General features: G+C 63.2%; 52 protein-coding genes and 2 pseudogenes (2 of these 54 running past the window's edge). 27 read left to right on the top strand and 27 right to left on the bottom strand.

The annotated features are described in order from the left end of the window. The 4 genes from NPS58_RS09090 to NPS58_RS09075 all read left to right on the top strand — a co-directional run. Positions 1–1,007, top strand: the 3' portion of a protein-coding gene (locus tag NPS58_RS09090) for an efflux RND transporter periplasmic adaptor subunit (RefSeq protein ID WP_274115127.1). Its footprint begins 145 nt before the window's first position; 1,007 of the gene's 1,152 nt are visible here — the last part of the coding sequence; the start codon falls outside the window, past its left edge; it ends in the stop codon at positions 1,005–1,007. A gap of 3 nt (positions 1,008–1,010) precedes the next feature. Further along, positions 1,011–4,163 (top strand): efflux RND transporter permease subunit, encoded by a 3,153-nt coding sequence (locus NPS58_RS09085; protein ID WP_274115126.1) that lies wholly within the window; start codon positions 1,011–1,013, stop codon positions 4,161–4,163. Continuing rightward, positions 4,160–5,614, top strand: coding sequence for an AdeC/AdeK/OprM family multidrug efflux complex outer membrane factor (locus NPS58_RS09080; protein WP_274115125.1), 1,455 nt, complete (start codon positions 4,160–4,162; stop codon positions 5,612–5,614). Before NPS58_RS09085 ends, NPS58_RS09080 begins: the two co-directional genes overlap by 4 nt. A gap of 278 nt (positions 5,615–5,892) precedes the next feature. Continuing rightward, entirely contained in the window at positions 5,893–7,146 is a 1,254-nt protein-coding gene (locus NPS58_RS09075) for an OprD family porin (RefSeq protein ID WP_274115124.1), read from the top strand. Between the two features lie 60 nt (positions 7,147–7,206). Here NPS58_RS09075 and NPS58_RS09070 read toward each other — a convergent pair whose 3' ends face one another. After that, on the bottom strand, positions 7,207–8,112 hold the full coding sequence (locus NPS58_RS09070; protein ID WP_274115123.1) for a TauD/TfdA dioxygenase family protein: 906 nt from the start codon (positions 8,110–8,112) through the stop codon (positions 7,207–7,209). A 182-nt stretch (positions 8,113–8,294) separates the two neighbouring features. On the opposite strand from NPS58_RS09070, the gene NPS58_RS09065 reads away from it, so the two are divergent. Next, positions 8,295–9,221, top strand: a complete 927-nt coding sequence (locus NPS58_RS09065) for a LysR family transcriptional regulator (protein ID WP_274115122.1) — start codon at positions 8,295–8,297, stop codon at positions 9,219–9,221. On the opposite strand, the gene NPS58_RS09060 is transcribed toward NPS58_RS09065, so the two are convergent. Beyond that, positions 9,178–10,224 (bottom strand): ABC transporter substrate-binding protein, encoded by a 1,047-nt coding sequence (locus NPS58_RS09060; protein ID WP_274115121.1) that lies wholly within the window; start codon positions 10,222–10,224, stop codon positions 9,178–9,180. The two genes, NPS58_RS09065 and NPS58_RS09060, sit on opposite strands and share 44 nt — an antisense overlap. Positions 10,225–10,502: 278 nt before the next feature. Here NPS58_RS09060 and NPS58_RS09055 point away from each other — a divergent pair, with 278 nt between their 5' ends. Genes NPS58_RS09055 through NPS58_RS09040 form a run of 4 tightly spaced genes read left to right on the top strand, consistent with a single transcriptional unit; the run spans position 10,503 to position 15,087 of the window. After that, positions 10,503–12,098 (top strand): ABC transporter permease, encoded by a 1,596-nt coding sequence (locus tag NPS58_RS09055; protein ID WP_274115120.1) that lies wholly within the window; start codon positions 10,503–10,505, stop codon positions 12,096–12,098. Beyond that, entirely contained in the window at positions 12,095–12,919 is an 825-nt protein-coding gene (locus NPS58_RS09050) for an ABC transporter ATP-binding protein (RefSeq protein WP_274115119.1), read from the top strand. Before NPS58_RS09055 ends, NPS58_RS09050 begins: the two co-directional genes overlap by 4 nt. A 9-nt stretch (positions 12,920–12,928) precedes the next feature. After that, positions 12,929–14,530: an arylsulfatase gene (locus tag NPS58_RS09045; RefSeq protein WP_274115118.1), complete on the top strand. Its 1,602-nt coding sequence runs from the start codon at positions 12,929–12,931 to the stop codon at positions 14,528–14,530. 56 nt (positions 14,531–14,586) lie between these two features. Further along, entirely contained in the window at positions 14,587–15,087 is a 501-nt protein-coding gene (locus NPS58_RS09040; protein ID WP_274115117.1) for a DUF962 domain-containing protein, read from the top strand. A gap of 63 nt (positions 15,088–15,150) precedes the next feature. Here NPS58_RS09040 and pcaC read toward each other — a convergent pair whose 3' ends face one another. The 9 genes from pcaC to pcaR form a co-directional block, all read right to left on the bottom strand. Beyond that, a complete protein-coding gene (pcaC, locus tag NPS58_RS09035) occupies positions 15,151–15,543 on the bottom strand; it encodes a 4-carboxymuconolactone decarboxylase (RefSeq protein ID WP_274115116.1) in 393 nt (130 codons plus the stop codon). 10 nt (positions 15,544–15,553) lie between these two features. Then, on the bottom strand, positions 15,554–16,345 hold the full coding sequence (gene pcaD / locus NPS58_RS09030) for a 3-oxoadipate enol-lactonase (RefSeq protein ID WP_274115115.1): 792 nt from the start codon (positions 16,343–16,345) through the stop codon (positions 15,554–15,556). Between the two features lie 11 nt (positions 16,346–16,356). Beyond that, positions 16,357–17,721, bottom strand: a complete 1,365-nt coding sequence (locus NPS58_RS09025; protein WP_274115114.1) for a 3-carboxy-cis,cis-muconate cycloisomerase — start codon at positions 17,719–17,721, stop codon at positions 16,357–16,359. A gap of 19 nt (positions 17,722–17,740) precedes the next feature. Next, entirely contained in the window at positions 17,741–19,030 is a 1,290-nt protein-coding gene (locus NPS58_RS09020; RefSeq protein WP_274115113.1) for an MFS family transporter, read from the bottom strand. Between the two features lie 119 nt (positions 19,031–19,149). Next, a complete protein-coding gene (pcaF, locus tag NPS58_RS09015; RefSeq protein WP_274115388.1) occupies positions 19,150–20,355 on the bottom strand; it encodes a 3-oxoadipyl-CoA thiolase in 1,206 nt (401 codons plus the stop codon). Beyond that, positions 20,352–21,131, bottom strand: coding sequence for a CoA-transferase subunit beta (locus NPS58_RS09010; RefSeq protein ID WP_274115112.1), 780 nt, complete (start codon positions 21,129–21,131; stop codon positions 20,352–20,354). The genes pcaF and NPS58_RS09010 overlap by 4 nt, the downstream gene beginning before the upstream one ends. Continuing rightward, positions 21,128–21,988, bottom strand: a complete 861-nt coding sequence (locus NPS58_RS09005) for a CoA transferase subunit A (RefSeq protein WP_274115111.1) — start codon at positions 21,986–21,988, stop codon at positions 21,128–21,130. The genes NPS58_RS09010 and NPS58_RS09005 overlap by 4 nt, the downstream gene beginning before the upstream one ends. Before the next feature lie 229 nt (positions 21,989–22,217). Beyond that, on the bottom strand, positions 22,218–23,564 hold the full coding sequence (locus tag NPS58_RS09000) for an MFS transporter (protein WP_274115110.1): 1,347 nt from the start codon (positions 23,562–23,564) through the stop codon (positions 22,218–22,220). A gap of 281 nt (positions 23,565–23,845) precedes the next feature. Next, a complete protein-coding gene (gene pcaR / locus NPS58_RS08995; RefSeq protein WP_274115109.1) occupies positions 23,846–24,721 on the bottom strand; it encodes a pca regulon transcriptional regulator PcaR in 876 nt (291 codons plus the stop codon). Between the two features lie 592 nt (positions 24,722–25,313). Between pcaR and NPS58_RS08990 the strand changes: the two genes are divergently transcribed. Both NPS58_RS08990 and NPS58_RS08985 read left to right on the top strand, forming a co-directional pair. After that, positions 25,314–25,514: a hypothetical protein gene (locus tag NPS58_RS08990; RefSeq protein ID WP_028943358.1), complete on the top strand. Its 201-nt coding sequence runs from the start codon at positions 25,314–25,316 to the stop codon at positions 25,512–25,514. 337 nt (positions 25,515–25,851) lie between these two features. Next, a pseudogene (locus NPS58_RS08985) lies at positions 25,852–27,324 on the top strand (inorganic phosphate transporter). Between the two features lie 53 nt (positions 27,325–27,377). On the opposite strand, the gene NPS58_RS08980 reads toward NPS58_RS08985, so the two are convergent. Continuing rightward, positions 27,378–28,856: a helicase HerA-like domain-containing protein gene (locus tag NPS58_RS08980; RefSeq protein WP_274115108.1), complete on the bottom strand. Its 1,479-nt coding sequence runs from the start codon at positions 28,854–28,856 to the stop codon at positions 27,378–27,380. Positions 28,857–29,026: 170 nt separating this feature from the next. Here NPS58_RS08980 and NPS58_RS29575 point away from each other — a divergent pair. The 5 genes and pseudogenes from NPS58_RS29575 to NPS58_RS08960 form a co-directional block, all read left to right on the top strand. Further along, positions 29,027–30,049 (top strand): annotated as a pseudogene (locus tag NPS58_RS29575) (HAMP domain-containing protein); the annotation flags it as partial. 93 nt (positions 30,050–30,142) lie between these two features. Further along, the gene (locus NPS58_RS29570) at positions 30,143–30,907 is read left to right on the top strand and encodes a methyl-accepting chemotaxis protein (protein ID WP_425313056.1); all 765 of its coding nucleotides are present in this window, start codon (positions 30,143–30,145) and stop codon (positions 30,905–30,907) included. 143 nt (positions 30,908–31,050) lie between these two features. Continuing rightward, positions 31,051–32,172: a glycosyltransferase family 4 protein gene (locus NPS58_RS08970; RefSeq protein ID WP_274115106.1), complete on the top strand. Its 1,122-nt coding sequence runs from the start codon at positions 31,051–31,053 to the stop codon at positions 32,170–32,172. After that, the gene (locus tag NPS58_RS08965) at positions 32,165–32,938 is read left to right on the top strand and encodes a polysaccharide deacetylase family protein (RefSeq protein ID WP_274115105.1); all 774 of its coding nucleotides are present in this window, start codon (positions 32,165–32,167) and stop codon (positions 32,936–32,938) included. The genes NPS58_RS08970 and NPS58_RS08965 overlap by 8 nt, the downstream gene beginning before the upstream one ends. Continuing rightward, on the top strand, positions 32,935–33,939 hold the full coding sequence (locus NPS58_RS08960) for a lysylphosphatidylglycerol synthase transmembrane domain-containing protein (RefSeq protein ID WP_274115104.1): 1,005 nt from the start codon (positions 32,935–32,937) through the stop codon (positions 33,937–33,939). Before NPS58_RS08965 ends, NPS58_RS08960 begins: the two co-directional genes overlap by 4 nt. Here the strand turns inward: NPS58_RS08960 and NPS58_RS08955 are convergent. Next, on the bottom strand, positions 33,914–34,087 hold the full coding sequence (locus NPS58_RS08955) for a hypothetical protein (RefSeq protein ID WP_274115103.1): 174 nt from the start codon (positions 34,085–34,087) through the stop codon (positions 33,914–33,916). The genes NPS58_RS08960 and NPS58_RS08955 overlap by 26 nt on opposite strands. A 23-nt stretch (positions 34,088–34,110) precedes the next feature. Continuing rightward, entirely contained in the window at positions 34,111–34,962 is an 852-nt protein-coding gene (gene purU / locus NPS58_RS08950) for a formyltetrahydrofolate deformylase (RefSeq protein WP_028943351.1), read from the bottom strand. A gap of 315 nt (positions 34,963–35,277) precedes the next feature. Here purU and mvaT point away from each other — a divergent pair, with 315 nt between their 5' ends. Continuing rightward, entirely contained in the window at positions 35,278–35,655 is a 378-nt protein-coding gene (mvaT, locus tag NPS58_RS08945; protein WP_274115102.1) for a histone-like nucleoid-structuring protein MvaT, read from the top strand. 96 nt (positions 35,656–35,751) lie between these two features. Here mvaT and sbcB read toward each other — a convergent pair whose 3' ends face one another. The 3 genes from sbcB to NPS58_RS08930 form a co-directional block, all read right to left on the bottom strand. Then, positions 35,752–37,182: an exodeoxyribonuclease I gene (gene sbcB, locus NPS58_RS08940; protein ID WP_274115101.1), complete on the bottom strand. Its 1,431-nt coding sequence runs from the start codon at positions 37,180–37,182 to the stop codon at positions 35,752–35,754. Between the two features lie 61 nt (positions 37,183–37,243). Then, entirely contained in the window at positions 37,244–37,603 is a 360-nt protein-coding gene (locus NPS58_RS08935) for a PilZ domain-containing protein (protein ID WP_274115100.1), read from the bottom strand. 127 nt (positions 37,604–37,730) lie between these two features. Then, a complete protein-coding gene (locus NPS58_RS08930) occupies positions 37,731–38,117 on the bottom strand; it encodes a tetratricopeptide repeat protein (protein WP_274115099.1) in 387 nt (128 codons plus the stop codon). Between the two features lie 170 nt (positions 38,118–38,287). Here NPS58_RS08930 and pyk point away from each other — a divergent pair, with 170 nt between their 5' ends. After that, positions 38,288–39,739: a pyruvate kinase gene (pyk, locus tag NPS58_RS08925; protein WP_274115098.1), complete on the top strand. Its 1,452-nt coding sequence runs from the start codon at positions 38,288–38,290 to the stop codon at positions 39,737–39,739. Between the two features lie 58 nt (positions 39,740–39,797). Here pyk and NPS58_RS08920 read toward each other — a convergent pair whose 3' ends face one another. Then, positions 39,798–40,736, bottom strand: a complete 939-nt coding sequence (locus NPS58_RS08920) for an iron-sulfur-binding ferredoxin reductase (RefSeq protein ID WP_274115097.1) — start codon at positions 40,734–40,736, stop codon at positions 39,798–39,800. 268 nt (positions 40,737–41,004) lie between these two features. Between NPS58_RS08920 and NPS58_RS08915 the strand changes: the two genes are divergently transcribed. Then, positions 41,005–42,528 carry a fumarate hydratase gene (locus NPS58_RS08915; RefSeq protein WP_274115096.1) on the top strand — a complete coding sequence of 508 codons (1,524 nt, stop codon included), beginning with the start codon at positions 41,005–41,007 and terminating at the stop codon, positions 42,526–42,528. Positions 42,529–42,672: 144 nt separating this feature from the next. Here NPS58_RS08915 and NPS58_RS08910 read toward each other — a convergent pair whose 3' ends face one another. The 5 genes from NPS58_RS08910 to NPS58_RS08890 form a co-directional block, all read right to left on the bottom strand. Further along, the gene (locus NPS58_RS08910; RefSeq protein ID WP_274115095.1) at positions 42,673–43,830 is read right to left on the bottom strand and encodes a phospholipase D-like domain-containing protein; all 1,158 of its coding nucleotides are present in this window, start codon (positions 43,828–43,830) and stop codon (positions 42,673–42,675) included. A gap of 1 nt (position 43,831) precedes the next feature. After that, a complete protein-coding gene (locus tag NPS58_RS08905) occupies positions 43,832–44,413 on the bottom strand; it encodes a YceI family protein (RefSeq protein ID WP_274115094.1) in 582 nt (193 codons plus the stop codon). 45 nt (positions 44,414–44,458) lie between these two features. Then, positions 44,459–44,755 carry an amidase gene (locus NPS58_RS08900; protein WP_274115093.1) on the bottom strand — a complete coding sequence of 99 codons (297 nt, stop codon included), beginning with the start codon at positions 44,753–44,755 and terminating at the stop codon, positions 44,459–44,461. Continuing rightward, positions 44,752–45,831 (bottom strand): serine hydrolase domain-containing protein, encoded by a 1,080-nt coding sequence (locus NPS58_RS08895; RefSeq protein ID WP_425313055.1) that lies wholly within the window; start codon positions 45,829–45,831, stop codon positions 44,752–44,754. Before NPS58_RS08895 ends, NPS58_RS08900 begins: the two co-directional genes overlap by 4 nt. 64 nt (positions 45,832–45,895) lie before the next feature. Then, positions 45,896–46,783, bottom strand: a complete 888-nt coding sequence (locus tag NPS58_RS08890; RefSeq protein ID WP_274115091.1) for an acyl-CoA dehydrogenase — start codon at positions 46,781–46,783, stop codon at positions 45,896–45,898. 133 nt (positions 46,784–46,916) lie between these two features. On the opposite strand from NPS58_RS08890, the gene olsB reads away from it, so the two are divergent. Together olsB and NPS58_RS08880 are read left to right on the top strand one after the other, a co-directional pair. After that, entirely contained in the window at positions 46,917–47,672 is a 756-nt protein-coding gene (gene olsB, locus NPS58_RS08885; protein ID WP_274115090.1) for an L-ornithine N(alpha)-acyltransferase, read from the top strand. Continuing rightward, positions 47,672–48,460: a lysophospholipid acyltransferase family protein gene (locus NPS58_RS08880; protein WP_274115089.1), complete on the top strand. Its 789-nt coding sequence runs from the start codon at positions 47,672–47,674 to the stop codon at positions 48,458–48,460. The genes olsB and NPS58_RS08880 overlap by 1 nt, the downstream gene beginning before the upstream one ends. Here the strand turns inward: NPS58_RS08880 and NPS58_RS08875 are convergent. Then, positions 48,457–49,044, bottom strand: coding sequence for an ACP phosphodiesterase (locus NPS58_RS08875; protein WP_274115088.1), 588 nt, complete (start codon positions 49,042–49,044; stop codon positions 48,457–48,459). The two genes, NPS58_RS08880 and NPS58_RS08875, sit on opposite strands and share 4 nt — an antisense overlap. Before the next feature lie 154 nt (positions 49,045–49,198). Here NPS58_RS08875 and NPS58_RS08870 point away from each other — a divergent pair, with 154 nt between their 5' ends. From NPS58_RS08870 to NPS58_RS08860, 3 genes are read left to right on the top strand one after another with little or no spacing between them, the layout of a single operon-like run. Continuing rightward, positions 49,199–49,501, top strand: a complete 303-nt coding sequence (locus tag NPS58_RS08870) for an ArsR/SmtB family transcription factor (protein WP_038607345.1) — start codon at positions 49,199–49,201, stop codon at positions 49,499–49,501. A gap of 13 nt (positions 49,502–49,514) precedes the next feature. Further along, positions 49,515–50,684 carry an MFS transporter gene (locus NPS58_RS08865; protein WP_274115087.1) on the top strand — a complete coding sequence of 390 codons (1,170 nt, stop codon included), beginning with the start codon at positions 49,515–49,517 and terminating at the stop codon, positions 50,682–50,684. Positions 50,685–50,701: 17 nt separating this feature from the next. Next, complete coding sequence (locus tag NPS58_RS08860; protein ID WP_274115086.1) at positions 50,702–51,751, top strand: alkene reductase; 1,050 nt, start codon at positions 50,702–50,704, stop codon at positions 51,749–51,751. An 87-nt stretch (positions 51,752–51,838) separates the two neighbouring features. Here the strand turns inward: NPS58_RS08860 and NPS58_RS08855 are convergent, their stop codons facing one another. From NPS58_RS08855 to NPS58_RS08845, 3 genes are all read right to left on the bottom strand, one after another. Beyond that, entirely contained in the window at positions 51,839–52,681 is an 843-nt protein-coding gene (locus tag NPS58_RS08855) for an ATPase (protein ID WP_274115085.1), read from the bottom strand. An 88-nt stretch (positions 52,682–52,769) separates the two neighbouring features. Continuing rightward, positions 52,770–53,765, bottom strand: a complete 996-nt coding sequence (locus tag NPS58_RS08850) for an NAD-dependent epimerase/dehydratase family protein (protein ID WP_274115084.1) — start codon at positions 53,763–53,765, stop codon at positions 52,770–52,772. A 49-nt stretch (positions 53,766–53,814) separates the two neighbouring features. Then, positions 53,815–54,705 carry a LysR family transcriptional regulator ArgP gene (locus NPS58_RS08845; RefSeq protein ID WP_274115083.1) on the bottom strand — a complete coding sequence of 297 codons (891 nt, stop codon included), beginning with the start codon at positions 54,703–54,705 and terminating at the stop codon, positions 53,815–53,817. Between the two features lie 122 nt (positions 54,706–54,827). Between NPS58_RS08845 and NPS58_RS08840 the strand changes: the two genes are divergently transcribed. The 3 genes from NPS58_RS08840 to NPS58_RS08830 form a co-directional block, all read left to right on the top strand. Continuing rightward, positions 54,828–55,427, top strand: a complete 600-nt coding sequence (locus NPS58_RS08840; RefSeq protein WP_274115082.1) for a LysE/ArgO family amino acid transporter — start codon at positions 54,828–54,830, stop codon at positions 55,425–55,427. 188 nt (positions 55,428–55,615) lie between these two features. Continuing rightward, entirely contained in the window at positions 55,616–56,212 is a 597-nt protein-coding gene (locus NPS58_RS08835; protein WP_274115081.1) for a superoxide dismutase, read from the top strand. Between the two features lie 263 nt (positions 56,213–56,475). After that, positions 56,476–56,714 carry the 5' portion of a putative bifunctional diguanylate cyclase/phosphodiesterase gene (locus tag NPS58_RS08830; RefSeq protein WP_274115080.1) on the top strand. It continues 1,813 nt past the right edge of the window, so the window shows 239 of its 2,052 coding nt (coding positions 1–239); the start codon lies at positions 56,476–56,478; the stop codon falls past the right edge of the window.

The raw sequence follows: 56,714 nt of genomic DNA, 5'->3' as shown, positions 1-56,714 counted from the left end.
TCACCTCCGATCTTCCGGGGCGTACCACTGCCTACCGGATCGCCGAAGTGCGTCCGCAGGTCAATGGCATCATCCTCAAGCGCCTGTTCAAGGAAGGCACCGAGGTCAAGGAAGGCCAACAGCTGTACCAGATCGATCCTTCGGTATACGAAGCGACCCTGGCCAGCGCCCAGGCCAACCTGCAATCGACCCGCTCGCTGTCCGAGCGCTACAAGCAGCTGGTAGCTGAACAAGCGGTCAGCCGCCAGGAATACGACGACGCCCAAGCCAAACGTTTGCAAGCTGAGGCGGCACTGCGCAGCGCCCAGATCGACCTGCGCTACACCAAGGTCCTCGCTCCCCTGAGCGGCCGCATCGGTCGTTCCGCTGTTACCGAGGGCGCACTGGTCAACAATGGCCAGGCCGATGCCATGGCGGTGATCCAGCAACTCGACCCGATCTATGTCGACGTCACCCAGTCTTCGGCCGAGCTGCTCAAGCTGCGCCGAGAACTGGAAAGCGGCCAACTGCAGAAAGTCGGCGAAAACGCCGCCAAGGTGACCCTGACCCTGGAAGACGGGAGCACCTACCGCCAGGAAGGTCGCCTGGAGTTCTCGGAAGTCTCGGTCGACCCGACCACCGGCTCCGTGACCCTGCGCGCCGTGTTCCCGAACCCTGAGCACAACCTGCTGCCCGGCATGTTCGTCCACGCGCGCCTCAAAGCCGGCGTCAACGCCCAGGCGATCCTCGCCCCGCAACAAGGCGTGACCCGTGACCTCAAGGGCCAGCCGACCGCGCTGATCGTCAACCAGGAAAACAAGGTTGAACTGCGCCAGCTCAAGGCCAGCCGTACCGTCGGTAGCGACTGGCTGATCCAGGAAGGCCTGAACGCCGGTGATCGCCTGATCACCGAAGGCTTGCAGTTCGTCAAGCCGGGCGTCGAGGTCAAGGTCAGCGAAGCCACCAACGTCAAGCCTGCTCAGCCAACCCAGGCCAATGCAAAGACTGCAGGGGCCAAAGGGGAGTAAACCATGTCGAGATTTTTTATCGATCGCCCGATCTTTGCCTGGGTGATCGCCTTGGTGATCATGCTGGTCGGCGCCTTGTCGATCCTGAAGTTGCCGATCAACCAGTACCCAAGCATTGCTCCGCCGGCCATCGCCATCGCCGTGACCTACCCGGGTGCCTCCGCGCAAACCGTGCAGGACACCGTGGTCCAGGTGATCGAGCAGCAGCTCAACGGTATCGACAACCTGCGTTATGTATCGTCGGAAAGTAACTCCGACGGCAGCATGACCATCACCGCGACCTTCGAGCAGGGGACCAACCCCGACACCGCCCAGGTCCAGGTACAGAACAAGCTGAACCTGGCCACCCCGCTGTTGCCGCAAGAAGTACAGCAGCAGGGTATCCGTGTGACCAAGGCAGTGAAGAACTTCCTGCTGGTGATCGGCCTGGTGTCCGAAGACGGCAGCATGTCCAAGGACGACCTGGCCAACTACATCGTGTCCAACATGCAGGACCCGATCTCGCGTACCGCCGGTGTCGGTGACTTCCAGGTCTTCGGTGCCCAGTATGCGATGCGGATCTGGCTGGACCCGGCCAAGCTGAACAAATTCCAGTTGACCCCGGTCGATGTGCGCACCGCCGTAGCGGCGCAGAACGTCCAGGTATCGTCCGGCCAGCTCGGCGGCCTGCCTGCCCTGCCCGGCCAGCAACTGAACGCCACCATCATCGGCAAGACCCGCCTGCAGACGGCCGAGCAGTTCGAAAAGATCCTGCTCAAGGTCAACCGCGATGGCTCGCAAGTACGCTTGAAGGATGTCGCGACCGTAGGTCTTGGCGGTGAAAACTACGCCGTCAGCGCACAGTTCAACGGCAAGCCGGCCTCGGGTCTGGCGGTCAAGCTGGCAACCGGGGCCAACGCCCTGGATACCGCCAAGGCCCTGCGCAAGACCATCAGCGATCTCGAGCCCTTCTTCCCCGAAGGCATGAAGGCAGTGTTCCCGTATGACACCACGCCGGTAGTGACCGAGTCGATCAGCGGGGTAATCCACACCCTGATCGAAGCGATCGTTCTGGTGTTCCTGGTGATGTACCTGTTCCTGCAGAACTTCCGCGCCACCATCATCACCACCATGACCGTGCCTGTGGTACTGCTCGGCACCTTCGGCATCCTGGCCGCGGCGGGCTTCAGTATCAACACCCTGACCATGTTCGGCATGGTGCTGGCCATCGGCTTGCTGGTGGATGACGCCATCGTCGTGGTGGAGAACGTCGAACGGGTAATGGCCGAAGAGGGGTTGTCACCCAAGGAGGCGACCAAGAAGTCCATGGGCCAGATCCAGGGCGCCCTGGTCGGTATCGCCCTGGTGCTCTCGGCGGTACTGCTGCCCATGGCGTTCTTCGGTGGTTCCACCGGTGTGATCTACAAGCAGTTCTCGATCACCATCGTGTCGGCCATGGCCTTGTCGGTCGTGGTAGCCCTGATCTTCACCCCGGCCTTGTGCGCCACTATGCTCAAGCCGATTCCCAAGGGTGAGCACGGCACGCCCAAGCGCGGCTTCTTCGGCTGGTTCAACCGCAATTTCGACCGCAGCGTCAAAAGCTACGAGCGCGGCGTGGGCAACATCCTGCGTCACAAGGCACCGTACCTGCTGGCCTACCTGCTGATCATGGTCGGCATGATCTGGCTGTTCATGCGCATCCCCACCGCATTCCTTCCCGAGGAAGACCAGGGCGTACTGTTCGCCCAGGTGCAGACCCCGGCCGGATCCAGCGCCGAGCGGACCCAGGTGGTGATCGACGAAATGCGTGCCTACCTGCTCGACAAGGAAGCCGATACCGTTGCCTCGGTGTTCACCGTCAACGGCTTCAACTTCGCCGGTCGCGGCCAGAGCTCGGGCATGGCCTTCATCATGCTCAAGCCGTGGGGCGAGCGCTCTGCCGAGAACAACGTGTTCAACCTGGCAGCCCGTGCCCAGCAGCACTTCTTCAGCTTCCGCGACGCGATGGTGTTTGCCTTTGCCCCGCCTGCGGTACTGGAGCTGGGTAACGCCACCGGTTTCGACGTGTTCCTGCAAGACCGTGCCGGTGTCGGCCACGACAAGCTGATGGAAGCGCGCAACCAGTTCCTGGGCCTGGCGGCAGAGAGCAAGATCCTGTCGGCCGTGCGTCCGAACGGCTTGAACGATGAACCGCAGTACCAGCTGACCGTCGACGACGAGCGCGCCAGCGCCCTGGGCGTGACCATCGCCGACATCAACAACACCCTGTCGATTGCCCTGGGTGCCAGCTACGTCAACGACTTCATCGACCGCGGTCGGGTCAAGAAGGTGTACATCCAGGGTGAGCCCGGCTCACGCATGAGCCCGGAAGACCTGCAGAAGTGGTACGTGCGCAACGCTGTCGGCGAGATGGTGCCGTTCTCCTCCTTTGCCACTGGCGAATGGATCTACGGTGCGCCGAAACTGTCGCGTTACAACGGTGTAGAGGCCATGGAAATCCTCGGTGCGCCAGCCCCTGGCTACAGTACCGGTGAGGCCATGCTCGAAGTCGAGCGCATTGCCGCACAACTGCCGGCGGGTATCGGCTACTCCTGGACCGGCCTGTCGTACGAGGAACGCCTCTCGGGCTCCCAGGCGCCAGCGCTGTATGCCCTGTCGCTGCTGATGGTGTTCCTGTGCCTGGCGGCGTTGTACGAAAGCTGGTCGATTCCGATCTCGGTCATGCTCGTGGTACCGCTGGGTATCATCGGTGCCCTGCTGGCTACCAGCTTGCGCGGATTGTCCAACGACGTGTACTTCCAGGTGGGTCTGTTGACCACCATTGGTCTGGCGGCGAAGAACGCGATTCTGATCGTGGAATTTGCCAAGGAACTGCATGAGCAGGGCCGCAGCCTGATCGATGCGGCCATCGAAGCCTGCCGGATGCGTCTGCGGCCGATCATCATGACCTCGCTGGCGTTCATTCTGGGCGTGGTACCGTTGGCTATCTCCACCGGTGCAGGTTCGGGCAGCCAGCATGCGATCGGTACCGGGGTAATCGGCGGCATGCTGACCGCCACCGTACTGGCCATTTTCTGGGTACCGCTGTTCTTCGTTACTGTGTCGTCGATGTTCGGCAGCAAGAAGCCTGAAGAAGACGCCGCACCTGAAACTCCACGCTATGAGGCTGGGCAATGAGTAAGTCCCTGTTGTCCCTGGCGGTAACCGCTTTCATTCTTGGCGGCTGCTCGCTGATCCCTGACTACCAGACCCCGGAATCGCCGGTGGCCGCGCAGTGGCCGCAAGGCCCTGCCTATTCGCCGACCGAGTCGGCGGATGTGGCTGCCGCCGAACAGGGCTGGCGTCAGTTCTTCAATGACCCGGCGCTGCAGCAACTGATCCAGACCTCGCTGGTCAACAACCGCGACCTGCGGGTCGCGGCGCTGAACATCGATGCCTACCGGGCGCAGTACCGCATCCAGCGGGCCGACCTGTTCCCGGCGGTCAGCGCCAATGGCAGCGGCAGCCGCCAGCGGATACCCGCCAACCTGTCGCAGACCGGCGATTCCGAAATCACCAGCCAGTACTCGGCCACCCTCGGGGTGAGCGCCTACGAGCTGGACCTGTTCGGCCGGGTGCGCAGCCTTACCGAGCAGCAACTGGAAATCTACCTGTCCAGCGAAGAGGCCCGGCGTTCCACCCAGATCAGCCTGGTGGCCAGCGTTGCCAATGCCTACTTCACCTGGCAGGCCGACCAGGCGCTGCTCAAGCTGACCGAAGACACCCTCAAGACCTACGAGGAAAGCTACGCGCTGACCTTGCGCAGCAACGAGGTGGGTGTCGCCTCGGCCCTGGACCTGAGCCAGGCGCGCACCTCGGTTGAAGGTGCCCGGGTCAAGCTGGCCCAGTACCAGCGCCTGGTCGCCCAGGACCTGAACAGCCTGACCGTGCTGGTCGGCACCGGCCTGCCGGCCAACCTGCCGGCAGCGCGCAGCCTGGACAGCGATGTGCTTGCCGAAGTCCCGGCCGGCTTGCCGTCCGAGGTGCTGCAACGCCGTCCGGACATCCAGGAAGCCGAGCACCTGCTCAAGGCCGCCAACGCCAACATCGGCGCGGCCCGTGCAGCGTTCTTCCCGAGCATCAGCCTGACCGCAAATGCCGGGACCCTGAGCCCGGACATGGGTGGATTGTTCAAGGGCGGTTCGGGTACCTGGCTGTTCCAGCCGCAGATCAACCTGCCGATCTTCAACGCCGGTGCCCTGCGTGCCAGCCTCGACTACTCGAAGATCCAGAAGGACATCAACGTCGCGAAATACGAAAAAACCATCCAGACCGCCTTCCAGGAAGTCTCCGATGGCCTCGCTGCGCGCAAGACCTTCAACGATCAGCTGCAGGCCCAACGCGACCTGGTCGCCGCCAACCAGGACTACTACCGCCTGGCCGAGCGTCGCTACCGCATTGGTGTCGACAGCAACCTGACCTTCCTCGACGCCCAGCGTCAGCTGTTCAACACCCAACAGGCGTTGATCAGCGATCGCCTGTCTCAGCTGGTCAGCGAGGTCAACCTGTACAAGGCCCTCGGTGGCGGCTGGTACGAGCAGACCGGCCAGGCGCAGCAGCAGGCTGCGGTTGATACGCCAAAAGGCTGATGCTGGCCTGTAGTTCCAAAGCCCACCCTTGCGGTGGGCTTTTTCATGCGTCCCGCAGGAGCGGGCTTGCCACGCGACCAACGCAAAACTAACCAACCAGTTAGTGTTCGATTATCGCCCGATTCCGCCTGTAACGAATTGATTCACCCCCGCCCGCCACCGCACCATCCCTTCGCAGCTTCTCCCAGGTTTCTACCCAAGATCGTTGCCCGGCCTGTGACTTTTCAGCGTCACAGCGGATGGCTTCGGCTTACATAAAAACAAGAGACACAGACAATATGACCGCACTCCCACCCGCACGACACCTGCTTCCCGGCCTGCTGGCCATGACTTGCGCCCTGCCCGCTGTTGCGGCTGAAGGCGGCTTTGTCGAAGACGCCAAGGCCAGCCTCAACCTGCGCAACTTCTACATCAATCGCAACTTCGTCGACCCGGCCAACCCCCAGGGCAAGGCGGAGGAATGGACCCAGAGCTTCATCCTCGATGCCCGCTCCGGCTTCACCCAGGGTGTGGTTGGCTTCGGCGTGGATGTACTGGGCCTGTACTCGGTCAAGCTCGATGGCGGCCGCGGCACGGCAAACACCAACCTGTTGCCGGTGCATGACGACGGACGCCCGGCCGACGACTTTGGCCGCCTGGGCGTAGCGCTCAAGGCCAAGGTGTCGAACACCGAACTGAAGGTGGGTGAATGGATGCCGGTGCTACCGATTCTGCGCTCCGACGACGGCCGCTCGCTGCCGCAGACCTTCCGCGGCGGGCAGGTAACCTCCCAGGAAATTGCCGGCCTGACCCTGTATGCCGGCCAGTTCCGCGGCAACAGCCCGCGTAACGACGCGAGCATGGAAGACATATCGATGAACGGCCGAGCGGCCTTCACCTCCGACCGTTTCAACTTTGCCGGCGGCGAGTACAGTTTCAACGACAAGCGCACCCTGATCGGCCTGTGGAATGCCGAACTCAAGGACATCTACAACCAGCAGTACGTCAACCTGGTCCACAGCCAGCCCCTGGGTGACTGGACCCTGGGCGCCAACCTGGGCTATTTCATCGGCAAGGAAGACGGCGCGGCCCGTGCCGGCGACCTGGACAACCGCACCGCCTCGGCGCTGCTGTCGGCCCGCTACGGTGCCAGCACCTTCTATGTCGGCCTGCAGAAAGTCAGCGGCGACGATGCCTGGATGCGGGTCAACGGCACCAGCGGCGGTACCCTGGCCAACGACAGCTACAACTCAAGCTTCGACAATGCCCAGGAACGCTCCTGGCAGGTGCGTCATGACTTCAACTTCGCAGGTGTCGGCGTGCCAGGCCTGACGCTGATGAACCGCTATATCAGCGGCGACAACGTGCACACCGGGACCATCACCGATGGCAAGGAATGGGCGCGGGAATCGGAGCTGGCGTACGTGATCCAGTCCGGTACCTTGAAAAACCTGTCGTTCAAATGGCGCAACTCGACCATGCGCCGCGACTACAGCAGCAATGCCTTCGATGAGAACCGCCTGATCGTCAGCTATCCGATCAGCATTCTCTGACGCCATCGCGGGGCAAGCCCGCTCCTACAGAGTAGGAGCGGGCTTGCCCCGCGACTGCGATCAAACCCCGCGCGTCGTCCGGCTACGCTGCCCGGTCACCCCCACCGGCACATCCCCCTGCAAGGTCACCCGGCGTACCACTCGCCCCTGGGTACCATAGTCGTCCACCGCATAGTGCTGGGTGGCGCGGTTGTCCCAGATTGCCACGTCACCGGCCTGCCAACGCCAGCGCACGGTATTCTCCAGGCGAGTAACGTGGCTCTGCAGCAGATTGAACAGGTGCGTGGAATCAAACTGCGAGTAGCCCTTCAGACGTTTGACGAAGTGGCCCAGCAGCAGGTTTTTCTCACCACTGACCGGGTGGACGCGCACCACGGGATGCTCGGTCTCGTACACGGTAGAGGTGAAGATCCGGCGATAGCTCTCCTGCTGCTCCTGGGTGACATTCGGCTTGGCCGCCGCGTAGTCATACTCATTGCTGTGTACCGCCCAGAGCTGGTCGGCCAGCGCCTGCAGCTCGGCCGGCAGGTCCAGGTACGCCGTCGCGGTGTTGGCCCATACGGTGTCGCCACCCGACTCGGGGGCCACCACCGAACGCAGGATCGAGGCCTTGGGATAGGCATCCACGAAGGTCACATCGGTGTGCCAGGAGTTGGCCCGGCGCCCTTCGCCGCCATCCAGTTCCAGCAGGTAGCGAGTGCCTTCGCGCACCGGCACCGTGGGGTGGGCAATCGGTTCGCCGAGCAGGTGGGCAAAGGCTTCCTGCCCTTGGTCATCAAGGTGATGCTGGGCACGAAAGAAGATCACCTTGTACTTCACCAGCGCGGCCTGGATGGCCTCGATCACCGCTGGTTCAAGGTCGGCGCTCAACTGCACCCCACGGATCTCGGCACCGATGCGTCCGGCGACCGGGTGGATGTCCAGCGCATGGCTGACGGGTGCTACGGCGCGTGCGGCATTGCTCATGGTATGACCCTCATCTGGCTGCTTTGCGAAAAGTGCCGATGAAACACTTGCGCTATCTATATGCAAATAAGCTCTAACAGATTTTCAAGTGCTTCATTGACGGAATAAGAGCTTGCATTTAAAACCTGAGCCATCGTGGCGGCAAATACCTTCGCCGTATTTTTGGAATGCCGGGAAAGCATATGGATCTTCGCCAACTGCGTTACTTCATCGCCCTCACCGAACACCGCAGTTTTGTCCGCGCGGCCGATGCCATGGGCATCACCCAGCCGGCCTTCAGCCGCAGCATCCAGGGCCTGGAACAAGAGTTCGGGTGTGTGCTGGTGGACCGCGGCAACAAGGATCTGCGCCCCACCCCAGAAGGCCAGGTGGTGCTCCAGCATGCCTTGCGCCTGGTGCAGGGCGCCGCGCAGCTCAACAGCGAGGTGTTGCAGATGACCAAGCTCGATGCCGGCGAGCTGCACTTCGGCTGCGGCCCGGCGCCTGCCGTGCATCTGGTGCCGCGGGCGCTGGCGCAGTTTCTCGACGCCCACCCCAAGGTGCGCACCAGTCTTGAAGTGGACAACTGGGAGAAGCTCAGCCGGGCCTTGAACCGGGAGGAAATCGAGTTTTTCGTGGCTGACATCCGCCAGTTCGAGGCCGACCCGAACTTTCACACCTTGCCGCTGAGCCCCCGGCGCGGGCTGTTTTTCTGCCGCCCGGGGCACCCCTTGCTGGCCAAGGACAGCCTGTCGACCAACGACATGTTCGACTACCCGCTGGCCACCACGCTGATCCCGCCCGGCGTGCGCAAGCTGCTTGCCAACCTCAGTGGCAAGACCGACTTCACCCCCCAGCTGCAAACCGAGCACCTGCCGACTTTGGTGCGTCGGGTGCTGGGCAGTGACGCTATCGGTATCGGTACCGAGGAAGCCTTTGCCGACGACATCCAGCAGGGACGACTGATTCGCCTGCACTGGCGCAACCTGCCGGCCAATCTCGACAGCCTCAACGCCCGCTGCGGCATTGTCAGCCGCAGCGGTTATCGCCTGTCGCCAGCGGCGAAGGCCATGATCGATACCCTTATCAGCCTCGATCAGCAGCCAGCGCTGCAGGTGCTGGCCGGATAGCCTGGGGCGCCAGCCACTCGGCCACCTTGAACGGCTTGCGGATCAGCCGTTGCTCGGCGGCCAGGTCGACCGAGGCCTGCAACTGATCGAGAAACGGCTGGTCCAGGCTCGAGCGAAAGGTCTGCTGGAGCGTCTCGTCCTGCAGGTCGCGCTCGAGAATCACCGGCGGATAACTGGCCAACCCGGATACCAGCGCGATATAGGCCTTCTTGTTGGCTTCGTCGCTCAACCACTGCACCGCCTGTTGCTGGGCATCGAGCAGGCGTTGGACCAGTTCGGGATGCGCATCGACAAACGCGCCCGCCCCCACCAGCACCGCCTGGATGCTGCCGGCACCGCCGAGGTCGCGGGTATTGAGCGGCAGGTCGGCGAGGCCACGTGCCTGCAAGGCGGTCAGCCCGGACAGCCCCCAGGTCGCATCGATCTGCCGGGCGGCCAGGGCGGCGACGGCTGCGTTGAAATCCAGGTTGATCACTTTCAGGTCCTTCTCGCTCAACCCCTGGCTGGCCAGGGCGGCATCGAACGACAGCTGGCTGGCCGTGCCCCTGAAGATCGCCACGCGCTTGCCCTTGAGGTCCTGCAAGGTCTTGATGTCGCTGCCCGGTACCACACCCAGGTAATGCTTGATGCCCCGCCCGGTGGCCGACAGCAAGCGGGTGTCGACGCCATTGGCCTTGCCGATGATGGCGGCCAGGTCGCCCAGGTAGGCGAAGTCGACCTGGCCATTGGCAAAGGCCTCGTTGATCACCGGGCCCGCCCCCTTGAAGTAGTTCCACTGGATGGTGATGCCATCGGCCGCAAAGGCTTTTTCCAGCAACTGCTGGTTGCGCAGCACATCGCTGATCCCGCCCCCCGAATTTTGCGTACCCGCACTCAGGTCCGGCACGGCGATCCGGATTTCCCGCACGGCGCTGGCCTGCGCCAGCGGCGGTAGCCAACCGACCACGGCAGCCAGGGCGGGGGCGGCAAACAGACTGAAAACACGGTTGATCGAGAGGTTCATGGCACGCGACTCCTTGTAGTGGTGCGGCCACGCTAACCACATCTACGCCATACAAATAAATACTAATAAATTACATTTTAATAACCTAAAAACATAAGCAAGGGGCCACGGGGCGTGTGTCGACCTATGCCTGCGCCACACAAAAAATATGCTTCGAATGCATTGGATACGCCGCTGGGCAGCTGCTTTAAATGAACACTCTTATAAGAATTTCGAATCTGAACCAATAAACATATACCCATAAAGAATATATAAATACCAATCCACGGAGATCCGCCATGGCCCGAGCATCACTATCCAGCCCCTCGCTGAGCGCACCTGCGCAGCGTCCGAGCGTGGCCGGTACTTTGCCCTGGGCACGCCTGCAAGCCTGGTACCTGCCATTGGGTCTGGCACTGTTGTGGTGGCTGGCCAGCCGCAACCACTGGATGAGCGAGCAGATACTGCCCGCCCCCAGCCTGGTCTGGCAAAGCGCACTGGAACTGGCCCGAGGCGAGCTGTGGTCACACCTGGCAATCAGCCTGCAACGCCTGCTGATCGGGCTGTTGGCCGGGGTAGCCAGCGGAGCGCTCCTGGGTGCCTGGCTGGGCTTCAGCCGCCGCGCCGAGCGCCTGGTATTGCCTACCTTCAACGCGCTGGCGCAGATTCCAACCCTGGCCTGGGTACCGCTGTTCATGGTGCTGTTCGGCATTGGCGAGCTGCTCAAGCTGGTGGTGTTGGTCAAGGCGATCATCGTTCCGGTCACCCTGCATACCCTGGTGGGCGTACGCGATGCCCAGCCACGCCTGCGTGAAGCGGCCGCCGTGCTCAGGCTGCCCAAGCGATTGCTGATCACCCGGTTGATCCTGCCGGCGGCCTTGCCCGCCTTTCTCGCCGGCGTGCGCCTGGCACTGGCGACCGGCTGGTCGTCGCTGCTGGCGGTGGAACTGCTCGCCTCCAGCGAAGGCATCGGCTACCTGATGGTCTGGGCGCGGCAACTGTTCATGCTCGACATCGTTTTCGTCTGCATCGCCGTCATCGGTCTGCTTGGCTTTGCCATGGACCGTGGCCTGGGCTGGCTGGATCGGCGCCTGGTGCATTGGCCCCATCCGCCCGGGGCGCAACTTCGGGTGCGGCAGTTGCGTGGTATCGAACATCTGCACGCCCTGTTGCTGCCGCTGGGCTTGTTGCTGCTCTGGCAACTGGCCAACCAGTTGCAGTGGGTCGATGCACAGATTCTGGTCGCGCCCTGGCACGTACTGACCACGGCCTGCAACGGCGTGCTCGATGGCTCGCTGTCCTCGGCCCTGGCGGTGAGTGTCGGCCGTGCCCTGGGCGGCTTGCTGCTCGGCGGCGGCCTGGGGTTCGTACTGGGCCTGTGGCTGGGATTGTCGCGCCCCGCCGAGCGCGTGCTCGGCCCCACGCTTGCCGGGCTTCGACAGATCGCAATCTTTGCCTGGGTGCCGTTGCTCACCGCCTGGTTCGGGCTGGGCGAACTGGCCAAGTGGGTATTCGTCGGCCTGGCGGCGTTCTTCCCCCTGTTCATCGCCACCCAGCGCAGCGTCGCCAACCGCTCCCCGCAATTGGACGAGGCCGCCCGGGTGCTGCACCTGAGCCTGCGCCAGCGTCTTTTGCAACTGGTGCTGCCGGGGACGGCACCGGGGATTTTCGCCGGCCTGCGCGTGGGGCTGATCTACGCCTGGCTCGGCACCATCGGCGCCGAGTACTTCATGCCCTCCGGAGGTGGCATCGGCAGCCTGATGATCGGTGCCCAACAGCTGCTGCGCATGGACCTGATCATGGCCGGGATGCTCCTGGTCGGCCTCACTGGCGCGCTGTTGGGCGCCCTCGGACAACACATCGAATCGCGTGCCACACGCTGGAGACGAGCATGAACGCCATTGCCCATCCGTTGGTCAGTTTCAATCAGGTCGGCAAACACTTTGCGGTGGCCGGCGGCCAGCTGGAAGCCATCCGCGACTTCAACCTGCAGATCGCCGACGGCGAGTTCGTCGCCATTGTCGGCGCCAGCGGCTGCGGCAAATCTACCTTGCTGCGCCTGCTGATCGGCCTCGACAGCGACTACCAGGGGCAGATCCTGATCGACGGCCAGCCACTGACCGGCATCGGGCGCGAGCGCGGCATCGTGTTCCAGGAGCATCGACTGTTTCCCTGGCTGACGGTGCGGGAAAACATCGCCCTTGGCCTGGTCAACGAGCCGCTGAGTGCCGAGCAGCGCGAAGGGCGTATCGCCGACTACATCGCCCTGGTCGGCCTTGAAGATTTCAGCCAGGCCTACCCCCATCAGCTCTCCGGCGGCATGGCCCAGCGGGTGGCGATTGCCCGCGGCCTGGTGGCCAGCCCGCGCATCCTGCTGCTCGACGAACCCTTCGGGGCCCTCGACGCCCTGACCCGCCAACAGATGCAGGAAGAGCTGCTGGCGATCCGCGCGCGGGCGCGCATCACCACCCTGCTGGTAACCCACGATGTCGAGGAAGCCCTGTTCCTGGCGGACCGCGTGGTGGTGCTCGAGCCCCGCCCCGGGCGCATCAAGCAGATCCAGACCATCGACCTGCCCCACCCGCGCCAGCGCTCCAGCCTGGACTTTCATCGCCTGCGCGAAGCGCTGCTGCACGAACTCACCGCCGATGACCGCTACCTGCCGGCCGCGCCGGTGCAGATCCACAACCTGCCGCTGTCCTACCTTGCCTATTGAGAACCGACCATGAGCCAACGCCCCAACTTTCTGGTCATCGTTGCCGATGACCTGGGATTCTCCGACCTCGGCGCCTTCGGTGGCGAAATCGCCACGCCGAACCTGGATGCCCTGGCCAACGCCGGCCTGCGCCTGACCGACTTTCACACCGCACCGACCTGCTCGCCGACCCGCTCGATGCTGCTCACCGGCACCGACCACCATATCGCCGGCATCGGCACCATGGCCGAGGCCCTCACCCCGGAGCTGATCGGCAAGCCCGGCTACGAAGGTTATCTGAATGACCGCGTGGTGGCCCTGCCCGAGCTGTTGCGCGAGGCCGGCTACCAGACCCTGATGAGTGGCAAGTGGCACCTGGGCCTGAAGGCCGAACTTGCCCCCCATGCCCGAGGCTTCGAGCGCTCCTTCGCCCTGTTGCCCGGCGCGGCCAACCACTACGGGTTCGAGCCCACCTACGACGAACAGACCCCGCGCCTGCTCAAGTCAACGCCTGCGCTGTACATCGAGGACCAGACCTTCGTCGAACAACTGCCCGAAGGCTTCTATTCCTCCGACGCCTTTGGCGACAAGCTGCTGGAGTACCTCAAGGCGCGCGACCAGAGCCGTCCGTTCTTCGCCTACCTGCCCTTCTCGGCACCGCACTGGCCGCTGCAGGCACCGGCAGAGGTGGTCGCCCGCTACAAGGGTCGCTACGACGCCGGCCCTGAAGTGCTGCGCCAGGAACGCCTGGAAAAGCTGCGCCAACTGGGCCTGATCGCCGCCGACACCCGCGCCCACCCTGTCGACAACCATTGGCACAGCCTCAGCGAGGAGCAGCGCCAGCGCTCGGCGCGCTCGATGGAGGTCTACGCGGCAATGGTCGAGCGCATGGACTGGAACATCGGCCGCGTGCTTGACTACCTGCGCAACCAGGGCCAGTTGGACAACACCCTGGTGTTGTTCATGTCCGACAACGGCGCCGAAGGTGCATTGCTCGAGGCCTTCCCCAAGTTCGGGCCACACCTGGCCAGTTACCTGGACCAGCACTACGACAACAGCCTGGAGAACATCGGCCGCGCCAACTCCTATGTCTGGTACGGCCCGCACTGGGCGCAGGCGGCCACTGCGCCTTCGCGGTTGTACAAGGCCTTCACCAGCGAAGGCGGCATCCGCGTGCCGGCGCTGGTGCATTACCCGGCCCTGGCACGCCAGGGACAGATCAGCCACCAGTTCAGCACGGTGATGGACATCACCCCGACCCTGCTGGACCTGGCCGGTGTGCGTCACCCTGGCAAGCGCTGGCGCGGCCGCGACGTGGCTGCATTGCGCGGCAAATCCTGGCTGGGCTACCTGTCGGGTGAAACCGAGCAGGTGCATGACGAGAACACCGTGACCGGGTGGGAGTTGTTTGGCCGTCGGGCCATTCGCCAAGGTCACTGGAAGGCCGTGTACATCCCAGGTCCCGTGGGGCCGGCTACCTGGCAACTTTATGACCTGGCCAGCGACCCGGGCGAGATCGACGACCTGGCCCAGGCGCAGCCGGCCAAGCTGCAAGCGTTGTTGGCCGAATGGCAGAAGTACGTCGAAGAAACCGGGGTCATCCTCAGCGAATCACCGTTCCAGCCGGACTAGTGCGCAGCTATCCTGAGGGGAACGAGGCCTGCCCGCTCCCTTCAGGAGGAACAATAATGAAAACCCTGGTCGAACACCTCAGTCAGTACGCTGCCTACCACCGTGACCCACGCAACATCGTCACCCACTTCGTGGGTATCCCGATGATCGTAGTGGCAGTCACCGTTCTGCTGTCACGCCCAGGCGTCGCCGTGGCCGGCATGTGGCTGTCGCCTGCCGTGCTGGTGGCTCTGGCGACGGCCTGGTTCTATCTGCGGCTGGATCAACGCTTCGGCCTGATCATGGCGTTGCTGCTGGGCTTGTGCCTGTGGGCCGGGCAAGCCTTGGCCGTGCAGAGCACCCTGGTATGGCTGGGCGCAGGGCTCGGGTTGTTCGTGGTGGGCTGGGCGATCCAGTTCGTGGGGCATTACTACGAGGGGCGCAAACCGGCCTTCGTCGATGATGTCAGCGGGCTGATCATCGGGCCGTTGTTCGTGGTGGCGGAGCTGGCGTTCTTGCTGGGGCTGTGCCCGGAACTGAAGCGGGCCATGGAGCGAAATGCCGGGCCTGTGGCTTGACGGATACCCTCGCGGGGCAAGCCCGCTCCTACCGGTAGGAGCGGGCTTGCCCCGCGAAAACCATCACTCCCTCGACTCGACCCCCAGCTCATCCCACACCGACTCTGCCAGGTGGAAGGTGGCATTGGCCGCCGGAATGCCGCAGTAGATCGCGCTCTGCATCAGCACTTCCTTGATTTCCTCACGGGTCACGCCGTTGTTGGCGGCAGCGCGCAGGTGCAACTTGAGTTCCTCATTGCGGTTCATGCCGATCAGCATGGCAATGGTGATCAGGCTGCGGGTATGCCGGGGCAGGCCCGGGCGGGTCCAGATATCACCCCAGGCATGCCGCGTGATCATTTCCTGGAACTCGCCGTTGAACTCGGTGAGGTTGGTCAGGCTGCGATCGACATGGGCATCGCCAAGTACCGCGCGACGCACCTTCATGCCCTCTTCGTAGCGTTGTTTCTCGTCCACGGAATGCTCCTCAGCGGGCCAGCAAAAAGTCGATCACACGGCGGCTGAACGGCTCGCCGACTTCGACGTTGGACAAATGCGCGGCATGGAATTCAGCGTATTCGGCGCCCTGCACATTCTCCTGGATGAACAGCCCGCCCGATGGCGGCGTAACCGCGTCATGACTGCCCGAGACCACCAGCAGCGGCACCTTGATTTCGCCCAGCCGATCGCGAAAATCGGCATCGCGCACCGCACCGCAGTTGGCCGCGTAACCTTCTGGCGAGGTGGCCGCGAGCATGTCGGTAATGCGTTTGGCCTGCTGCGGGTTGCTCGATGAATAGCCCGGGGTGAACCAGCGCTCGATCGAGGCATCGCGCAGGCCGACCATCGCCGCCTGACGATCGCGCAGGACCATTTCGATACGCGGGTTCCAGGTGTCCGGCGAGCCGATCTTGGCGGCGGTGTTGCAGACGACCAGGCGGTTCAGGCGCTCGCCGGCATTGATGCCCAGCCACTGGCCGATCAGGCCGCCCATGGACAAGCCGCAGAAATGCGCGCGTTCGATCTTCAGCGCGTCGAGCAGTGCCAGTACGTCCTGGCCCAGTTGCTCGATGCTGTACGGCCCTTCGGTCACCAGCGAGCCGCCATGGCCACGGGTGTCGTAACGCAGCACGCGAAAGTGCGCGGCGAAGGCCGGCACCTGGGTGTCCCACATGTGCAGGTCGGTGCCCAGGGAGTTGGACAGCACCAGCACCGGCGCGCCTTCAGGCCCATCGAGTTGGTAGTTGAGTGCGCCATCGGCGAGTTGTACCTGTGCCACTGCAGCCTCCTTCAGGCATTGAAACGGTGATGTTCGGCCAGCGCCCGCTCGACCCAGGCGCGGGCCTGGCCGAGGTAATGGGCGGGGTCGAGCAGACGATCGAGTTCGTCGGATGAAAGTTCGGTGCTCACCTGGGGGTCATCGCCGAGCACGGCGCGCAGGTGACGGTGTTCGGCCACTGCACGCTTGCAGCAGGTTTCCAGCAAATGATGGGCGCTGTCGCGGCCCAGGCGTTGAGCCAGGACGATGCTCACCGCTTCGGCCAGCACCAGGCCCTGGGTCAGGTCGAGGTTCTGGCGCATGCGTTCGGCGTCTACCTGCAGGCCATCGGCGATGATTTGCGCCTGGCGCAACGCACCGGAGACCAGGCAGCAGATCTCCGGCAGGGTCTCCCATTCGGCGTGCCACAGGCCCAGGCTGCGTTCGTGCTCCTGGGGCATGGCGGCGAACATCGTGGAGACCAGCCCCGGCACCCGCGTAGCCGCGCCGATCAGTACGGCGGCGCCCACCGGGTTGCGCTTGTGCGGCATGGTCGACGACCCGCCCTTGCCCGGCGCCGACGGCTCGAACACTTCTGCCGCCTCGGTCTGCATCAACAGGCTGATGTCGCGACCCAGCTTGCCGAGGCTGCCGGCGATCAGGCCGAGCACCGAGGCGAACTCCACCAGGCGATCGCGCTGGGTGTGCCAGGGTTGCTCGGGCAGTTGCAGGTCCAGTTGCGTGGCCAGGGCTTGCGCCACCGGCAGGGCCTTGTCACCCAATGCTGCCAGGGTGCCGGAGGCGCCGCCGAACTGCAGGGTCAACAAGCGCGGCTTGAGCTCCTGCAACCGTTGGCGGTGGCGGGTCAAGGCGCCCAGCCAGCCGGCGATCTTCATGCCCAGGGTGACCGGCGTTGCATGCTGCAACCAGGTGCGTCCCGCCAACGGCGTATCGGCATGGACCAGGGCCTGGCGGGCCAGGGCATCGGCCAGGCGTTGCAGGTCGACTTCGAGCAGGCCCAGGGCCTCCCGCAATTGCAGGACCAGGCCGGTGTCCATGGCGTCCTGGCTGGTAGCGCCCAGGTGCACATAGCGCTCGGCCTCGGGAACGCCACTGGCGATCACCTTGCCCAGCGCCTTGACCAGCGGAATGGCCGAATTGCCGGCAATACCGATGGCCTCGGCCAGCGCGGCATAGTCGTAGCGCTCGGCCTGGCAGGCAGTCTCGATGGGCGCCACCGCAACCTGCGGGATTACCCCCACGGCCGCTTCGGCGCGGGCCAGGGCAGCCTCGAAATCGAGCATGCCCTGCACCCGGCCACGGTCACTGAATACCTCACGCATGGCGGCGGCGGTGAAGTAGGCATCGAACAGCTGATTGCCCGGTCGCGGGTTCATCTACAAGTCCTTCAACAGGTCAATGATCGTGGTGCAGGTACGCTGCCTGCCTAGGCAAGCGCAGGCTGAACAGGAAGGCAATCGCCATCATGGCGGTAACGTACCAGTAAAAGGTGTTCTCCATCCCCAGGGATTTGAGCCCCAGCGCCACGTACTCGGCCGAACCGCCGAACACGGCGTTGGCGACCGCATAGGCCAGGCCCACACCCAGGGCACGCACCTGCGGCGGGAACATCTCGGCTTTGACCAGGCCGCTGATCGAGGTATAGAAACTGACGATGCACAGCGCCAGGGTGATCAGCACGAAGGCCAGGAACGGGCTGGTGACGGTCTTCAGGGTCAGCAGGATCGGTACGGTGCACAAGGTGCCCAGGGCACCGAACCAGAGCATCGAGTTACGCCGGCCGATGCGGTCGGAGAGCATGCCGAACAGCGGCTGCATGCACATGTACAAGAACAGCGCGCCAGTCATGATGAAACTCGCGGTCTTGGCACTCATGCCAGCGGTGTTGACCAGGTACTTCTGCATGTAGGTGGTGAAGGTGTAGAAAATCAGCGAACCGCCTGCGGTATAGCCGAGCACGGTGATGAAGGCTGCCGTGTGGTTGCGAAACAGCCCGGTGATGCTGCCGGCCTCTTTGTCGTTGCGGGTTTCGGCGCTGCTGGTTTCTTCCAGCGAGCGACGCAGGAGCAACGAAATCACCGCAGCCACGGCACCGACCACGAACGGTATCCGCCAGCCCCAGGCGCGCAGTTCATCTTCGCTGAGCAGTTGCTGGAGGATCACCACCACCAGCACCGCCAGCAACTGGCCGCCGATCAGGGTCACGTACTGGAACGAGGCAAAGAAGCCACGCTGGCCACGCAGGGCCACTTCACTCATGTAGGTTGCCGTGGTGCCATACTCACCGCCCACCGACAGGCCCTGGAACAAGCGCGCCAGCAACAGCAGCGCCGGCGCCCAGGCGCCAATCGAGGCATAGGTCGGCAGGCAGGCGATGACCAGGGAGCCTGCGCACATCATCAGCACCGAGATCATCATCGAATTCTTGCGGCCATGACGGTCGGCCACGCGGCCGAACAACCAGCCACCAATCGGGCGCATCAGAAAGCCTGCAGCAAACACTCCGGCGGTGTTGAGCAGCTGCACCGTCGGATCATCGGAGGGAAAGAACGCCGGGGCGAAGTAGATTGCGCAGAAGGCGTAGACATAGAAGTCGAACCATTCCACAAGGTTGCCCGAGGAGGCGCCGACGATGGCGAAGATGCGCTTACTGCGTTCCTCACCGGTGTAATAGGCTGAAGTCATGACAATTCACTCTTGGAGGGTTACTGCAGTCTAGACACAACCAGTAACACTCTTGTTCCACAAGCAATCACCCCGGACCCACGACCCTGCGTGGGGGCCGCCTGTCCGGGGTCATTGGTTTACACCCGCTCGATGGCCAGGGCCAGGCCCTGCCCCACACCCACGCACATGGTTGCCAGGCCCATGCGACCGCCGGATTTCTCCAGCTGGTGCAAGGCGGTGAGGATCAGGCGTGCACCGCTCATGCCCAGCGGGTGGCCCAAGGCGATGGCGCCGCCGTTGGGGTTGACCTGTGGTGCATCGTCGGCCAGGCCCAGCTCGCGCAACACCGCCAGGCCCTGGCTGGCGAACGCTTCGTTGAGTTCGATCACATCGAAGTCACTGACCGCAACGCCCAGGCGCTCGGTCAGCTTGCGTACCGCAGGCACCGGGCCGATGCCCATCACACGCGGGGCAACGCCGGCGCTGGCCATCCCCAGCACCCGCGCCCGCGGGGTCAGGCCGTGCTTTTTCACTGCCTCGGCCGAAGCCAGGATCAAGGCCGCGGCACCGTCGTTGACGCCCGAGGCGTTGCCCGCGGTGACTGTCTTGTCCGGGCCGTTGACCGGCTTGAGACGGGTCAGGGCTTCGAGGGTGGTGTCTGCACGCGGGTGCTCGTCCTGCTCGACGATGGTCTCGCCTTTTTTATGGGCGATACGCACCGGCACGATTTCCTCGGCAAAGAAACCTGCGGCCTGGGCGGCGGCGGTGCGCTGCTGGCTGCGCAAGGCAAACGCGTCCTGATCGGCACGGGACACCTGGTAGTCGTCGGCGACATTGTCGGCGGTCTGCGGCATGGCATCGACGCCGTACTGGGCTTTCATCAACGGGTTGATGAAGCGCCAGCCGATGGTGGTGTCTTCCAGCTTCATGTTGCGCGAATAGGCATTGTCGGCCTTGCCCATCACAAACGGCGCGCGCGACATCGACTCGACACCGCCGGCAATCGCCAGCTCCATCTCGCCACTGGCAATGGCACGAAACGCCGTGCCCACCGCATCCATGCCCGAGGCACACAGGCGGTTGAGCGTCACGCCTGGCACGCTGTCTGGCAGGCCGGCCAGCAACAGCGCCATGCGGGCGACGTTGCGGTTGTCTTCACCGGCCTGGTTGGCGCAGCCGAGGAATACTTCGTCCAACTTATCCCATTGCACCTTCGGGTTACGCTCGATCAGGGCCTTGATCGGCACTGCCGCCAGGTCGTCGGCGCGCACACCGGCCAGGGCGCCGCCAAAGCGGCCGATGGGGGTACGGATGGCATCGCAGATAAATACGTCACGCATCAGGCTTCTCCAGGCGCTTGGCCGTGGGCGGCGGCAGTGCGTGCTTCCAGGTCACGCAGGGCGGTGAGCTCGACTTCGCTCGGCTCGACGGTGGTGGCCACATCGTCAGCGAAACGGATGGCCCATCCGGTGGCGGCGACGATTTGCTCGCGAGTCACGCCTGGGTGAATCGAGGTCACCACGAACTCGTGGGTGCCGGCTTCCGGCTCCATGATGCACAGGTCGGTGATGATGCCTACCGGCCCTTCGCCCGGCAGGCCCAGGCGTTTGCGCGAATCACCGCCCTCGCCATGGCCGACCGAGGTGATGAAGTCGAGCTTGTCGACAAAGGCGCGATTGGACTGCTTGAGGATGATCAGCACCTGCTTGGCGGAGCCAGCGATTTCCGGTGCGCCACCTGCGCCCGGCAGGCGTACTTTTGGCTGGTGGTAGTCGCCCACCACGGTGGTGTTGATGTTGCCGAAGCGGTCGACCTGGGCAGCGCCGAGGAAGCCCACGTCGATCCGGCCACCCTGCAGCCAGTAGCGGAAGATCTCGCCGGTTGGCACCACGGTGTCGGCGGTTTCGGCCAGCTCGCCGTCACCGATCGACAGCGGCAGTACGCTCGGCTTGGCGCCGATCGGGCCGGATTCGTAGATCAGCACCACGTCGGGCGACGAGGTCAGGCGGGCCAGGTTGGCGGCCTTGGAAGGCAGGCCGATGCCCACGAAGCACACGGCACCATTGCGCAGACGACGGGCTGCGGCGACGGTCATCATTTCATTGGTGGAGTAGCTCATTGTGCAGCCTCCGAAGCGCTGGCCAGTTTTGCCTTGAATTCGTTGAAGTCGGCGGTGCCACGAATGTACTCGTCGATCCAGGCGGTGAAGGATTCACGGCTGCGGGCAATCGGGTCCCAGGCCTGGTAGAAACGGTTGTCACGCTCGTAGTAGCCGTGGGCATAGGACGGGTGGGCACCGCCTGGTACCAGGCAGACCGCCGACAATGCCCAGGTGGGCAGTACGCAGGCGTTCATCGGCGCGTTCAGGTCGTCGACGATTTCTTCGACGGTGACGATGCAACGCTTGGCCGCCAGGGCCGCTTCCTTCTGTACACCCAGAATGCCCCAGAGCAGCACGTTGCCCTTGCGGTCGGCCTTCTGTGCGTGGATCACGGTGACGTCCGGGCGAACCGACGGGACGGCGGCCAGCACTTCACCGGTGAACGGGCAGGTAACGCTCTTGATCAGCGGGTTGACCTTGGGCAGGTCGGAACCTGCATAGGCGCGCAGTACTGCGAACGGCAGGCCCGAAGCGCCGGCGACGTAGGCGTTGGCCAGGTCGGCGTGGCTGTGTTCCTCGATCTCCATGGCCTGCGGCCACTGCTTTTCCACGGCATCGCGCAGACGGTGCAGGGAGCCGACGCCCGGGTTGCCGCCCCAGGAGAAAATCAGCTTGCGAGCGCAACCGGAGCCGATCAGCTGATCGTAGATCAGGTCAGGCGTCATGCGTACCAGGGTCAGCTCTTTCTTGCCCTGACGAATGATTTCATGCCCGGCGGCGGTTGGAATCAAGTGAGTGAAGCCTTCGAGGGCGACGCTGTCACCGTCGTGGACGAACTGCTTCACGGCGTCGTGGAGCGAGAGGATTTCAGCCATTGCAGACTCCTGGATATGCTGAGTCGAGGTCGGTGTGCAAGGCGCCTCGAGAGGCGCCGGTATGGGTCCAGATTACGGCGGGGCTTTGGGCGGTACAATCCGATAATCGACTAACTGTTCGATTATCGAACCAATTGTTGCCTTGCTAAGAAAGTCTTGCAGGAACGGGGTTGCCCCGCGATGAGGCCGGTTGAGCCAGCACAAAATCGCGGGGCAGGCCCGCTCCCACCTACGTGGCGTCGGCGTGGCTGACCATGCCTTTGATGATGACTGCCACGGTGGCAATGCCGGCCGGGATCACCAGCGCGGTGAGTACCTGCTCGAAGTTCCAGCCCAGGCCCAGCAGCGTCGCCCCCATCCAGGCGCCGAGAATGGCGCCGAAGCGACCAATACCCAGCATCCACGAAACACCCGTGGCGCGGCCTTGTGTCGGATAGAAGCGTGCAGCGAGCGACGGCATGGCCGACTGCGCACCGTTGACGCACATACCGGCAATCAGTACCAGGGTCGCCAGCAAGGTGATGTTGCCCAGGCTCTGCCCTACCGCGTAGGCAAATACCCCGGCCAGCAAGTAGAAGGTGCCGATCACTTTGTGCGGGTTGTAGCGGTCCATCGCCCAGCCCACGGCCACGGCACTGAGCACGCCGCCGAACTGGAAGAGCGCACCAATGAACGCGGCCTGCTCCATGCTCGCGCCACTGTCGCGCATCAGGGTCGGTAACCAGCTGGTCAGCAGGTACACAATCACCAGGCCCATGAAGTACGTCAGCCACAGCAGCAAGGTGCCAACGCTGTAGGTTCCCGAGAAAATCACCGCGAACACATTGCGCGCCTTGACGGTTTTCTGTTCCGGCACGCTGAAGCTCGAGGCCTGGCCGACGATGCCCGGCTCGATAGGCGCCAGGGTCTTGCGCACTTTGTCGGTGCCGCGATTGCGGACCACCAGGTAGCGCGCCGATTCCGGCAGCCAGAACAGCAGCACCACCGCCAGAATCAGCGGCAGCACGCCACCGATCAGCAGCAGGCTGTGCCAGCCGAAGGTCGGGATCAGCTTGGCCGAGATGAAACCACCACCGGCCATCCCCAGGTTGAAACCGCAGAACATGCTGGTGACCAGCAGCGACTTGTGCCGCTCGGGGGTGTACTCGGACAGCAACGTGGTGGCATTGGGCATGCCCGCGCCCAGACCCAGGCCAGTCAGGAACCGCAGCACCAGCAACTGGTCGACGTTGGTGCTGTAGGCCGAGGCCAGGCTGAAGGCGCCGAACAGCACCACCGCTCCCACCAGCACCACTTTGCGCCCGAAGCGGTCGGCCAGCGGGCCAGAACCCAGGGCGCCGAACACCATGCCGATCAGCGCGGCGCTCATCACCGGGCCCAGGCTTGCGCGATCAATCCCCCAGTCCTGGGACAGCGCCGGGGCGATGAAGCCCATCGCTGCGGTGTCCAGGCCATCGAGGAAGACAATCAGGAAACACAGGATCACTACCCGCCATTGATAGCGCGAAAGCGGTTGTTGATTGATGAAGGACTGCACATCGAGGCAGTTTCCAACAGCAGCGTGGGGACTGTTCATTATTTTTATCCAGTAGGAGCGCGCGAGTGTGCGGGTGCGCGCGTGAACGGCACAGACGGTGAGGATCGGTTGAAGGAGTGCGAGTCAGCCGCGCAGTTCGCGATGAAACGACTGCGGGCGGTGCTTGAAAGGGATAGGGGTCATGGGGGGCATTCGCCTCTCGCTCATTATTATGGGCGGTCAGGGCAGGCTGACCGATGCGAGCGACATTAATAAGACGCTGGAACCGGCGCAATTCGATAAACGCATCTGTGTGCGTTTATCGAACAGGAAGTGCTGTTTCAGGCAAACAACTGGGCGCTCAGGTCACGGCTGGCCGACAGCATGATGGGCAAGAAGCGTTGTTCAAGCTCGGTACGGCTGACCCGGCCCGCGTGGGTGCTGACGTTCAGCGCGGCCAACACCTGGCCGGAGGCATCGTAGACCGGTACGGCAATCGAGCGCAGGCCTTGCTCCAGCTCCTGGTCGACGACACACCAGCCCTGCTGGCGGACCTGCTGCAGGCATTCGAGCAATGCCACCGGGTCGCGAATGGTACGGCTGGTCTTGGCCTGCAGGTCGGCGTGCTCCAGGTATTCATGCAAAGTGGCGTCGTCCAGGGCCGCCAACAGGATCCGCCCCATGGATGTGCAATAGGCCGGCAGCCGGCCACCGACCGAAAGGTCGACGGAAATCAGCCGCTGCACCGTGGCCGAACGGGCGATGTAGAGAATATCGTCACCTTCGAGGGTGGCCATGTTGCAGGCCTCGTGCAGCTGGTCGCTCATGCGGTCCAGGTACGGCTGGGCCGACACCGCCAGCGGCGTGGACGACAAATAGGCATGTCCCAGGGTCAGCACTTTGGGCAACAGCGAGTAAGTGCGCCCGTCGGTGGTCGCGTAACCCAGCTTTATCAAGGTGTGCAGGCACCGGCGCACGGCGGCGCGGGGAATTTCGGTTCGGTGGCTGATCTGGGCGATGGTCAGGTGGCGCTTGCGCTCCTGGAAGGCCTGGACCACGGCCAGCCCCCGGGCCAGCGACGTCATGAAGTCGGGATCACCGGTGAAGGCCTGGATACGCCTGGCCGGCGAAGCGACGATGGGCGGCGCCAGCGACGCAAACGAACTGCGCACCTGATCGTTCAATCCGGGCCCTTTGGGCGGTATTTCTTCAGTCATGGTTCACCTCGGCAACACGGTCACTGGGGCGATTATCGAACCAACGACCGATAATCGCAATTGACCGCCACCCTCAATTGCTTATACCTTTCTACCGCCACCATGTGGCTTCTTGGAGAGACTGGTCAGGTACCCACCGTAGAAGTCCCAGGCACGGCCTTGCCCACGAAGCGAGGCCGTTTTTTCTCCTCCTGGATTCAGCGTGACCGCAACCCTTGGAGCAGCGGCCGATTGACCGGCTCCGTTCCAGCCTCTACAAGTGTTTAACAACATGCCGCCCTTGTTGGCACAAGCAAACAGCCATTATCGGCTGACATCGTTATTCAAGCTGCAGGCTATAATAGAACTCCGTACTACCGCACCGCAGGCACTCGTCGGATCCAATCCACACCTGCTTGAACAAATGCGGTACCGGGTCGATGCAATTACCGCAAGGTTGAATACGTTGTTGTTCATAATTGTGTGCATACTCAGAACTACTGTTGCTGCGACAGTCATGCCCCTCTGGCAGCGTAGCCGCATTGCAAGTTGTGCTGTTGCACCGCTTTAATGCGTTAACGCCAGAGTTTATTCATAACCAACAGGTAGCACTGTGACGAAAGACGAACTGCGCGCGGAACTTGAGCGCCAGGAACAACGTTACAAGGAAGTTTACGGCGGAGAGGTCACCACCTATGCCGCCCAGCCCGACCCTGAGCGCAAGCCTTGGCGCAAACGCGCCAGCATTCTCGACCAGGCCTTTGCCCAGGAATTGCAAAAAATCGAGAAAGAGTTGAAGACCGACGAGGGCTAGCATTCGCCGGTCGTTGCCGCCTGCCTGATGCAGGCGGCAGACGCTGCGGCGCGGTCGGATTCGTAGGGGTGATCGTTACACCGCCTACAGCAGCTGGTAATGGAATCTCACAAATTTAATACGGTCGTTTGAATTTTTCATGACCGTTAGGAAAAGTCCTAAACCTTTAAATTTTCAGGATTTTTCCTGATTTTCAGGGGTATTTTCCTCATCGTTCCCGGCACTTTCGCCATTGCGGCAACGCCGTGAAAGCGAAGACCAGTCAGCAGCAAGTGCATCGATTAGCAGGGTTTTCTGGCATAATCGCGCCCCCTTATGACCGGGTCAGAAAACCTTCATGATCGATTTATTCAGCGGACTTGATGCCTGGGTACTGGTGAGCTTGCTGCTCGCTTTGACCTTCGTACTCGCCTTCGAGTTCATTAATGGCTTTCATGACACCGCCAATGCGGTAGCTACAGTCATTTATACCAAAGCCATGCCGCCGCACCTGGCGGTGTTCTTCTCCGGGGTGTTCAACTTCCTCGGCGTTCTGCTCGGCGGTGTCGGGGTGGCCTATGCCATTGTCCACCTGTTGCCGGTAGAGCTGCTGATCAATGTGAACACCGGTCATGGCCTGGCCATGGTCTTCTCCTTGCTGGCCGCCGCCATCACCTGGAACCTGGGCACCTGGTACTTCGGTATCCCGGCCTCCAGCTCCCATACCCTGATCGGTTCGATCCTCGGTGTAGGCCTTGCCAACGCGCTGATCAGCGACATTCCCCTGGGTGACGGTGTCAACTGGCAGAAGGCTATCGACATCGGCATGTCCCTGGTGCTCTCGCCCATGGCCGGCTTTGCCGTCGCGGCACTGGTGCTGCTGGGCCTGAAATGGTGGCGCCCGCTGTCGAAGATGCACAAGACGCCGGAGCAGCGCCGCAAGCTGGACGATAAAAAGCACCCACCGTTCTGGAACCGCCTGGTTCTGGTGATATCGGCAATGGGCGTAAGCTTCGTGCACGGCTCCAACGACGGCCAGAAAGGCATCGGCCTGATCATGCTGGTGTTGATCGGTATCGTGCCGGCCCAGTTCGTTCTGGACCTCAACAGCACCACCTACCAGATCGAGCGTACCCGCGACGCCACCTTGCACCTGAGCCAGTTCTACCAGCGCAATGAAGCGACCCTGGGTGAGTTCCTGGCCCTGGGCAAAGCGCAGGATGGCGCCATGCCCGCGTAGTTCAGCTGCAACCCGCAGCAGACCGAGCCGACCATCAACGCCTTGCTGCAATCGCTCAAGGGCGTGACCGAGTACCGCTCGCTGACCCCGGAAAAACGCGTTGAAGTGCGCCGCTACCTGCTTTGCCTGGACGACACGGCGAAGAAAGTCGGCAAGCTGCCAGGCCTGCAGGCCCGTGAAAAGGCTGACCTGGACAAACTGCGCAAAGACCTGACCGCCACCACCGAATACGCACCGTTCTGGGTAATCCTGGCGGTAGCCCTGGCCCTGGGCCTGGGTACCATGGTGGGCTGGAAGCGTGTGGTGCTGACCATCGGCGAGAAGATCGGCAAGCAGGGCATGACCTATGCCCAGGGCATGTCGGCCCAGATCACCGCGGCGTGCGCCATCGGCATGGCGAACATCTTCAGCCTGCCGGTATCGACCACCCACGTATTGTCGTCGGGTGTCGCCGGTACCATGGTTGCGAACAAAAGCGGCCTGCAAGGCGGCACCGTGCGCACCATCCTGCTGGCCTGGGTCCTGACCCTGCCGGCAACCGTGGGTCTCTCGGCAGCCTTGTTCTGGCTGGCGACCAAGTTCATCGTCTGAACGATCCCGCATTGAGAAAGGCGCCTTCAAGGCGCCTTTTTCATGCCTGCATTTCAGCGTTTCTTGCTGCCACCCAGCAGTGATCCCATCAAACCGCGTACCAACTGGCGCCCGAACTGATTGGCGGCCTGACGCACGGCCGACTTGATGGCCTGCCCGGCCGCACTCTGCAGGAACTCACCCGCCTTGTCGGCCAGGCTTTCCTCGGCCGCTGCCGGCGCCTGTCCGGGTGCCACGGCGTCGCCCTTTCGTGCCATGAGCATTTCGTAGGCCGACTCACGATCCACCGGTTTGTCATAGCGCCCGGCCAGCGGAGAACTCGCGATCAATGCAGCGCGCTCGGCTTCGTTCAAAGGTCCGATCCGCGATTGCGGCGGTGCGATCAGCACCCGCTGGACCATGCCCGGCGTGCCTTTTTCCTGCAGGGTGCCCACCAGCGCTTCACCGATGCCAAGCTCGGTCAGTACGCCCAAGGTGTCGAAGGCAGGATTGGGACGAAAACCGTCGGCCACGGCTTTCAACGACTTCTGCTCCTTGGCGGTGAACGCCCGCAGGCCATGCTGCACTCGCAGGCCCAACTGCGCCAGGACATCATCGGGCAGGTCGCTCGGTGACTGGGTGACAAAGTAGACGCCGACGCCCTTGGAGCGAATCAGCCGCACCACCTGCTCCAGGCGGTCCTGCAACGCCTTGGGCGTGCCGTTGAAAAGCAGGTGCGCTTCATCGAAGAACAAGGCCAGCAGCGGCTTGTCGGCATCACCGCGTTCGGGCAACTGCTCGAACAATTCGGCGAGCAGCCACAGCAGGAAGGTCGCATACACCTTCGGTGCCTCATGGACCAGGCGACTGGCATCGAGCAGGTGGATACGCCCACGGCCATCGGCATCCGGGCGCAGGATATCCTCCAGTTGCAGCGCCGGCTCGCCGAACAGCGCCTCGGCGCCCTGCTGCTCCAGGGTAGCCAGGCGGCGCAACAGCGCCTGGCTGGAGCCGGTGGTCATCAGGGCAGTGTCTTCGCCCAACAATTGCGGGTTGTCCTTGAGGTGGGCAAGCAGCGCCTTGAGGTCCTTGATATCGAGCAGCAGCAACCCCTCACGATCGGCCACCTTGAAGGCGGCATACAGCGCCGCTTGCTGGCTGTCGGTCAATTCCAGCAGGTTGCCCAGCAATAAAGGGCCCATTTCGCTGAGGGTAGTGCGCAAGGGATGACCGGATTGCCCGTGGATGTCCCACAAGCTGACCGGGTACGCCTGCGGCCGATGCTCAAGCCAGGGCATGCCGGCAATGCGCTCGGCCACCTTGCCCTGCGGGTTACCCACTGCGCCCAGGCCACACAGGTCGCCCTTGACGTCGGCGGCGAATACCGCGACCCCGGCGTCACTGAAGGCCTCGGCCATGTGCTGCAGGGTCACGGTCTTGCCCGTACCGGTAGCCCCGGCGATCAGACCGTGGCGGTTGGCCAGGCGCATCGCCTGCGACACCGGTTGACCGGCAAGATCCGCGCCGAGCATGAACTGCGAAGAGTCAGGCATGTTTTTTCACCCTCTATTTAAGCTTTGGCTCGAATCGGCCGATATCAAGTTAGCGATAGACCACCAGAAAGACAGGATAAGCCCGACAAGGAAAGGGGACCTGCACTGCTTTCAAACTGTTCTTTGTGCGAACGAACCCGGATAACAAAACCTTAGCGGACCGACACGTTATGAACAAAAGCCTCCGATTCAGCCACAAGATCCTTCTGGCCGCTTCTCTGATCGTCATGATCGCGTTCACACTCTTTACTTTGTACAACGATTTCTTGCAGCGTAATGCCATTCGCGAAGATCTGGAAAGTTATCTTGCCGAGATGGGCGATACCACTTCGACCAATATCAAGAATCTTTTTGATGGACGCATCCTGTTGGTTCAGAACGTGGCACAAAACATTGCCACCTACCCTGATGCCGAACACATTGGCACGTTGCTCGGCCAGCAAGCGCTGGTTTCAAGTTTCCTGACGATCTACCTGGGTGACGTCAACGGCGGCTTCACCATTCGCCCGCAAACCAAAATGCCCGATGGCTACGACCCGCGCGTTCGTCCCTGGTACAAGGACGGCATGGCCGCCAACGGGCCGATCCTGACCGAACCCTATATTGATGTCAGCACCGGCAAGATGGTGATTTCAGTGGTCGCCACCGCCGCACGCAACGTCGGCGTGGTAGGCGGCGACCTGGCCCTGGACGGCCTGACCGAAATCATCAACTCGCTGAACTTCGGCGGCATGGGCTACGCCTTCCTGGTCAACGACCAGGGCAAGATCCTCGTGCACCCGGACAAAAACCTGGTGATGAAGTCGCTGTCGGACCTGTTCCCGCAGAACACCCCGCGCCTGACCAAGGACTTGAGCGAGGTCCAGCTTAACGGCGAGACCCGCCTGCTGACCTTCGCCCCGGTCAAAGGCCTGCCGTCGGCCAACTGGTACATCGGCCTGTCCGTAGACAAGAGCAAGGCCTACGCCATGCTCAGCGAGTTCCGCACCTCGGCGGTGATCGCCACCCTGGTCGCCGTAGTGATCATCATCGCCCTGCTCGGCCTGCTGATCCGCGTGTTGCTGCAACCCCTGCACACCATGACCCGCGCCATGGAAGACATCGCCGAAGGCGAAGGCGACCTGACCAAGCGCCTGACCATCCACAACCATGACGAGTTCGGCACCCTGGGCACGGCGTTCAACCGTTTTGTGGAGCGCATCCACGGCTCGATCCGTGAAGTGTCCTCGGCCACCGAGCAGGTCAACGAAGTCGCCCTGCGGGTGGTCAGCGCCTCCAACTCCTCGATGGTCAACTCCGACGAGCAGTCCAACCGCACCAACAGTGTGGCCGCCGCCATCAACCAGCTCGGTGCCGCTGCCCAGGAAATTGCCCATAACGCAGCCCAGGCCTCGCAACAGGCAAGCTCAGCCCGTCACCTGGCCGAGGAAGGCCAGCAGGTGGTCGATCGCAGCATCGCCGCGATGAACCGTCTGTCGGATTTGATCTGCACTTCCAGTTCGCACATCGAGACGCTCAACAGCAAGACCGTCAACATCGGCCAGATCCTGGAAGTGATCACCAGCATCTCCCAACAGACCAACCTGCTGGCCCTCAACGCCGCAATCGAGGCGGCCCGGGCCGGCGAAGCCGGGCGTGGCTTTGCCGTGGTCGCCGATGAAGTACGCAACCTGGCCCATCGCACCCAGGAGTCGGCGCAACAGGTGCAGAACATGATCGAGGAGCTGCAGGTCGGGGCCCGCGAGTCGGTCGACACCATGGGCCAGAGCCAGCGCCACAGCCAGGACAGCGTCGAGATCGCCAACCAGGCCGGCGAGCGCCTGGGCAGCGTTACCGTGCGCATCGGCGAGATCGACGGCATGAATCAGTCGGTGGCCACCGCCACCGAAGAGCAGACCGCCGTGGTCGACTCGATCAACATGGACATCAATGAGATCAACATGCTCAACCAGGAAGGGGTCGAAAACCTGCAATCGACCCTGCGCGCCTGCGCCGACCTGGAACAACAGGCCAGCCGCCTGAAACAGCTGGTCGGCAGTTTCCGCATCTGAGCGGCTCTGGGCAGCGGCGCCCGCCGCTGCCCCTCCCCTTAAGCCCGATCGAACAAACTATCCTTAGGAGAGGTCAACCTTAGGGCGCGTCCTCAGGTGCATGCCAATGCCTGAAGACACACTCTGAATGCGATCTCGGAGGGATGCTGATCGTGCACATCGCTGACATCACCATGTTCTACGCCCCCGCCAGCGGCGGCGTGCGTACCTATCTTGATGCCAAACATCGCCGCCTGGGGCACACCCCCGATGTCCGCCACAGCCTGTTGATTCCCGGTGCCAGTGCCAGTCATGCCAACGGCATCTACCAGGTACCGGCCCCGGCCCTGCCCTTTGGCAACGGCTATCGCTTTCCGTTGCGCCTGGCGCCCTGGCGCAACGTGTTGCACGACCTACAACCCGACCTGATCGAGGTCGGCGACCCTTACCTGACCGCCTGGGCTGCCCTGGATGCACGCCGCCAGCTCGATGTGCCGGTGATCGGCTTTTATCACTCCGATCTGCCGCTGCTGGTGAGCAACCGCATGGGCAACTGGTTCACGCCCAATGTCGAGGCCTATGTCAGCAAGCTGTATGGCAATTTCGACCGGGTCCTGGCCCCCAGCCAGGTAATGGCCCACAAACTACGCGGGTTGGGTATCGACAATGTGCACGTCCAGCGCCTGGGCGTGGACCTCGCGGCTTTTCACCCGCGCCATCGCGATAACACCGTGCGCCAGCAATTGAAGATTGCCGACAACACTCACCTGCTGGTGTTTGCCGGCCGCGGCTCGCGGGAGAAAAACCTGCCGGTGCTGCTCGACTGCATGAAACGCCTGGGCAAGCACTATCACCTGCTGTTGGTCGGCTCGCACATGCCCACGATGGTTCCGGCCAATGTCACGGTCATCGACCACTTCTGCCCGGCCAATGAAGTCGCCCGGCTGCTGGCCAGCGCCGACGCACTGGTCCATGCCGGTGACCAGGAAACGTTCGGCCTGGTCATTCTCGAGGCCATGGCCAGTGCGATTCCGGTGATTGCAGTGGCGGCGGGTGCCTTCGAGGAAATCGTCGACGAGCGCTTCGGGCGCCTGTGCCAACCCAATGACGGCCAGGCCATGGCCAGGGCGGTGCGCGAAGTGTTCGAACAGGGCGCCGCGCAGCTCGGCCAACAAGGTCGAATGCATGCCGAGCAGCACTACGCCTGGGACACGGTGGTCAACGGCCTGCTGGCCCACTACCGCGCAGTGCTCGGCTACAGCCTGCCGGTACGCGCCCATGCCTGAGCCCACCAATAGCCAGACGGCCACGCGCAGCCTGCTACTGGTGCTGCATGACGTGGCCCCTCATACCTGGCCGGACTACCAGCCCTTCGTCGAGGCGGTCGATGCCCTGGGCAACATCCCCCTGACCTGGCTGGTGGTTCCGGACTTCCACAAGCGCGATCCCCTGGCGCAGGCCACGGATTTTCGCCGGATGCTGGACCGGCGCCTGCAGCGCGGCGACGAACTGGTCCTGCATGGCTACTTCCACCTCGATGACAGCCCGCCCCCACGCTCGCCGGGCAACTACTTCATGCGCCGCATCTACACCCATGAAGGTGAGTTCTACAGCCTCGACCGGGCTACTGCCCTGGAGCGCCTGCAAGCCGGCATGGCGCTGTTCGAGAGTTTCGACTGGCCAGTGGCTGGCTTCGTCGCCCCGGCCTGGTTGATGGGCGAAGGTACGCGCCAGGCCTTGGGCAGCGTGCCCTTGCAGTACACCAGCGACCCACGCTACCTCTATCGCTTGCCAGGCTTCTCAGCCCTCGCTGCTCCCGGCCTTGTGTGGAGCGCCCGCAGCGCGTGGCGCCGGGGATTGTCACGAATTGCCTGCGACCTCCAGGCCGCCCGCCTTGAACAAGCGCCAGTGATTCGCCTGGGCCTGCACCCGGTCGACATGCGCCACCGTGCTTCCCGTCAATACTGGATGCGTACCCTGCAGCGTTTGTTGCAGCAGGGCCGCACGCCCCTGACCAAGTCCGCCTGGCTGGCCGGCAGGCCTTCTTCGTGAAGCGCCTGGCGTGGCTGCTCTTCGCCCTGGTGCTTGCCCTGATGGTGCCGGCCTTGCTTGGCGGCAGCGATCTGCTGGTCCGCCTGCGTGGCTTTGACCCCGGGCTCATGCTTGGCTTGCTGGGCATGATCCTGCTGTGCTGGATCATCAATGCCATTCGCCTGCGCTTGCTGCTGGGCAGCCAGGGCGCCAACCTGGGCCGCGTCAGGAGCCTGGGGGTGATCATGGCCACGGAGTTCGCTATCTGTACCACCCCCGGAGGCAGCGGCGGGCCGCTGGCCTTGATCGCCCTGCTGGCCAGGGATCGCATCGGCCCGGCTCGCAGTGGTGCAGTGTTCGCCGCCGACCAGATCAACGACCTTCTGTTTTTTCTCTGCGCCATGCTGGGCATCGCCGGCTACGCCGTGTTCCACAGCCTGGGCCGCAGCCTGGAAGGCATGCTCGCGGGTAGCGCCCTGCTGATGTTCGGGGTACTGGTGGCTGGGCTGGCACTGGTGGGCTGTCGAAGAGCACTGCTACGGCTCATTGGCCGGCTGCTGCACCGCTTGAAGGTGTCGGCCTCCCGGCGCCGACGCTGGACGCGCAAAGTGTTGCACTTCTTTCGTGCGCTGGCCGAAACCTGGCGATTGCCCAAGCGCACCCTGGCCCTGGTGTTCGCCCTGACCTGCCTGCACTGGGGATTGCGCTACAGCGTGCTGTACCTGGCCCTGCGCGGGCTGGGCGTGGACTTGCAATGGGTGTTGAGTTTCCTGGTGCAGATGCTCTCGCTCAGCGCCGGGCAATTCAGCCTGCTGCCAGGCGGTGCCGGCGCGGCCGAGCTGACCTCGGCCACCCTGCTGACGCCGTTGGTGGGTAAATCCACGGCGGCGGCGGCCATTCTGATCTGGCGCGCGGTGACCTATTATTTCTACCTGATCGCCGGTGGCCCGGTATTTCTCTGCCTGCTGGGTCGCCCACTGCTGGAGCGCTTGCGCTTCAATCAGGCACGGGTTCGTCGCTAGCGGGTTTTACCTGTTCCCAGAGCTCGGCGGCACCGGGAAAGTCGGTGCCGTCTTCGCTGTCGAGGGCGTCCGGGTCGTAGCGGGCCAGGCAGCCCTCGCCGAGGGTCGGCGGAGCCTTGGAGGTTGCCTTGTCGAGGGGATCGGCCATGCTGCAACCTCCATGCGGCGGGCTTAGTTGAAGACCACCGTCTTGTTGCCGTGGACCAGCACACGGTCTTCCAGGTGGTAGCGCAGGCCACGGGCCAGGACCATCTTCTCGACGTCACGACCGAAACGCACCATGTCCTCGATACTGTCGCTGTGGCTCACACGCACCACGTCCTGTTCGATGATCGGGCCGGCATCCAGCTCTTCGGTCACGTAGTGGCAGGTGGCGCCAATCAGCTTCACGCCACGCAACGACGCCTGGTGGTAAGGCTTGGCACCGACGAACGAGGGCAGGAAGCTGTGATGGATGTTGATGACCTGCTGCGCGTATTCCTGGCACAGCTGCGGTGGCAGGATCTGCATGTAGCGGGCCAGTACCACGACATCGGCGCCATGCTCCTTGACCAGGCGCGAGACTTCGGCGAACGCCGGTTGTTTGTCCTGCGGGTCGACCGGTACATGGAAGAACGGGATGCCATGCCACTCGACCATGCTGCGCAGGTCGTTGTGGTTGGAAATCACGCAGGGAATATCGCAGTCCAGTTCCTTGGCATGCCAGCGGTGCAGCAGGTCGGCCAGGCAGTGGGACTCACGGCTGGCCATCAACACCACACGCTTTTTCTGATCGGTGTCGGTGATGCGCCAGACCATGGAGAACTCTTCGGCAATCGGCGCGAATGCCTCGCGAAATGCCTCGATACCAAACGGCAGGGTCTGGGCACGAATTTCGTGGCGCATGAAGAACCAACCGCTCTGCTCATCGGAGTGATGGCTCGCTTCGTTGATCCAGCCGTTATAGGACGCCAGAAAATTACTGACTTTGGCGACGATGCCAACGCGGTCGGGGCAAGCAATCACCAGCCGGTAGGTGCGCATGAATGAGACTCCAGAAACTTCGCAAAGGCGCACATTCTAGCGAGTGCCCGGAAAAACTGCAGTAGGCAATGCACGCGCCCTGTCGCCCACCTCGACGTGGCCGCGAACAGGCGCGAGCCCGCGTTACCTGCCGCGTAGCGCCTAAGTTAGGAATTATCCGAACGGCTTAGTTTGTAAATTTTTCTTAATGCACTCTATCGAGTCGATTTAACACAATGCCGACTGATTACCCAGTTTAATGTTTACTTGGCAGTACGCTCTGACTATTATTGCCCCCACTGTCTACCTGATACCTCAATTTCCAAGGAACGCCACATGTCCCTGATCAACGAATATCGCGCCACCGAAGAAGCCATCAAAGAACTGCAGGCCCGTTTGCAGAATCTGTCGCAAGACGACAAGCTGAAAACCGAACTGGAATTCGAAGGCAAACTGCGTGCACTGATGGGCGAATATTCGAAATCGCTGCGTGACATCATTGCCCTCCTCGACCCGGAAGCCAAACTGAATAAAGCCCCACGTGGCGCAGTTAAAACCACCGGTACCAAGCGCGCGCGCAAGGTCAAGCAATACAAGAACCCGCACAACGGTGAAGTCATCGAAACCAAAGGCGGCAACCACAAGACCCTGAAAGAATGGAAAGCCAAGTGGGGCGGCGACGTGGTTGAAAGCTGGGCTACCCTGCTGGGCTAATTGCCTGACTACGTGACCAAATGTTACGCCAATAAAAAACGCCAGCATGCTGGCGTTTTTTTATTTCAATCGACGGTCAATTCCGCTCAATATCCTTTAAATACCGAACTGCAACTTCAGCGCCTGGGCATGCGTGCGCCAGTGGCCGAGCAACACGCGCTGCGTGGCATCGGCCTGGTCCCAGCAGCCTTGCAAGGCCTGCTCGAAGTCCCCCAGCGTGTTGGGCGCGCCCATTTGCGGGTCGGTCAGGCGCTGCTGGCAGAACAGGTGCCAACGTTGCCGCTCCTGTTCATTCAAGGTGTCGATGAAATTACGCGCGCGGTAACGAAACAGTAATTCAGGCAATCGCTCGTCATCGAACATCCAGTGCCCCTGCCCCAATTGATGCGGGTCCACGGTACGCACTTGCTCACACAAGCGCCGATCGCGATCGCCAATGAATCCGTCATACAACTGCTGCTCGGGATCTTCGCACGGGGCAAACTCCTCCTCGGCGTAGATAGTCTGCAACTTCTCCTGCCAATCTGCCTGCGCTGCCACCAGACGGGATGCCCGCACTTCAAACAAGGACATATCCAGTCCCAATCGCTGTTGATCCTGGGGTCGCACTACATTCAACGGCGCCACCACCGGACAGCGATTGATATGCACCAACTTCAAGGGGACGGGCAATTGCCCTTCAGACAATTCATCACGGCGCGTGTATAAACGCTGGCGTAATGCATCGCCCGCCTCCTGCAACAAGGGCTGAGGGTCCATTTGCAGATCACAAACGATCAAGGCATTACGGTTGCGCGGATGCCAGGCCAACGGCAAGACCACACTCAGGTAATTGCGCGCCGCAGAGAAACGTCCGGAAATATGTACCAGGGGTTGAAGCAAGCGAATTTGATCCAGGACTTTCTGCTTACTGCGTAATTGAAACAACCATTCATAGAGTTTCGGTTGTTTCTCGCGGATCAATTTCGCCAGTGCAATGGTTGCCCTTACATCGCTGAGTGCCTCGTGGGCCTGACCATGATCGATACCATTGGCGGCGGTCAAAAGCTCCAGGCGCAAGCTGGTGCGGCCGTCCTGCTCGGGCCACACAATGCCATCCGGGCGCAGCGCATAGGTGGTACGGACCACATCGATCAAGTCCCAGCGACTGTTGCCGCCTTGCCATTCGCGGGCATAGGGGTCGAAGAAATTGCGGTACAGGCTGTAGCGGGTGACTTCGTCATCGAAGCGCAAACTGTTGTAGCCCGCCCCGCAGGTGCCCGGACGCGCCAGTTCGGCATGTACCCGGGTCATGAATTCAGCCTCGCTCAAGCCCTCGCTTGCCAGCTGCGCGGGCGTGATGCCGGTCACCAGACACGCCGCCGGATGCGGCAGGATGTCGTCACTGGGTTGGCAATAGAGGCTGATCGGCGCCTCGATTTCGTTGAGATCAAGGTCGGTGCGCACACCGGCCACCTGCAAGGGCCGATCACAACGCGGGTTGATACCTGTGGTTTCGTAGTCGTGCCAGAAGATGCTGGAGCTCACGGGACGTTCCTGAACAGAAGATCGTCCAGAGTCTAGGGCCACTGGCCCGTCACGGCCAGTCTCAGGCCGAAGCGCTCAACGGCAGGAAACTGAAGTATTGATGAAGGGCCCTGACCAACTGCGCGTATTCGCGCGGGGCCTGCAGCAGCATGAACCCGGAATCGTAGTGACCGGGCGTCTGGTCTTCATGGCTCCACAGGCAACTGGCGGTGAGATTGATCAGGTGCAGTTCGCCATCGCGGCCAGGCACTTTGAGTTGCAACTCGAAATCCGGGCCGATCAGCATCGGCAACTGGCTGATCAGCATCAGGCCGTCTTCGGACACGTTACCCAGGTAGCCGATGGGCTGGTCGGTAAAGCGGTTGAAGACCTTGAGGTAGTAAGGGAGCTGGTGACGCTCGATGTGGCGCTCGTGAAACATGGTCGGAATCGCTGTCGAAGACCCTTATAGCAGGGCCGCGCTAGTGCGGCTGTGAAGCGGATACGTCACCTTCAAGCTTAGTCCAAATCCCACTCTGGCGTCACAGCCGCGAGACCGCACGTTAGTATTAACGCCAAGGTGTGGTGCTGGTCGGGCGGGCAATGGCCGTCTCGCCGCCGCGGTAGTGGCCCAGCTGTTCCAGGGTCTGCAAACGGGCCCGGGCCCGGTAGGCGTATTCGTTCTGCGGGTAGCGCTGGATGAGGTACAGGTAGGTCTGCGCCGCATCGACATACAGCTTCTGACGCTCCAGGCACTGGCCACGCAGCATCGACACTTCGGGGTGGATGAACGGCCGGGCGCGGCTGGTGCGATCGACCTGGGACAGCTCCAGCATCACTTTCTCGCAATCGCCGCGATCATAGGCGCGGTAGGCATTGTTCAGGTGATGGTCCATCGACCAACGGGTGCAGCCGACGACACTGGTGGCCAGGGCTAGAACGATCAAGGCTCGCATGGGGGATCTCCTTCAATGGACAGTGTATCGGCCTGCTCCACGAATTCTGTAGGCGCGGTGACTACCGTTCAAACGCCACCCTGCCCCGCGGGCAGGTAGTGCAAAGGAACAATGACTACAGCGAAATTCCAGAGTAGCCTTTCGCTGCGCTTCACTATAGGAGTCTGTGCATGACCATCCGCCGTACCAAAATCGTCGCCACCCTTGGCCCCGCCAGCAACTCGCCGGAAGTTATCGAACAACTGATCCTTGCCGGCCTGGATGTCGCCCGCCTGAACTTCTCTCACGGCACCCCCGATGAGCATAAAGCCCGCGCCCGCCTGATCCGTGAGATCGCTGCGCGCCTGGGTCGCCACGTGGCACTGCTGGGCGACCTGCAAGGTCCGAAGATTCGTATTGCCAAATTCGCCAACAAGCGCATCGAACTCAAAGTCGGTGATCGCTTCACCTTCTCTACCGCTCACCCGCTGACCGCAGGTACCCAGGAAATCGTCGGGATCGACTATCCGGACCTGGTCAAGGATTGCGGCGTCGGCGACGAGCTGCTGCTCGACGACGGCCGCGTGGTGATGCGTGTCGAAACCGCCACCGCCGACTCCCTGCACTGTTCGGTACTGATCGGCGGCCCGCTGTCCGACCACAAGGGCATCAACCGCAAAGGTGGCGGCCTGACCGCACCGGCCCTGACCGAAAAAGACAAGGCCGATATCAAGCTGGCTGCAGAAATGGACCTGGACTACCTGGCCGTTTCCTTCCCGCGTGACGCCAGCGACATGGAATACGCCCGTCGCCTGCGCGACGAAGCCGGCGGCAGCGCCTGGCTGGTGGCCAAGATCGAGCGCGCCGAAGCGGTAGCCGACGATGAAACTCTCGACGGCCTGATCTCCGCCAGTGACGCGGTGATGGTTGCCCGCGGTGACCTGGGCGTGGAAATCGGCGACGCCGAACTGATCGCGATCCAGAAGAAAATCATCCAGCATGCCCGTCGCAACAACAAGGCCGTGATCGTCGCCACCCAGATGATGGAGTCGATGATCCAGAACCCGATGCCGACCCGTGCCGAAGTGTCCGACGTCGCCAACGCCGTGCTCGACAACACCGACGCGGTGATGCTCTCGGCCGAAAGCGCCGCCGGCGCCTACCCGATCGAAGCCGTACAGGCCATGGCCCGCATCTGCCAGGGCGCTGAAAAGCACCCGACCAACCAGAAGTCCAGCCATCGCCTGCACACCCGTTTCGAGCGCTGCGACGAAAGCATCGCCCTGGCCGCCATGTACACCGCCAACCACTTCCCGGGCGTCAAGGCAATCATTGCCCTGACCGAGAGTGGCTACACCCCGCTGATCATGTCGCGCCTGCGTTCGCACGTGCCGATCTTCGCCCTGTCCCCGCACCGCGCTACCCAGGCTCGCGCCTCGATGTTCCGCGGCGTCTACCCGATTGCCTTCGATCCGGCTGCCCTGCCGGCGGAAAAAGTCAGCCAGGCAGCGGTGGACGAGCTGCTCAAGCGCGGCCTGGTCGAGCCAGGTGACTGGGTGATCCTGACCAAAGGCGACAGCTACCACACCATCGGTGGCACCAACGGCATGAAGATCCTGCATGTCGGTGATTCGCTGGTCTGATCAGGCCTTCGCCATAAAAAAACCGCAGCCTGTGCTGCGGTTTTTTTATGCCTGCCGTTCAGGCATGGCCGGTGAAGGTATCGGCCAACAGCTGGTTGCGCGGCAAACCGGCTAGGAACAATCGGCGGGCAAACAGCTCGACGCTGGCTGGCGATCCACAGGCCAGGGCAATCGTCTGCCGGGACTGCAGGCGCAGCGCGGCCAGCGCCTGGGGTAGCACCTGCGGGGTCAGCAGTTCGACCTGCAGTTGCGGATGACGTTCGGCCAGCACGGCCAGTTCTGCGGCCAGGTAATGCCCCTGGTCATCGTGAGCCAGGTGCAACAGCCGTATCGGCCCATGGTGGTCCTGGCGCAAGGCCTCGCGCACGATGCCCCACAATGGCGCCAGCCCCGTGCCCGCAGCCAGCAACCACAGTGGGCGCTCCTGCCAATCGGCATCGTAGTGCAGCGCGCCACCGCGCAATTCGCCCAGCCGTACTTCGTCACCCACCTGCAACTGGCGCGCGGCATCACAGAATGCGCCGGGTTGGCGACAATCGATATGGAACTCCAGGTACGGCTCGTCGCCGGGCAGGCTGGCCAACGAGTAAGGCCGGGCCACCCCCTGCGCGCTCCACAACACCAGGTGTTGCCCGGCCTGGTAGCGCAAGGGGCGCTCAGGCTGCAGGCGCAGGCGCAGGACCTCGGCGCTCAGCCACTCCACACTGGCTACCCGGGCAGGTGCGCCATCGCGCTGTGGATCGAACACCGCCACCCGCAAGTCGCCCTCGACCTGGCACTGGCAGGCCAGGCGCCAGCCCTGCTCGCGCTTGTCTGCGCCCAAGGCACCCGGCAAGGCGTCGCCAGGCACGCCTTCGAGGCAACGCACCAGGCAGGCATGGCAACTGCCAGCCCGACAACTGTAGGGCACCGAGCACCCACCGCCGTTCAGCGCATCGAGCAGGTTACTGCCCGTCGGCACCGTCCAGCAGCGCTCGCCCACACAGAGTTCAGGCATTGATCGTCTCCCGCTCGCTATCACCATGGCCAACCGCCACTTTAGGGGCAAAGCCCGGCGCTGGCACGCAAAAAGGGTGCCCATCGGTAGCCGACCTTCGTCCAGACCACTCGCAGGTGTGCCGGGCACGGATGCGCGCTATACTGCCGCGCCTTTTTGCGCCGCCGGCCTGTCCGTCGTCGCGCCGTGAAAGGTCGTTTCGACACCTCGGCCTGTCCGCGTCGGAATACCTTATTGAATGTTCCCGTCTTTAAGAGGAGCGCGCTGCATGACCGTGATCAAGCAAGACGACCTGATTCAGAGCGTTGCCGACGCCCTGCAGTTCATTTCGTACTACCACCCCGTTGACTTCATCCAGGCCATGCATGAGGCCTATCTGCGTGAAGAGTCGCCTGCCGCGCGCGACTCCATCGCCCAGATCCTGATCAACTCGCGCATGTGCGCCACCGGCCACCGCCCAATCTGCCAGGACACCGGTATCGTCACCGTGTTCGTGCGCGTAGGCATGGACGTGCGCTGGGATGGCGCGACCATGAGCCTGGACGACATGATCAACGAAGGCGTGCGCCGCGCCTACAACCTGCCAGAAAACGTCCTGCGTGCGTCCATCCTTGCCGACCCGGCAGGTGCGCGCAAGAACACCAAGGACAACACCCCGGCGGTCATCCACTACTCCATCGTCCCGGGTAACACCGTGGAAGTGGACGTGGCGGCCAAGGGCGGCGGTTCCGAGAACAAGTCGAAAATGGCCATGCTCAACCCGTCCGACTCGATCGTCGACTGGGTACTGAAGACCGTTCCGACCATGGGCGCTGGCTGGTGCCCGCCTGGCATGCTCGGCATCGGCATCGGCGGTACCGCCGAGAAAGCCGCCGTCATGGCCAAGGAAGTGTTGATGGAATCCATCGACATTCACGAACTCAAGGCCCGCGGCCCGCAGAACCGTATCGAAGAGATCCGCCTTGAGCTGTTCGAGAAGGTCAACCAGCTGGGCATCGGCGCCCAGGGCCTGGGCGGCTTGACCACCGTGCTCGACGTAAAGATCATGGATTACCCGACCCACGCCGCCTCGCTGCCGGTGTGCATGATCCCCAACTGCGCCGCTACCCGTCACGCCCACTTCGTGCTCGACGGCTCCGGCCCGGCCGACCTGGAAGCGCCGTCGCTGGACGCCTACCCGGAAATCGTCTGGGAAGCCGGTCCATCGGCTCGCCGCGTCAACCTCGACACCCTGACCCCGGAAGAGGTACAGAGCTGGAAGCCGGGCGAGACCATTCTGCTCAACGGCAAGATGCTCACCGGTCGCGACGCTGCGCACAAGCGCATGGTCGAGATGCTCAACAAGGGCGAAGAGCTGCCGGTCGACCTCAAGGGTCGCTTCATCTACTACGTTGGCCCGGTTGATCCGGTAGGCGACGAAGTGGTGGGCCCGGCCGGTCCGACCACCGCTACGCGGATGGACAAGTTCACCCGCCAGATCCTCGAGCAAACCGGCCTGCTGGGCATGATCGGCAAGTCCGAGCGTGGCCCGACCGCCATCGAGGCGATCAAGGACAACAAGGCTGTCTACCTGATGGCCGTCGGTGGCGCTGCCTACCTGGTCGCCCAGGCGATCAAGAAGTCCAAGGTCCTGGCCTTTGCCGAACTGGGCATGGAAGCGATCTACGAGTTCGAGGTCAAGGACATGCCGGTGACCGTTGCTGTCGACAGCAATGGCGAGTCGGTACACATCACCGGTCCTGCGATCTGGCAAAACAAGATCGCCCAGAGCCTGGCGGTGGAAGTGAAGTAAACCCTACGGGTTTGCTGATACAAAAAAGCGGCTGGGGCCATTCCCCTGCCGCTTTTTTTTGCCTGCAGGAGCAGGCTTGCCCCGCGAAGCAACGCAACGACAAGATTGAAATCGCGCGCCAAGCCCGCTCCTACCCGCGCCTTTTCAATCCCGCCGATCCAGCATGTTCACCACCAGCCGGTCCAGCCAACCCCACAAGCGTTGCTGCACACGTTTCCACAACGGCCGCGCATGCCAGTGTTCAAGGTCGATGCACAGGCTCTGGGCAAAGTCGCGTTCGAAGCTGGCCGCCACGGCGTTCGTCAAGGGCGGGTCCAATGCCTCGACGTTGGCTTCAAGGTTGAAGCGCAGATTCCAGTGGTCGAAGTTGCATGAGCCGATACTGACCCAGTCGTCTACCAGCACCATTTTCAGGTGCAGGAAGCACGGCTGGTACTCATAGATGGTCACCCCGGCGCGCAGCAGCCGCGGGTAATAGCGATGCCCTGCATAGCGAACCGATGGGTGATCGGTGCGCGGCCCGGTCAGCAACAGACGCACATCGACCCCCCGGGATGCCGCACGACGCAGGGAACGACGCACCTTCCAGGTCGGTAGAAAGTACGGCGTCGCCAGCCAGATCCGTCGCTGGCCGCTGTTCAAGGCCCGCACCAGCGATTGCAGGATATCCCGGTGCTGGCGGGCGTCGGCGTAGGCTACCCGGCCCATGCCCTGGCCACTGTCGGGCACATGGGGCAAGCGTGGCAGACCAAAATGAGTGGGCGGGCGCCAGGCGGTACGGCGCAAGTTGGCGCGCCATTGGCGATCGAAGAGCATCTGCCAGTCGGCCACCAGCGGCCCCTGCATCTGCACCATCACCTCATGCCATTCGCTGACGTCCTCGTTCGGCCTCCAGAACTGATCGGTAACGCCGGTGCCGCCCACCACCGCCCAGGACTGGTCGACCACCAGCAACTTGCGGTGATCACGATAAAGGTTGCGAAAGCCACGCCGCCAACGCAGGCGGTTGTACCAGCGCAGCTCCACACCGGCAGCGGTCAGGCGCTGGCGCAGGCTCAAGGTAAACGCCAGGGCGCCATAGTCATCGAACAGGCAACGCACCTGCACGCCCCGCCCGGCGGCGTCCACCAGGGCCTGGACCATGGCCTCGGCACACGCCCCCGCCTCCACCAGGTACAGCTCAAGGTCAACCTGATGCTCGGCCCGCACAATGGCGGTGAGCATGCGGGGGAAGAACTCGGGGCCGTCGATCAATAACTCGAACCGGTTGCCATCTCGCCAGGGGAAGACCGGTCCGGCCATATCAACGCGCCGTGAAGATCAGCACCGCAGACACCGGCACCGAGGGACTGATGGATTTGAGCCCGGCCACCTTGCGCAGCGCTTCGAGGCCCGGCACCAGATCGAAGTCTTCGGCGCGCAGCATCAGCGGCTCCAGGGTAACCACCTGGAAGCGCCGCTCATCCAGTCGAGTAGCCAGCAGCAAGGCATTGTAAGCGTGCTCCTTGCCATGCAGCTTGACGGTCACCGGCAGGCGCAACTCCACCTGGGCGCCATTGGCCAGGTCGTTGATCGGGCGCAGGTCGAGCTGCGCGTAGACGTTGGCCTGCGCGAAGCGCGCGAACTCGAACAGGTCCTTGCGCATGCGTTCATCACGCAGGGGCACGCCGCTGCTGTTGGAGTCCATCTCGATCATCAGCTCGGCCGCACCCTTGCGGTCGACCTTGCCATGCAGCACCAAAAACCGATGAACCTCGGCGGTATCGCCATTTTTGCTGGAGATAAACGACAGGCGGGACGACTCGCCATCCAGGTGCCAGTTGGCCTGGGCCGAGAGGCTTGCGAAAGCGAGTACGGCGAGCAGAAGACGGGGCAGAGAAAACATGAGAAATCCTGTAACACAGAGGCCGTCAACCTTACCCGGCTGCCTTCACGGCAGCAAGCCACAGCCCTCACGTGCGCCCCGCCATGCCGCGCGGCGCTCGACACCCAGCCCAGCGACCGTCACCTGACGCGCTTGGGAATCTTCCTCAAGGCGACTCAAGGGCAGGTACTGGCGCACATATCCCCGGCAGTACGGCGCATCGAAGCCCATGACAAAGCGACAGGAGCAATATTGCTTGGCCGAGTAGGCGCTGAGGATGCCCGGAAAGTCCGCCAGCGCCTGGCGCTCGTACCATCCCCAGGCGCCTGCCAGCAGTAGCAGTGCCAGCACGAGTCGTTTCATGGTCGGCCCCCGGCTTGTGCGGCCAGCACGCGCTTGAGCAGTTCGTTGTGCTGGAACTGCCCGTCGCGGTCATCGGCGTAGCGCACGATCACCAACTGTTCCTCCGGCACTACATACAAGGCCTGCCCCCAGTGCCCCAGCGCTGCAAAAGTGTCGACCGGGGCATCTGGCCAGGGCCGCCCGCTGCCGGGTATGGGTTGGTTGAGCCACCAGTGGCCGCCAGGGTTGGCCTCGCCGGGTTCGGCCCTGGCCTGGCTAAACAGCCTGCGGTTGAATGCCACCCAGTCGCGGGGCAGTAGCTGTTGCGACTGCCAGCGCCCATCGCGCAGCATCAACAGGCCGATGCGCGCCAGGTCCCGGGCACTCAGGTACAGGTAGGACGACCCCACCAGGGTGCCGCTGGCATCGCGCTCCCATACGGCCGACTCGATACCCAGCGGGATGAACAGGGCCTGCCAGGGATAGTCGGCATACTCCTGGGTACCGACCATCCCGCGCAAGGCTGCCGCCAGCACATTGCTGTCACCGCTGGAATAGAGAAAGCGCTCGCCGGGTTCGACCGCCGCTGGCCTGGCCGAGGTGTAGGCGGCCATGTCGCCACGCCCGCGGGTGTAGAGCATGGCCACCACCGACGACTTGAGCGGGGCGTATTCGTAATCCTCCTGCCACGCCAGGCCACTGGCCCAGTGCAGCATGTCTTCGATGCGCACCTTGGGGTGGGCTTGCATCGGCGGATAGTAGCGAGCGACCGGGGCGTCGAGGGCAAATCGCCCTTCCCGCCGGGCGACACCCAGGACAGTGGCCAGCACGCTCTTGCTGATCGACCAGGTCAAATGTGGCGTGGCGGCAGTCGTCGGCGCCGCATAGCGTTCATACACAATGCGCCCGTCCTTGATCACCAACAGCGCATCGGTGCGCACGCCTTCGCGGGCGTGTTCATCCCGCGGGGCGAACGCGTAGGCCTGCACGTCGCTCCAGGCAGCGTCGTCGCTGTCGGGTGCCGGCAGCCAGTCGGGCACCGGCCAGCGCTCCTGCCCGAAGGCAGCGGTGCTGGTGAAAAAAAAGCTGAGCAACATGCCCAGCAGCGCGTTGTTCATGCTGCGTCACTCAAGGCCAGGAGCCATCCAGCCTAGCGCCCCATCATGACAAACCGGCGTTGGCCCAGGCCTTGGCCAGGCGCTTGGCCCGCGCCGCACTGGCGATCTCCAGCAAGCCCTGGTCGCGCTGCCACAACGCCGCCCACTCACCGCCACTACTGCCCAGCGCCTGACCGATTTCATCCTTGAGGGCCGCGAACTGGGCAAACAGGCCGCCCAGCAGCAAATGGCAGCCAGTGGAGTCGGCGCACTGCCGACTGCCTTCGGCACAGCCGCCCAGCAGGCCGATCAAGCGCAATTGCAGCGCTTGCGGCCAGCCGCTGTCCTGGCCGACACCATAGAGCCAGGCGCACAGGGCGCTGAGCACATAGAGGTCTTCGAGGGAACGGAAGGGTTTGACGTAGGCATCCCAGCCGTCGCCTGCCAGGCGCTCGCACAGGGCCTGGTCCAGGTGCAGGCGGGCGTGACCCACCTCGGGCATCAGCGGCAGGGCCGGCAATGGCTCCAGCCGTACCCCCGGCTCGCCGGGGTAGACCACCGCCAGGCTCAATTGCGGCGACTCGCCTGCCGGCTCGCTGCGCGCCGCCACCAGCAACCAGTCGGCATCGAGCCCGGCGGTGACGAAGTCCTTGCTGCCGGTCAGGCGCAGGTCATCCAGGCGTACCTGCATGTCGGCGGGGCGCACGCTGCGCCGCTCACTGGCGCACAAGGCGCCCAGGCTTGGCGGGGCACTGGGCCAGAGCACACGCAAGGCCGCCTGGTACCCCACCAGGAAGGCCAGCCCCGGGGTCGGCATCGCCCGGCCGCCCAGTACCGCCAGCTCGAACGGGCTGACCACACCCAGGCGGGCCAGGAGGCTGGCGTAGGTGTCGGCCAGGCTGGCCGACAGGGTATTTCGCTGTGGATCGTTGAGTCGTTGCAGCCAGGCCATCGGGGCGCTCCTTGGGGGGTGTCATACAAGCATCACCAAAGGTTCATGGGGGTGACACCGCGTCTACCTAGGCTGAGCTTGCACAACAAAGTCGACCGGCCGCAACCCCATGGCTGGCTTATGGAGACTCGCAATGACTCGGATCGCTCGCTCTGGCGACAACAGCACTGAACGCCGTCTGCAAGCCGAACGCCTGGTAGGCCCGGCGGCCCTGCAGGAAGCACAGGCCCTGCGCTACAGCGTGTTCAGCGGAGAATTCAAGGCCAAACTCAAGGGCGCCGAACAGGGCCTGGACATGGATGACTATGACATTCACTGCCGCCACATCGGTGTACGCGACCTCAACAACGGTCGCCTGGTAGCCACCACGCGCCTGCTCGACCATCAGGCCGCCAGTACCCTGGGCCGTTTCTACAGCGAAGAAGAGTTCAGCCTGCACGGCCTCGGCCACCTGCAAGGGCCGATCCTGGAGTTGGGGCGTACCTGTGTCGACCCCGCCTATCGTAACGGCGGCACCATCGCCGTGCTCTGGGCCGAGCTTGCCGAAGTGCTCAACGAAGGCCGCTACAGCTACCTGATGGGATGCGCCAGTATCCCCATGCAGGACGGCGGCGTGCAGGCTCATGCGATCATGCAGCGCCTGCGTGACCGCTACCTGTGCACCGAACATCTGCGCGCCGAACCGAAGAAACCACTGCCCAGCCTGGCCCTGCCCGGCAACGTGATCGCCGAAATGCCCCCCCTGCTCAAGGCCTACATGCGCCTGGGCGCAAAGATCTGCGGCGAGCCGTGCTGGGACGAGGACTTCCAGGTCGCCGACGTGTTCATCCTGCTCAAGCGCGACGAACTCTGCCCGCGCTATGCCCGCCACTTCAAGGCGGCGGTCTGATGCTGCGCATGCGCGTCATCGCACGCGTGTTCCGGGTCTTGTGGGTGGTACTGTTCGGCCTGGGCATGGCCGCCCTGTTCACCCTTTATGAACGCCTGCGCATTCCAGCCTCGACCGAGCGACGCCAGCGCTGGTCGCAGCTGTTCATGACCAAGCTGAGCAACGCCCTGCCCTTCAAGGTCCGGGTAATCGGTCCGTTGCCGCAACGGCCGATGCTCTGGGTCAGCAACCACGTGTCCTGGACCGACATTCCCCTGCTGGGCATGCTTGCCCCGCTGTCGTTCCTGTCCAAGGCCGAAGTGCGCGCCTGGCCGGTGGCCGGCTGGCTGGCGCTCAAGGCCGGCACCTTATTCATCCGTCGCGGTGGCAACGACAGCCAACTGTTGCGCAAGCAGATCAGCCAGCACCTGCAAAACGCCTGCGCCTTGCTGATCTTTCCCGAAGGCACCACCACCGATGGCCGCAGCCTGCGCACCTTCCACGGTCGCCTGCTGGCCAGCGCCATCGACACCGAAGTTCCCCTGCAACCGGTGGCCCTGCGTTACGTGCGCAATGGCCAGGCCGACCCGATTGCCCCGTTCATTGGCGACGACGATCTGCTCTCGCACCTGATGCGCCTGTTTGCCAATGACTGCGGGGAAGTGGAAATCCAGCTGCTGACGCCCATCCCTAGCGCAGGCGAAGAGCGCGCCGCCCTGGCCTTCAAGGCCCAGCAGGCAATCCAGGTGGCGTTGTTCGGTGTCCAGGAACCGGCCCTTCAGCCGCAGCGCCGGGCAAAGGCTGCCTAAACCTGGACCTGGGCCAGGGCCTTCCCGGCGAAGGCCTGCAGTTCGGGGTAGAACGCCCGGAAGTCGTCGCTCAAGGGCACATACAGCGTATCGACCAGCTCCAGGGCACCGTCCATGCCCTCAGGCCTGGACAAGCGTCGGGCGATACCGCGAAACACCTGCTCCAGCACCGCAAACTCGCGGTACGAGCCCAGCCAGTCGTCGGCCGCCATGGAGGGTGCGATCTGCGCCAGCCGCCCCGGCAGGTCCGCTTGCGCCGCCAGCACCTGATATACCCGCCCGGTGAACTGCTCCAGCGGCTGCTCGGCATAATCCTGCCAATGCAGGGCGAGGCAGTGGTCGAAGAACACATCGAGGATGATCCCGGCAAAGCGCCGCCGCTCGCGTGGAAAACGCGCCAGCGCGCCGAGTACCAGCGGATGACTGTCGGTAAAGACATCGATTTGCCGGTGCAGCCGAATCGCGGCCTCCAGCGGCAAGGGAAAGCGACCGTGCAATGGCCCTTTGACGAAGTCGCCATAGAGACTGCCGAGCAGTTGCTCGGGTTGCTGGCCGCCCAGATGAAGGTGTGCGAGGTAGTTCATGGGCGCAGTCTAGCACCTGGGCAACTCATATCGTTATAACCCGATATAGCGATTTACGCTGAGCTCAGAACCTCTTCATATTTGTATATCGCGAAATACCGATTTATATTTCGCTCCATCGCGATATACCGCTACACAACCCATGAGCCCAACCATGCCTCTCGATCTCGACGAAATAATAAAAGCCCTGGCCCACCCAGTACGGCGAGAAATCCTCAACTGGCTGAAAGACCCGGACGTGCAGTTCCCCGACCAGCACCACAGCACCGAACACGGTGTGTGTGCCGGGCAGATCGACCAACGCTGCGGCCTGTCGCAGTCGACGGTCTCGGCCCACCTGGCGACCTTGCAACGCGCGGGGCTGATAAGCAGCCAGAAGATCGGACAGTGGCACTTTTTCAAGCGTAACGAGGAAACCATCCAGGCCTTCCTCAAGCAGATGAGCCAAGAGCTCTGACAAGGACTTTGCAATGCCCCTTTCACTCCTGATCCTGGCGCTCAGCGCCTTCGCCATCGGTACCACCGAGTTCGTCATCATGGGTCTGTTGCCCGATGTGGCGGCAGACCTTGGCGTGTCGATCCCCGGTGCCGGCTGGCTGGTCACGGGCTATGCCCTGGGCGTGGCCATTGGCGCACCGTTCATGGCCCTGGCCACCTCACGCCTGCCTCGCAAGGCCGCCCTGATCGCGCTGATGGGTGTGTTCATCGTCGGTAACCTGCTGTGTGCGGTGGCCGCCGACTATAACCTGCTGATGTTCGCCCGGGTCGTCACGGCCTTGTGCCACGGTGCCTTCTTCGGCATCGGCTCGGTGGTTGCCGCAAGCCTGGTACCGGCCAATCGCCGTGCCTCGGCCGTGGCCCTGATGTTCACCGGCCTGACCCTGGCCAACGTGCTGGGTGTACCGCTGGGCACTGCCCTGGGCCAGGTGTACGGCTGGCGTTCGACATTCTGGGCGGTGACCGTGATCGGTGTGATTGCCTTGATCGGCCTGATCCGCTTCCTGCCATTGCGCCATGACGAGGAAAAACTCGACATGCGCGCAGAACTGGCCGCGCTCAAGGGCGCGGGTATCTGGCTGTCGCTGTCGATGACCGTGTTGTTCTCGGCCTCGATGTTCGCCCTGTTCACCTACGTGGCTCCGCTGCTGGGCGATGTCACCGGTATTTCGCCCCAGGGCGTGACCTGGACCCTGCTGCTGATCGGCCTGGGCCTGACGCTGGGCAATATCGTCGGTGGCAAGCTGGCCGACCGGCGCCTGAGCGCGACCCTGATCGGCGTGTTCATCAGCATGGCGGTGGTTTCCACCGCGCTGAGCTGGACCAGCGTGGCCGTGATCCCGGCAGAAATCACCCTGTTCCTCTGGGCCACCGCCGCCTTCGCCGCCGTACCGGCGCTGCAGGTCAATGTGGTGACCTTCGGCAAGGCGGCACCGAACCTGGTATCGACACTGAACATTGGCGCTTTCAACCTGGGCAATGCCCTGGGTGCATGGGTCGGCGGCACCGTCATCGCCCAGGGCCTGGGCCTGACCAGCGTACCCCTGGCCGCCGCGGCACTGGCCGTGCTGGCCCTGATCGTCACCCTGATCACCTTCAGCCAGGGCGGCAAGAACGCCGAACTGGCACCTGCCACTCACTGACAAGCCCTGAGGTATCCATGACGACTATTTTCGATCCCATCACCCTCGGCGACCTCGAACTGCCGAACCGCATCATCATGGCGCCGCTGACCCGCTGCCGCGCCGATGAGGGCCGGGTGCCCAACGCGCTGATGGCCGAGTACTACGTGCAGCGCGCCAGTGCCGGCCTGATCCTCAGCGAGGCCACCTCGGTGACCCCGATGGGCGTCGGCTACCCCGATACCCCCGGTATCTGGTCCAACGACCAGGTGCGTGGCTGGACCAACGTGACCAAATCGGTGCATGGCGCCGGCGGGCGGATCTTCCTGCAGCTGTGGCACGTGGGGCGCATCTCTCACCCCACCTACCTCAACGGCGAAACTCCGGTGGCACCGAGTGCGATCCAGCCCAAGGGCCACGTCAGCCTGGTGCGTCCGCTGGCCGACTACCCGACGCCACGCGCCCTGGAAACCGCTGAGATCGCCGACATCGTCGAGGCCTATCGCACCGGGGCCGAGAACGCCAAGGCGGCCGGTTTCGACGGCGTGGAAGTGCATGCCGCCAACGGTTACCTGCTCGACCAGTTCCTGCAGAGCAGCACTAACCAGCGTACCGACCTGTACGGCGGCTCGTTGGAGAACCGTGCACGGCTGCTGCTGGAAGTGACGGATGCGGTGATCGACGTGTGGGGCGCGCAGCGGGTGGGCGTACACCTGGCGCCAAGGGCCGACTCCCATGACATGGGTGATGCCAACCGTGCCGAGACGTTCACCTATGTGGCCCGCGAACTGGGCAAGCGCGGCATTGCCTTCATCTGCTCGCGGGAAAAGGAAGCCGACGACAGCATCGGTCCGTTGATCAAGGAAGCCTTCGGCGGCCCTTACATCGTCAACGAGCGCTTCACCAAGGCCAGCGCCAACGCTTCACTGGCCAGCGGCCGGGCCGATGCGGTGGCATTCGGAATCCCGTTCATCGCCAACCCGGACCTCCCGGCCCGCCTGGCAGCGGACGCACCGCTGAATGAGGCGCACCCCGAGACCTTCTACGGCAAGGGGCCGGTGGGTTATATCGACTATCCGCGGATGTAGGAACGTATCGCGGGGCAAGCCCGCTCCCACAGGTTGGATCATTGGCCTGTGGAAGCGGGCTTGCCCCGCGATCGATATTGCCTCGAGTCAGGGACGGGCGTTGATCTGCCGCTGCAGATTCTGCACCTGACTCTGCAGGGTATTGATGGTACGGGTCATCTGGGCCCGAAACGCATCGAACTCGGCCACCGAGGCGCCACTGGTCACCGGCGCCGCGGGGCGATTTTCCTGCTCGCTCTTGAGCACCAGCAAATCCTGTTCGAGACGCTCGATGGCCGCACTGGGGTTGCCCTGTTTCTTCAGGCTCGCCACCTCGGCGCTCAGGCTCTTGAGCTGACCGTCGAGCTTGCCACCATCGACCTGGGCCGCCTTCAACGCCGCCAGTTCGGCATTCACCGACTTCAACTGTGCCTGCAGTTCGGTCTGCAACCTGGCATTGGCCGCCTGCTGTTCACTGGCCTGGGCCAACACCTGCTCCAGGCGCTTGCCCAGATCCCCTGCCTGCCCCGCCACGCCCTGCTGCTGCTTGCCCTGCTCGGCCAGGCTCGCCTGCAGCTGCTTGATCTGCAGCTTCAAGGCTTCACTGCCGCTGTTGACGTTGGTCTCGCTGGCATCGACCTTGCCGCTGATCGCCTGCAGGCGACCGGCAGCCTCCTCGCTGATACGGGCAAAGCTTTCCTGGGTCGCGACCAGTTGCTGCTCCATCAGCGACACTTGCTGGAAACTCCACCAGCCAAGCCCCGCCAAGGCAATGAAGGAAGCCCCCAGCAAGGCCCACAAGGGTCCCGTGCTGGCCGCGCGCGGGGCTTTACGGCCGGTGCCGGCTGTTACGCCACGGCTCACGGCCAGCGGCTCGAAATCATCGTCATCCCGCGTACCGGCCCGCAGGCTCGGGACATTGTCGAAATCGTCTTGAAGATCGTTACGCATGAGAGCCTTCAACCGCCGTAGTAGCAAATGGGCACTAGTATAAACCGCTTGCGCGGCGCTCTGATCGACCGCAAACCGGCGCCTGGGTTCAGCGCTGCGAATCCTGGGCCTTCCACCAGCCACAGAACTCATCCAGCGCCGACCACAGGCTGACCGTGGGCCGATAGTTCAACAGATGCCGGGCGCGGCTGATATCGAGCGTGAAATCCTTGCTCATCACCTGCATGCCCAGGCGCGACAGGGTCGGCTGCGGGCGCCCGGGCCAGAGCAGGCAGGCGCCTTCGTTCAGGGCAGCCATGCTGTAGGCCAGGCCATAGGAACGGTAGCGAGTGACCTGGGGCAAGTGCATCTGGCGCATCACGTAGTTGACCACATCCCACACCGGCAGCGGATGCCCGTTGCTGATGTTGTAGGCCTGGCCCAGGGCCTCTTCATCGGCGAACAGCGCGCTGAGCAGGGCTTCGTTGAGGTTCTGAACGCTGGTGAAGTCGACCTTGTTAAGGCCGTTGCCGATGATCGCCAGGCGACGCTTGCGCTGCATCTGCAGCAAGCGCGGGAAAATGCTCACATCCCCGGCGCCGGTGACAAACCGCGGGCGCAAGGCCAGCACTTCAAGACCGAACTCCTGGGCGCCGAAGACTTTTTGCTCGGCCAGGTACTTGGTGGCCCCGTAGTGATCATGGAAGCGGCGTGGCACCTGGTCTTCGCGAATGTCCCGTTGCGAACGACCATTGAAGTAGATCGAAGGCGACGACAGGTGCACCAGGCGCCGCACATGCTCCTTGAGGCACGCCTCGACCACGTTCTCGGTGACCACCACGTTGCCCTGGTAGAAATCCTGGTAGCGCCCCCAGTTGCCCACCGCGCCCGCGCAGTGCACCACGGCATCCACGCCCTGGCACACGCGCCGGGCCAACTCCGGGTCGCCCAGGTCGCCTGGGGTGAACTGCGCCCCGCGCCGCACCAGATGCTCGACGCCTTCGGCACGCCGGCCGTTGACCCGGACCTCGAGGCCCTGCTCCAGGGCAAAACGCGCAAAGCGCCCGCCAATGAAGCCGCTTGCGCCGGTGACCAGAATTCGCATGTACCACTCCGCCTAACCAGATTTCAGATGCTGCTGACGCCGCCAACGCCTACAAGGGCACCAGCCATTGCCGGGCCGTGAGGCGCAGATGTTCGGTCAGTTGCGCGAGCAGTTGCCCGCCATTGCGCCAATGATGCCAGTACAGCGGCACATCGATGGGTTTATCCGCTGAAATTTCTACCAGGTGGCCGCTGGCCAACTGCTCACGGACCTGCAACTCCGGCACCAGACCCCAGCCAAGCCCGGCTTCGGTCATGCGCAAAAAGCCTTCGGACGATGGGCACAAGTGGTGCAGGAAGCCATCCTGGATACCCAGGGACGCCAGGTAGCGATGCTGCAGGAAGTCATCCGGGCCGAAGACCAGTGCCGGGGTTCGCGGCAACCGCGAGGCGTCGAAGCCCTGCGGGAAGTAACGGGCCATGAATGCCGGGCTGGCCAGGGCCCGATAGCGCATCGCGCCCAGTGGCGAGCTGCGCGCGCCGGCCACCGGCCGTTCGCTGCCACACAGGCAGGCCGCCACTTCGCCGGCACGCATGCGCTTGAGGCCCACTTCCTGGTCTTCCACCACCAGGTCGAGCAACACCTGCTGCTCGGCACAGAAGGTACCCACTGCCCCGGCCCACCAGGTGGCCAGGCTGTCGGCGTTGAGGGCAATGCGCAGACGTTCGGGCATGCCTTGCTCGTTAAGCGCCGGCACCTGGCTTTGCAGGTCGCGTTCCAGCAATCGCACTTGCTGCACATGGTTGAGCAACTGACGGCCGACATCGGTGGGGCTGGGCGGATTGGCCCGAATCAGCACCGGTTGCCCGACCCGCGCCTCGAGCAACTTGATGCGCTGGGAGATCGCCGACTGGGACAGCCCCAACACCTGCGCGGCGCGCTCGAAACCGGCCTGTTCGATAACGGCGGCCAGGGCAGAGAGCAATTTGTAATCGAACATTATTTTTCCTAATGCCGGATCAGCTTTATTTGTTTTTCTTATACAGATCCACACCCCAGAATGGCCAGCATCTTCTTTGATTTAAGCGCCGCGTCCTGCTGGCGCCTGCGGAGTGTCCCCCTATGTGGCAAAGCTACCTGAACGGCCTGCTGGTCGCCTTCGGCCTGATCATGGCGATCGGTACCCAGAACGCCTTCGTCCTGGCCCAGAGCCTGCGCCGAGAACATCACCTGCCGGTGGCGGCCCTGTGTGTGTTCTGCGATGCCATTCTGGTCGCCGCCGGGGTATTCGGCCTGGCCACGGTGCTGGCCCAGAACCCGACGCTGCTGGCCGTGGCCCGTTGGGGTGGCGCGGTGTTCCTCATCTGGTACGGCAGCAAGGCGCTGCTGCGTGCCTGCTCGACCCAGAGCCTGCAACAGAGCGAGGGCCAGGGCCTGCGCTCACGCCGCGCGGTGCTGCTCAGTGCCTTGGCGGTCACCTTGCTCAACCCGCACGTGTACCTGGATACCGTGCTGCTGATCGGCTCGCTGGGCGCCCAGCAAACGGTACCGGGCGCCTACGTGGCCGGCGCGGCCAGCGCTTCGCTGCTGTGGTTCTTCACCCTCGCGCTGGGCGCGGCCTGGCTGGCACCCTGGCTGGCACGTCCCGGCACCTGGCGCCTGCTCGACCTGATGGTGGCGGTGATGATGTTCGCCGTGGCTGCCCAGCTGATCCTCACCTGAGCACCACTCGTCTGGCGGCTGCGAAGGCTCTGGAACCTCTTTCCCGTACACTTGTTGCGTGGTTAAGCACAGGGCCCGGTGCTATGATCCTGCCCTTGCGTCGCAAAGAGTAAAAACTCCCCGACGCACTCCGGCCGCCCGTGATCGGCCTTGCGCTCACCGCAACAGACCTGATTAGGAGAATCACCATGGCTTTTGAATTGCCGCCGCTGCCTTACGCACACGACGCCCTGCAGCCGCACATTTCCAAGGAAACCCTGGAATACCACCACGACAAGCACCACAACACCTATGTCGTGAACCTGAACAACCTGGTGCCAGGCACCGAGTTCGAAGGCAAGACCCTGGAAGAGATCGTCAAGACCTCTTCGGGCGGTATCTTCAACAACGCCGCTCAAGTCTGGAACCACACCTTCTACTGGAACTGCCTGGCGCCTAACGCCGGCGGCCAACCAACCGGCGCCCTGGCTGAAGCCATCAACGCTGCGTTCGGCTCTTTCGACAAGTTCAAGGAAGAGTTCACCAAGACTTCCGTCGGCACCTTCGGCTCCGGCTGGGGCTGGCTGGTGAAAAAGGCTGACGGTTCCCTGGCCCTGGCCAGCACCATCGGCGCCGGCTGCCCACTGACCAGCGGCGACACCCCGCTGCTGACCTGCGACGTCTGGGAGCACGCTTACTACATCGACTACCGCAACCTGCGTCCTAAGTATGTCGAGGCATTCTGGAACCTGGTCAACTGGAAGTTCGTTGCCGAGCAGTTCGAAGGCAAGACCTTTACTGCCTAAGCGAAACCCGTGATAAAAAACCCGGCCTGGCCGGGTTTTTTTTCGCCTGCGCCGACCCCTGTGGCTCTTGCTCCAGGCCGATACCGCGCTAACATCAAACGTTGGGAAGGAAGACTCCCGCAATTAAAGTCGCAAGGCCGGGAACCGATACAGGGATCGCGGGACATCGATGCCGGAAGGGGCCGGGTTCTGCCAACGGCCGATAGTGGATTGCCAAGTTTGATGGCAAAATGATGCCATGCGCATGGATTAAGGAAACCCCATTGAAGCTGGAACTCAAGAACAGCTTATCGGTCAAGTTGCTCAGGGTTGTACTGCTCTCGGCACTGGTGGTCGGTGTCGTTCTCAGTTGTGCGCAGATCGTCTTCGATGCCTACAAGACTCGTCAGGCAGTGGCCAGTGACGCCCAACGAATCCTCGACATGTTCCGCGACCCGTCTACCCAGGCTGTCTACAGCCTGGACAAGGAAATGGGCATGCAGGTCATGGAAGGCTTGTTCCA

Origin of the sequence: Pseudomonas putida (assembly GCF_028682455.1) — a bacterium.
Taxonomy (GTDB): domain Bacteria; phylum Pseudomonadota; class Gammaproteobacteria; order Pseudomonadales; family Pseudomonadaceae; genus Aquipseudomonas; species Aquipseudomonas putida_AA.
Note: the sequence above shows the minus strand (reverse complement) of the source record. Positions and strands in the feature narration are given on the sequence as shown.

Coding starts and splice junctions, on each gene's coding strand:
- NPS58_RS09085 (WP_274115126.1), top strand. CDS start 1,011: ATGTCGAGATTTTTTATCGATCGCCCGATCTTTGCCTGGGTGATCGCC.
- NPS58_RS09080 (WP_274115125.1), top strand. CDS start 4,160: ATGAGTAAGTCCCTGTTGTCCCTGGCGGTAACCGCTTTCATTCTTGGC.
- NPS58_RS09075 (WP_274115124.1), top strand. CDS start 5,893: ATGACCGCACTCCCACCCGCACGACACCTGCTTCCCGGCCTGCTGGCC.
- NPS58_RS09070 (WP_274115123.1), bottom strand. CDS start 8,112: ATGAGCAATGCCGCACGCGCCGTAGCACCCGTCAGCCATGCGCTGGAC.
- NPS58_RS09065 (WP_274115122.1), top strand. CDS start 8,295: ATGGATCTTCGCCAACTGCGTTACTTCATCGCCCTCACCGAACACCGC.
- NPS58_RS09060 (WP_274115121.1), bottom strand. CDS start 10,224: ATGAACCTCTCGATCAACCGTGTTTTCAGTCTGTTTGCCGCCCCCGCC.
- NPS58_RS09055 (WP_274115120.1), top strand. CDS start 10,503: ATGGCCCGAGCATCACTATCCAGCCCCTCGCTGAGCGCACCTGCGCAG.
- NPS58_RS09050 (WP_274115119.1), top strand. CDS start 12,095: ATGAACGCCATTGCCCATCCGTTGGTCAGTTTCAATCAGGTCGGCAAA.
- NPS58_RS09045 (WP_274115118.1), top strand. CDS start 12,929: ATGAGCCAACGCCCCAACTTTCTGGTCATCGTTGCCGATGACCTGGGA.
- NPS58_RS09040 (WP_274115117.1), top strand. CDS start 14,587: ATGAAAACCCTGGTCGAACACCTCAGTCAGTACGCTGCCTACCACCGT.
- NPS58_RS09025 (WP_274115114.1), bottom strand. CDS start 17,721: ATGAACCCGCGACCGGGCAATCAGCTGTTCGATGCCTACTTCACCGCC.
- NPS58_RS09020 (WP_274115113.1), bottom strand. CDS start 19,030: ATGACTTCAGCCTATTACACCGGTGAGGAACGCAGTAAGCGCATCTTC.
- NPS58_RS09010 (WP_274115112.1), bottom strand. CDS start 21,131: ATGAGCTACTCCACCAATGAAATGATGACCGTCGCCGCAGCCCGTCGT.
- NPS58_RS09005 (WP_274115111.1), bottom strand. CDS start 21,988: ATGGCTGAAATCCTCTCGCTCCACGACGCCGTGAAGCAGTTCGTCCAC.
- NPS58_RS09000 (WP_274115110.1), bottom strand. CDS start 23,564: ATGAACAGTCCCCACGCTGCTGTTGGAAACTGCCTCGATGTGCAGTCC.
- pcaR (WP_274115109.1), bottom strand. CDS start 24,721: ATGACTGAAGAAATACCGCCCAAAGGGCCCGGATTGAACGATCAGGTG.
- NPS58_RS08980 (WP_274115108.1), bottom strand. CDS start 28,856: ATGCCTGACTCTTCGCAGTTCATGCTCGGCGCGGATCTTGCCGGTCAA.
- NPS58_RS29570 (WP_425313056.1), top strand. CDS start 30,143: ATGGTCAACTCCGACGAGCAGTCCAACCGCACCAACAGTGTGGCCGCC.
- NPS58_RS08970 (WP_274115106.1), top strand. CDS start 31,051: ATGCTGATCGTGCACATCGCTGACATCACCATGTTCTACGCCCCCGCC.
- NPS58_RS08965 (WP_274115105.1), top strand. CDS start 32,165: ATGCCTGAGCCCACCAATAGCCAGACGGCCACGCGCAGCCTGCTACTG.
- NPS58_RS08955 (WP_274115103.1), bottom strand. CDS start 34,087: ATGGCCGATCCCCTCGACAAGGCAACCTCCAAGGCTCCGCCGACCCTC.
- purU (WP_028943351.1), bottom strand. CDS start 34,962: ATGCGCACCTACCGGCTGGTGATTGCTTGCCCCGACCGCGTTGGCATC.
- mvaT (WP_274115102.1), top strand. CDS start 35,278: ATGTCCCTGATCAACGAATATCGCGCCACCGAAGAAGCCATCAAAGAA.
- NPS58_RS08935 (WP_274115100.1), bottom strand. CDS start 37,603: ATGTTTCACGAGCGCCACATCGAGCGTCACCAGCTCCCTTACTACCTC.
- NPS58_RS08930 (WP_274115099.1), bottom strand. CDS start 38,117: ATGCGAGCCTTGATCGTTCTAGCCCTGGCCACCAGTGTCGTCGGCTGC.
- pyk (WP_274115098.1), top strand. CDS start 38,288: ATGACCATCCGCCGTACCAAAATCGTCGCCACCCTTGGCCCCGCCAGC.
- NPS58_RS08920 (WP_274115097.1), bottom strand. CDS start 40,736: ATGCCTGAACTCTGTGTGGGCGAGCGCTGCTGGACGGTGCCGACGGGC.
- NPS58_RS08915 (WP_274115096.1), top strand. CDS start 41,005: ATGACCGTGATCAAGCAAGACGACCTGATTCAGAGCGTTGCCGACGCC.
- NPS58_RS08910 (WP_274115095.1), bottom strand. CDS start 43,830: ATGGCCGGACCGGTCTTCCCCTGGCGAGATGGCAACCGGTTCGAGTTA.
- NPS58_RS08905 (WP_274115094.1), bottom strand. CDS start 44,413: ATGTTTTCTCTGCCCCGTCTTCTGCTCGCCGTACTCGCTTTCGCAAGC.
- NPS58_RS08900 (WP_274115093.1), bottom strand. CDS start 44,755: ATGAAACGACTCGTGCTGGCACTGCTACTGCTGGCAGGCGCCTGGGGA.
- NPS58_RS08895 (WP_425313055.1), bottom strand. CDS start 45,831: ATGTTGCTCAGCTTTTTTTTCACCAGCACCGCTGCCTTCGGGCAGGAG.
- NPS58_RS08890 (WP_274115091.1), bottom strand. CDS start 46,783: ATGGCCTGGCTGCAACGACTCAACGATCCACAGCGAAATACCCTGTCG.
- olsB (WP_274115090.1), top strand. CDS start 46,917: ATGACTCGGATCGCTCGCTCTGGCGACAACAGCACTGAACGCCGTCTG.
- NPS58_RS08880 (WP_274115089.1), top strand. CDS start 47,672: ATGCTGCGCATGCGCGTCATCGCACGCGTGTTCCGGGTCTTGTGGGTG.
- NPS58_RS08875 (WP_274115088.1), bottom strand. CDS start 49,044: ATGAACTACCTCGCACACCTTCATCTGGGCGGCCAGCAACCCGAGCAA.
- NPS58_RS08870 (WP_038607345.1), top strand. CDS start 49,199: ATGCCTCTCGATCTCGACGAAATAATAAAAGCCCTGGCCCACCCAGTA.
- NPS58_RS08865 (WP_274115087.1), top strand. CDS start 49,515: ATGCCCCTTTCACTCCTGATCCTGGCGCTCAGCGCCTTCGCCATCGGT.
- NPS58_RS08860 (WP_274115086.1), top strand. CDS start 50,702: ATGACGACTATTTTCGATCCCATCACCCTCGGCGACCTCGAACTGCCG.
- NPS58_RS08855 (WP_274115085.1), bottom strand. CDS start 52,681: ATGCGTAACGATCTTCAAGACGATTTCGACAATGTCCCGAGCCTGCGG.
- NPS58_RS08850 (WP_274115084.1), bottom strand. CDS start 53,765: ATGCGAATTCTGGTCACCGGCGCAAGCGGCTTCATTGGCGGGCGCTTT.
- NPS58_RS08845 (WP_274115083.1), bottom strand. CDS start 54,705: ATGTTCGATTACAAATTGCTCTCTGCCCTGGCCGCCGTTATCGAACAG.
- NPS58_RS08840 (WP_274115082.1), top strand. CDS start 54,828: ATGTGGCAAAGCTACCTGAACGGCCTGCTGGTCGCCTTCGGCCTGATC.
- NPS58_RS08835 (WP_274115081.1), top strand. CDS start 55,616: ATGGCTTTTGAATTGCCGCCGCTGCCTTACGCACACGACGCCCTGCAG.